The 41,892-nt window shown below is 61.0% G+C and carries 42 protein-coding genes; 23 read left to right on the forward strand and 19 right to left on the reverse strand.

Annotated elements, in window-relative coordinates:
- The first annotated feature begins 5 nt into the window (after positions 1-5).
- Positions 6-368, forward strand: coding sequence for a copper homeostasis periplasmic binding protein CopC (copC, locus tag AC1Q9F_RS05650; RefSeq protein ID WP_108562568.1), 363 nt, complete (start codon positions 6-8; stop codon positions 366-368).
- 3 nt (positions 369-371) lie between these two features.
- Entirely contained in the window at positions 372-1,229 is an 858-nt protein-coding gene (gene copD / locus AC1Q9F_RS05655) for a copper homeostasis membrane protein CopD (RefSeq protein WP_492618709.1), read from the forward strand.
- Positions 1,230-1,231: 2 nt separating this feature from the next.
- On the opposite strand, the gene AC1Q9F_RS05660 is transcribed toward copD, so the two are convergent.
- Both AC1Q9F_RS05660 and AC1Q9F_RS05665 read right to left on the reverse strand, forming a co-directional pair.
- Positions 1,232-2,374, reverse strand: a complete 1,143-nt coding sequence (locus AC1Q9F_RS05660; protein WP_007952890.1) for an HlyD family secretion protein — start codon at positions 2,372-2,374, stop codon at positions 1,232-1,234.
- Positions 2,371-4,026: an MFS transporter gene (locus AC1Q9F_RS05665; protein ID WP_492618708.1), complete on the reverse strand. Its 1,656-nt coding sequence runs from the start codon at positions 4,024-4,026 to the stop codon at positions 2,371-2,373. The genes AC1Q9F_RS05660 and AC1Q9F_RS05665 overlap by 4 nt, the downstream gene beginning before the upstream one ends.
- Positions 4,027-4,221: 195 nt before the next feature.
- On the opposite strand from AC1Q9F_RS05665, the gene AC1Q9F_RS05670 reads away from it, so the two are divergent.
- Positions 4,222-5,172, forward strand: coding sequence for a polysaccharide deacetylase family protein (locus AC1Q9F_RS05670; RefSeq protein ID WP_492618707.1), 951 nt, complete (start codon positions 4,222-4,224; stop codon positions 5,170-5,172).
- 46 nt (positions 5,173-5,218) lie between these two features.
- Here the strand turns inward: AC1Q9F_RS05670 and AC1Q9F_RS05675 are convergent, their stop codons facing one another.
- The 3 genes from AC1Q9F_RS05675 to AC1Q9F_RS05685 are packed head-to-tail and all read right to left on the reverse strand — an operon-like array spanning position 5,219 to position 7,650.
- Positions 5,219-6,019: a sulfite exporter TauE/SafE family protein gene (locus AC1Q9F_RS05675; protein WP_492618706.1), complete on the reverse strand. Its 801-nt coding sequence runs from the start codon at positions 6,017-6,019 to the stop codon at positions 5,219-5,221.
- 9 nt (positions 6,020-6,028) lie between these two features.
- Positions 6,029-7,273, reverse strand: a complete 1,245-nt coding sequence (locus AC1Q9F_RS05680) for an NAD(P)/FAD-dependent oxidoreductase (RefSeq protein WP_492618705.1) — start codon at positions 7,271-7,273, stop codon at positions 6,029-6,031.
- 38 nt (positions 7,274-7,311) lie between these two features.
- Positions 7,312-7,650: an ArsR/SmtB family transcription factor gene (locus tag AC1Q9F_RS05685; protein ID WP_007952897.1), complete on the reverse strand. Its 339-nt coding sequence runs from the start codon at positions 7,648-7,650 to the stop codon at positions 7,312-7,314.
- A gap of 98 nt (positions 7,651-7,748) precedes the next feature.
- On the opposite strand from AC1Q9F_RS05685, the gene AC1Q9F_RS05690 reads away from it, so the two are divergent.
- Together AC1Q9F_RS05690 and AC1Q9F_RS05695 are read left to right on the forward strand one after the other, a co-directional pair.
- The gene (locus tag AC1Q9F_RS05690; protein ID WP_492618704.1) at positions 7,749-8,612 is read left to right on the forward strand and encodes an MBL fold metallo-hydrolase; all 864 of its coding nucleotides are present in this window, start codon (positions 7,749-7,751) and stop codon (positions 8,610-8,612) included.
- Positions 8,613-8,739: 127 nt separating this feature from the next.
- On the forward strand, positions 8,740-9,600 hold the full coding sequence (locus tag AC1Q9F_RS05695) for a tyrosinase family protein (protein WP_492618703.1): 861 nt from the start codon (positions 8,740-8,742) through the stop codon (positions 9,598-9,600).
- Positions 9,601-9,614: 14 nt separating this feature from the next.
- Here the strand turns inward: AC1Q9F_RS05695 and bkdR are convergent, their stop codons facing one another.
- Positions 9,615-10,103 (reverse strand): Bkd operon transcriptional regulator BkdR, encoded by a 489-nt coding sequence (gene bkdR, locus AC1Q9F_RS05700; RefSeq protein WP_085602691.1) that lies wholly within the window; start codon positions 10,101-10,103, stop codon positions 9,615-9,617.
- A 185-nt stretch (positions 10,104-10,288) separates the two neighbouring features.
- On the opposite strand from bkdR, the gene AC1Q9F_RS05705 reads away from it, so the two are divergent.
- The 5 genes from AC1Q9F_RS05705 to AC1Q9F_RS05725 all read left to right on the forward strand — a co-directional run bounded on the left by AC1Q9F_RS05705 (position 10,289) and on the right by AC1Q9F_RS05725 (position 16,509).
- Positions 10,289-11,524: a 3-methyl-2-oxobutanoate dehydrogenase (2-methylpropanoyl-transferring) subunit alpha gene (locus tag AC1Q9F_RS05705; RefSeq protein ID WP_007952906.1), complete on the forward strand. Its 1,236-nt coding sequence runs from the start codon at positions 10,289-10,291 to the stop codon at positions 11,522-11,524.
- Between the two features lies 1 nt (position 11,525).
- Entirely contained in the window at positions 11,526-12,584 is a 1,059-nt protein-coding gene (locus tag AC1Q9F_RS05710) for an alpha-ketoacid dehydrogenase subunit beta (RefSeq protein WP_003224000.1), read from the forward strand.
- The gene (locus AC1Q9F_RS05715; protein WP_492618702.1) at positions 12,585-13,865 is read left to right on the forward strand and encodes a dihydrolipoamide acetyltransferase family protein; all 1,281 of its coding nucleotides are present in this window, start codon (positions 12,585-12,587) and stop codon (positions 13,863-13,865) included.
- A gap of 4 nt (positions 13,866-13,869) precedes the next feature.
- Entirely contained in the window at positions 13,870-15,243 is a 1,374-nt protein-coding gene (lpdA, locus tag AC1Q9F_RS05720) for a dihydrolipoyl dehydrogenase (RefSeq protein WP_492618701.1), read from the forward strand.
- A gap of 246 nt (positions 15,244-15,489) precedes the next feature.
- Positions 15,490-16,509 (forward strand): branched-chain amino acid aminotransferase, encoded by a 1,020-nt coding sequence (locus tag AC1Q9F_RS05725; protein ID WP_011334831.1) that lies wholly within the window; start codon positions 15,490-15,492, stop codon positions 16,507-16,509.
- Positions 16,510-16,561: 52 nt separating this feature from the next.
- Here the strand turns inward: AC1Q9F_RS05725 and AC1Q9F_RS05730 are convergent, their stop codons facing one another.
- Both AC1Q9F_RS05730 and AC1Q9F_RS05735 read right to left on the reverse strand, forming a co-directional pair.
- Positions 16,562-17,401: a TIGR03915 family putative DNA repair protein gene (locus AC1Q9F_RS05730; protein WP_492618700.1), complete on the reverse strand. Its 840-nt coding sequence runs from the start codon at positions 17,399-17,401 to the stop codon at positions 16,562-16,564.
- Entirely contained in the window at positions 17,398-18,618 is a 1,221-nt protein-coding gene (locus AC1Q9F_RS05735; protein WP_492618699.1) for a putative DNA modification/repair radical SAM protein, read from the reverse strand. The genes AC1Q9F_RS05730 and AC1Q9F_RS05735 overlap by 4 nt, the downstream gene beginning before the upstream one ends.
- A 262-nt stretch (positions 18,619-18,880) precedes the next feature.
- Here AC1Q9F_RS05735 and AC1Q9F_RS05740 point away from each other — a divergent pair, with 262 nt between their 5' ends.
- Positions 18,881-19,624, forward strand: coding sequence for an SDR family NAD(P)-dependent oxidoreductase (locus AC1Q9F_RS05740; RefSeq protein WP_492618698.1), 744 nt, complete (start codon positions 18,881-18,883; stop codon positions 19,622-19,624).
- On the opposite strand, the gene AC1Q9F_RS05745 is transcribed toward AC1Q9F_RS05740, so the two are convergent.
- Positions 19,621-20,382, reverse strand: coding sequence for an ArsR/SmtB family transcription factor (locus AC1Q9F_RS05745; protein WP_492618697.1), 762 nt, complete (start codon positions 20,380-20,382; stop codon positions 19,621-19,623). The genes AC1Q9F_RS05740 and AC1Q9F_RS05745 overlap by 4 nt on opposite strands.
- Positions 20,383-20,461: 79 nt before the next feature.
- Here AC1Q9F_RS05745 and AC1Q9F_RS05750 point away from each other — a divergent pair, with 79 nt between their 5' ends.
- Complete coding sequence (locus tag AC1Q9F_RS05750) at positions 20,462-21,562, forward strand: cytochrome P450 (protein ID WP_492618696.1); 1,101 nt, start codon at positions 20,462-20,464, stop codon at positions 21,560-21,562.
- 19 nt (positions 21,563-21,581) lie between these two features.
- On the opposite strand, the gene AC1Q9F_RS05755 is transcribed toward AC1Q9F_RS05750, so the two are convergent.
- Positions 21,582-21,896, reverse strand: a complete 315-nt coding sequence (locus AC1Q9F_RS05755; RefSeq protein WP_492618695.1) for a helix-turn-helix domain-containing protein — start codon at positions 21,894-21,896, stop codon at positions 21,582-21,584.
- Between the two features lie 3 nt (positions 21,897-21,899).
- Positions 21,900-22,223, reverse strand: coding sequence for a type II toxin-antitoxin system RelE/ParE family toxin (locus AC1Q9F_RS05760; RefSeq protein WP_065258430.1), 324 nt, complete (start codon positions 22,221-22,223; stop codon positions 21,900-21,902).
- Positions 22,224-22,807: 584 nt separating this feature from the next.
- On the opposite strand from AC1Q9F_RS05760, the gene AC1Q9F_RS05765 reads away from it, so the two are divergent.
- Together AC1Q9F_RS05765 and AC1Q9F_RS05770 are read left to right on the forward strand one after the other, a co-directional pair.
- Positions 22,808-23,179: a DUF6124 family protein gene (locus AC1Q9F_RS05765; protein ID WP_492618694.1), complete on the forward strand. Its 372-nt coding sequence runs from the start codon at positions 22,808-22,810 to the stop codon at positions 23,177-23,179.
- Between the two features lie 9 nt (positions 23,180-23,188).
- Positions 23,189-23,470, forward strand: a complete 282-nt coding sequence (locus AC1Q9F_RS05770) for a hypothetical protein (RefSeq protein ID WP_085687523.1) — start codon at positions 23,189-23,191, stop codon at positions 23,468-23,470.
- A gap of 85 nt (positions 23,471-23,555) precedes the next feature.
- Here the strand turns inward: AC1Q9F_RS05770 and AC1Q9F_RS05775 are convergent, their stop codons facing one another.
- Positions 23,556-23,894 carry an FKBP-type peptidyl-prolyl cis-trans isomerase gene (locus AC1Q9F_RS05775; protein WP_007952931.1) on the reverse strand — a complete coding sequence of 113 codons (339 nt, stop codon included), beginning with the start codon at positions 23,892-23,894 and terminating at the stop codon, positions 23,556-23,558.
- Positions 23,895-24,054: 160 nt separating this feature from the next.
- Between AC1Q9F_RS05775 and AC1Q9F_RS05780 the strand changes: the two genes are divergently transcribed.
- Positions 24,055-25,131: a diguanylate cyclase domain-containing protein gene (locus AC1Q9F_RS05780; protein WP_492618693.1), complete on the forward strand. Its 1,077-nt coding sequence runs from the start codon at positions 24,055-24,057 to the stop codon at positions 25,129-25,131.
- Positions 25,132-25,134: 3 nt separating this feature from the next.
- On the opposite strand, the gene AC1Q9F_RS05785 is transcribed toward AC1Q9F_RS05780, so the two are convergent.
- Positions 25,135-25,599, reverse strand: a complete 465-nt coding sequence (locus AC1Q9F_RS05785; protein ID WP_207983165.1) for a hypothetical protein — start codon at positions 25,597-25,599, stop codon at positions 25,135-25,137.
- Positions 25,600-25,699: 100 nt separating this feature from the next.
- Positions 25,700-26,008 carry an RcnB family protein gene (locus AC1Q9F_RS05790; RefSeq protein ID WP_492618692.1) on the reverse strand — a complete coding sequence of 103 codons (309 nt, stop codon included), beginning with the start codon at positions 26,006-26,008 and terminating at the stop codon, positions 25,700-25,702.
- Between the two features lie 205 nt (positions 26,009-26,213).
- Between AC1Q9F_RS05790 and AC1Q9F_RS05795 the strand changes: the two genes are divergently transcribed.
- From AC1Q9F_RS05795 to AC1Q9F_RS05815, 5 genes are all read left to right on the forward strand, one after another.
- The gene (locus AC1Q9F_RS05795) at positions 26,214-26,810 is read left to right on the forward strand and encodes a LemA family protein (protein ID WP_115079973.1); all 597 of its coding nucleotides are present in this window, start codon (positions 26,214-26,216) and stop codon (positions 26,808-26,810) included.
- A 24-nt stretch (positions 26,811-26,834) separates the two neighbouring features.
- The gene (locus AC1Q9F_RS05800) at positions 26,835-27,884 is read left to right on the forward strand and encodes a M48 family metallopeptidase (RefSeq protein WP_492618691.1); all 1,050 of its coding nucleotides are present in this window, start codon (positions 26,835-26,837) and stop codon (positions 27,882-27,884) included.
- On the forward strand, positions 27,868-29,898 hold the full coding sequence (locus AC1Q9F_RS05805; protein WP_492618690.1) for a M48 family metallopeptidase: 2,031 nt from the start codon (positions 27,868-27,870) through the stop codon (positions 29,896-29,898). Before AC1Q9F_RS05800 ends, AC1Q9F_RS05805 begins: the two co-directional genes overlap by 17 nt.
- A gap of 153 nt (positions 29,899-30,051) precedes the next feature.
- Entirely contained in the window at positions 30,052-31,344 is a 1,293-nt protein-coding gene (locus AC1Q9F_RS05810) for an MFS transporter (RefSeq protein WP_492618689.1), read from the forward strand.
- A gap of 10 nt (positions 31,345-31,354) precedes the next feature.
- Positions 31,355-32,125: a substrate-binding domain-containing protein gene (locus AC1Q9F_RS05815; protein ID WP_492618688.1), complete on the forward strand. Its 771-nt coding sequence runs from the start codon at positions 31,355-31,357 to the stop codon at positions 32,123-32,125.
- Here AC1Q9F_RS05815 and AC1Q9F_RS05820 read toward each other — a convergent pair.
- Positions 32,115-33,029, reverse strand: coding sequence for a LysR family transcriptional regulator (locus tag AC1Q9F_RS05820; RefSeq protein WP_179694482.1), 915 nt, complete (start codon positions 33,027-33,029; stop codon positions 32,115-32,117). The genes AC1Q9F_RS05815 and AC1Q9F_RS05820 overlap by 11 nt on opposite strands.
- Positions 33,030-33,192: 163 nt before the next feature.
- Here AC1Q9F_RS05820 and AC1Q9F_RS05825 point away from each other — a divergent pair, with 163 nt between their 5' ends.
- On the forward strand, positions 33,193-35,001 hold the full coding sequence (locus AC1Q9F_RS05825) for a monovalent cation:proton antiporter-2 (CPA2) family protein (RefSeq protein WP_007952948.1): 1,809 nt from the start codon (positions 33,193-33,195) through the stop codon (positions 34,999-35,001).
- A 139-nt stretch (positions 35,002-35,140) separates the two neighbouring features.
- On the opposite strand, the gene hcnC is transcribed toward AC1Q9F_RS05825, so the two are convergent.
- From hcnC to AC1Q9F_RS05845, 4 genes are all read right to left on the reverse strand, one after another.
- Complete coding sequence (hcnC, locus tag AC1Q9F_RS05830) at positions 35,141-36,400, reverse strand: cyanide-forming glycine dehydrogenase subunit HcnC (protein ID WP_492618687.1); 1,260 nt, start codon at positions 36,398-36,400, stop codon at positions 35,141-35,143.
- A complete protein-coding gene (hcnB, locus tag AC1Q9F_RS05835; protein ID WP_492618686.1) occupies positions 36,393-37,802 on the reverse strand; it encodes a cyanide-forming glycine dehydrogenase subunit HcnB in 1,410 nt (469 codons plus the stop codon). Before hcnB ends, hcnC begins: the two co-directional genes overlap by 8 nt.
- Positions 37,799-38,113 (reverse strand): cyanide-forming glycine dehydrogenase subunit HcnA, encoded by a 315-nt coding sequence (gene hcnA, locus AC1Q9F_RS05840; RefSeq protein WP_262195684.1) that lies wholly within the window; start codon positions 38,111-38,113, stop codon positions 37,799-37,801. The genes hcnB and hcnA overlap by 4 nt, the downstream gene beginning before the upstream one ends.
- A 406-nt stretch (positions 38,114-38,519) precedes the next feature.
- Positions 38,520-39,458 (reverse strand): hypothetical protein, encoded by a 939-nt coding sequence (locus AC1Q9F_RS05845; protein ID WP_492618685.1) that lies wholly within the window; start codon positions 39,456-39,458, stop codon positions 38,520-38,522.
- A 297-nt stretch (positions 39,459-39,755) separates the two neighbouring features.
- On the opposite strand from AC1Q9F_RS05845, the gene AC1Q9F_RS05850 reads away from it, so the two are divergent.
- Both AC1Q9F_RS05850 and AC1Q9F_RS05855 read left to right on the forward strand, forming a co-directional pair.
- Positions 39,756-40,439, forward strand: coding sequence for a response regulator transcription factor (locus AC1Q9F_RS05850; RefSeq protein WP_007952956.1), 684 nt, complete (start codon positions 39,756-39,758; stop codon positions 40,437-40,439).
- Positions 40,417-41,811 (forward strand): sensor histidine kinase, encoded by a 1,395-nt coding sequence (locus AC1Q9F_RS05855; RefSeq protein WP_492618684.1) that lies wholly within the window; start codon positions 40,417-40,419, stop codon positions 41,809-41,811. Before AC1Q9F_RS05850 ends, AC1Q9F_RS05855 begins: the two co-directional genes overlap by 23 nt.
- Positions 41,812-41,892: the final 81 nt, after the last annotated feature.

A 41,892-nucleotide genomic window follows, 5' to 3' on the forward strand; every position in this document is an offset into this window, starting at 1 on the left:
TTTCCATGTCGATGAAAAAACTGTTCACCGCTGGCGCGCTGCTGGCTTCGCTGGTCGTCACTTCCCAGGCGTTCGCTCACGCCCATCTGAAAAGCCAGACCCCGGCTGCCGACAGCACCGTCGCGGCACCGGCGGATCTGCGTCTGGTGTTTTCCGAAGGCGTCGAAGCCAGCTTCACCAAAGTCACCGTGACCCACGATGGCAAGCCGGTGGCGGTCAAACCGCTGACCACCGAAGGTGACAAGAAAACCCTGATCGTCACCCCCGAAGCACCGCTGACCGCTGGCGAATACAAGGTCGAATGGCATGCGGTGTCGGTCGACACGCACAAGAGCGAAGGCGCCTATCAGTTCAAGGTTGGCCAGTAATTCATGAGTGAGGCGCTGGTGCTGTGCCGGTTTCTGCATTTCATCGTGGTGTTGATGCTGTTCGGGGCCTGGCTGTTCAGGCCGCTGCTGCTCAAAGGTGAAGCGCCGACACTGGATCGACACCTCGCGCGACTGGTTCGCTGGCTGGCGGCGATTGCCCTGGCCAGCGGCGTCATCTGGGCGTTGTTGATTACCGCAAGCATGGCCGGTTCGGCGACTGCCGCGTTTGATCCGGCCACCGTCGAGCTGGTCCTCGGTCATACGTTTTTCGGTCAGGTCTGGCGCTGGCATCTGTTGATCAATGCGCTTTTGCTGGCGTTGCTGTTTACGCCGTGGCGTTCGAACCGGCCATTGCGACTGGGCCTGAGCGCGCTGCTGCTGATGACGCTGGCGCCGGTCGGTCATGGGGCGATGCTCGATGGCTTCAGCGGGCAAATGCTGATCCTCAATCAGGTGATACACCTGACCTGCGTCGGCGCGTGGCTCGGCGGGCTGCTGATGCTGGTGATGATCCTGCGCCAACGTCACGAAGACATGCGCGAAGTCTTGCAGCGATTCAGCGGGCTCGGCTACGGGCTGGTCGCCGGTCTGCTGATCACCGGGCTGATCAACGTGCGCGTGCTCACCGGCCAATGGTGGCCGACGCCGTTGTTCTCGGGGTTCGCCCTGATCCTGTTGATCAAGGCGCTGCTGGTGCTCGGCATGCTTGCACTGGCGCTGTTCAATCGCCTGCGGATCAATGATTGCGAACAGCGGATCGACACCCTCAAGCGCAGCGTCATGCTCGAATGGCTGCTGGGGATCGGCGCCGTGGCGGCGGTTTCCGTGCTTGGCACCCTGCCGCCGATGATCGCCGCCTGAGCTCAGTGTTTCTGGGTGTCGCCCGCCGCCGTATCAATGCTGACCACCACCGACATCCCCGGCCGCAGGCGCTCGCTCTCCTGCTGATCCGGATCGATGGTGATGCGCACCGGCACCCGCTGGGCGATTTTCACGAAGTTGCCGGTGGCATTGTCGGCCTGCAACAACGCGAATTCGGAACCGGTGCCCGGCGAGATGTGCTGCACGTGGCCGGTGAATTTGCGGTGGTTCAAACCATCAACCGTGAAGCTCGCCGGCTGCCCGACGCGCACATTGTCCATCTGGGTTTCCTTGAGGTTGGCGATCACCCATTTCTGGTTCGGCACCAGCGCCATCAACTGCGCCCCGGAGTTGACGTAAGCGCCCAGACGCACGCCAATCTGCCCGAGCTGTCCGTCACGCGGGGCGATGATCCGGGTGTTGGACAAGTCGATCCGCGCCAGTTGCACCGCGGCATCGGCGCTGGCCACCGCCGCTTCCAGCGAACCGCGATTGACGATCACCGTTTGCAGATCCTGCCGGGCGATTTCCAGATTGGCCTTGGCCTGCGCCACCGCCGCAATGCTTTGCGCGTTGGCGGCCAGCGCCACGTCCATCTCGCGCTTGGACACGGAGCCGTCGTTGACCAGCGCCTTGTTGCGTCGCAGATCCGCCTCGCTTTTGCGTAGCTGCGCTTCGCTGTCGGCCACCACTGCCTGCCGCAGCTTGATCGTGGCTTCGGCGCTGTTGCGCTGCTGCACGACATTGGCCAGTGAGGCCTTCTGCACCGCCAGTTGCGCCAGCGATTGGTCGAGACGTTGCTGATAGATGCGGTCATCGAGACGCACCAGCAAATCCCCCTCCTTCACAAATTGGAAATCCTGCACCGGCACTTCAAACACATAGCCACTGAGCTGCGGGCCGATGATCGTCACCTGACCGCGCACCAGAGCGTTTTCGGTGGTCTCGACCGCGCTGCTGAACGGCGGCAGTTGCCAGGCATAGAGCACGATCAACACGCCGACGATGGCAATCGCGGCAAAGCCCAGCGACGAGATTATCCGCACCCGCAACGAGCGCGGCTCGGTGTTCGGTGATGACGGCGGCGCCACGCCTTCAGGGGTGGCGGCGATGGCATTGGTGGTCGTGGTAGTCGGTTCGGTCATGAAGAAGTGGCACCGCTGGAAGGTACGGAAGGTGTCGGGGCGACGGTTCGGGTAGTGCTGATCAGCCACAGCGCACGGATAGAAATCCAGATCATGGTCAGAATCGCGATCACCGCAATCAGCATGAACACATCGTTATAGGCCAGCACGTTGGCCTCGCGGGTGGCGGCGTTGGCCAGGCTGCGAGTGCCTTGCAGGTTGCGCAGGCTCGGGTCGGCAATCAGGGAGCCGACCGCCGACCCACCGCTCTGCACTCGGGCGGCGACGCGTGGATCGGACATCACCAGTTGCTCGACGATATGACTGGAATGAAACTTCTCGCGCACGATCTGAAACGTCCCCAGCAACGCCGCGCCGATCAGGCCGCCGAGGTTGTTGCAGATCCCGAACAGCACCGAAAAACTCACGAGGTTGCGCGGGTTGGTCAGCACGTTGCGCGTGCCCAGCACCATGGTTGGGCCGAGGAAAAATGTACTGCCGAACGCCAGCAGGAACTGGCTGAAATACAGGTTGCCGGGGCGGGTCAGGTTGTTCGATGAGCTGTCCATGATCGAGCCGGTGGCCATCAACGCCAGCGAAACAATCAGCGGCATCAGCAGATGTTTCGGGTCGATGGTCAGCGCACTGGTCAGCAGCCCGGCGACGCTGCCGATCAGCATCACCACATACAGGCTATGCAGCTGCTGGCTGCTCATGTTCAGGTTTTGCATGAAGCCCACGGCGCCGGTGGATTGTTCCGAGGTCACCATGCGAATCAGGACCACCGCCAGCGCCAGGCGGATCATCACCCCGCTGCCGAGCCAGCGGGTCATCAGCATCGGGTTACTGCGGTTATGTTCGATGGCCAACCCTGCCAGAATCAGGGCAATCGACGCGGCCAGGGCGATGCCGATCCAGTCGGCTTCCAGCCACCAGTCGATCCTGCCCAAGGACAACACGGCGCACAGCAAGGCCACGCCGCTGGCAAGGATCGCAAAGGTGAGGAAGTCGAGGGGTTCGAAAGTCTTGAACCGGTCACCCGGCGGCAGCTTGAGCATCAAGACGCAGCCCAGCGACAGCAGTGCCATGCCCAACTCGAACAGGTACAAGCCGCGCCATTCGGCGATCTGCAACAGGTCTTCGGAAAACAGCCGCGCCAGCGGTAAGGCCAATTGCGAGGTGCCGAGCCCCAGTACCAACGCCTTCATCCGCCATTTGGCCGGGAACGCCTGCACCATGTAATACAGGCCCAGCGAACTCAACGCCGCGCCGACCATGCCGTGGGCCGCACGCACGGCGATCGCCGAATTCAGGTCATTGACGAACAGATGGCCGAAGGTCACCAGCGCATACAGCACCAGAAACACCTCGGTGAACGCCCGCAGACCGAACTGCTGGCGAAACTTCACCAGCAGCAGGTTCATCGATACGTTGGTCATCACATACGCTGCCGGCAGCCACGCCATTTCGGCGGTGGTCGCCCCGAGCGCGCCTTGCAGGTAAGGCAGGTTGGCAACCACCAGCGAATTGCCCAAGCCGCCGGTCAACGCTACCAGCAACCCGACCAGCGCGTAGGCCAGACGCTTGGGGTTGGAGTGCAGCGGCGTCGAGGGGGAACCGGGCAGACTGGGCTTCTCGTGCGGCTGCCAGTTGCGCGGGGCGTATTGGTTCATTGATAGGCCTTGTACGGTGATGGCTTGAGTGTGCCGCAAAACGGCAGCCAAACACATATCCCTGTGGATGCCTGCTCACAGGGGGTTGGGGTGTATTCGTAAATTTTGTTTAAAAGTCATCTCGCCCGCAGCGGATTTTTCCCGGGCCTGGCGAATGCCAACCTTGCAGCACTTCTCAACCTGCAAGGTGCCGATATGACCACTTCCCGCTGGCAACGCTCCCCGCGTCTGCTGAAAAACCTGCTGGCCGCCACGCTGTTGCTGCCCGCCCTCGCCTTCGCCCAGGAACGCCCTTGGCCGGATGGCTCGCAACTGGTGATTTCGGTATCGATGCAATTCGAAACCGGCGGCCAGCCCGAGGGCGCTGAAAGTCCGTTCTCCGGTACACCGCTGCCAAAAGGTTATCCGGACCTGCCGGCGCAGACCTGGTTCGATTACGGCTACAAGGAAGGCCTGTGGCGCATGCTCGATCTGTGGGATCGCACCGGCATCAAAGTCACCTCCCACGTGGTCGGCGAAGCGGCGCTCAAGCACCCGGAACTGGCCAAGGCGATTGCCGAGCGCGGCCATGAGCTGGCGGCCCACGGCATGCGCTGGGCCGATTCGTACAACATGAACTACGCCCAGGAAAAACAGTTCATCGGCGACGGCGTCGCGGCAGTAGAAAAAATCACCGGCCAGCGCTCGGTCGGCTACAACGCCAACTGGCTGCGGCGCAGCCCCAACACGTTGAAGGTGCTGCAGGATCTGAATTTCACCTATCACATCGACGATGTCAGCCGCGATGAGCCGTTCGTGAACATGGTCCGCGGGCGCAAATTCGCCGTGGTGCCGTACACCCTGCGCAACAACGACATCGTGCTGGTCGAGGGCCGACACTTCTCCGCCGAGCAGTTCTACCAGCAACTGGTGCTGGAATTCGATCGCCTCTACGCCGAAGGCGCGAGCAAGCGGCGGATGATGTCGGTGAGTCTGCATGACCGCATCGGCGGCACCCCGGCGATGGTCGAGGCCATGGAGCGTTTTATCCGCTATGCGCAATCCCATCCAAAGGTGACATTCATGCGCAAGGACAAGATTGCCCAGATCGTCCTGACCGAGAAAAACCCGCTGATCGACAATACTGAGGCGGCGTATAACCAGTGACAAAAAAATCGCAGCCGAGGCTGCGATTTTTTCTCTGCTTTACGACTCACGCCCGCAGCAGCATATAAGCCGCAACCACCAGGCACACACTGGCGAATCCCACCTGCAACGTCCTCGCCGGCACTCGCGCGCAGAGTTTGCGGCCAATGATCATGCCGATGATGCTGGCCACGATGAACGACGCGCCCAGATGATCGATGCGCACCCCGGCATGAAACGCGCCGATCACACCGATGGCGGAGATCAGGCTGATGACCATCAAGGATGTGGCGACGATGCCGCGCATCTGCACATCGGTCAGTTGCTTGAACGCCGGCACGATCAGAAACCCGCCGCCAACCCCCAGCAACCCGGACACCACGCCGGTGACCGCGCCCAGTGCCGCGAGGGTCGCGGTGCATTTGGCGGTCCAGTCGAAACGGCCGGTCTGCTCATTGAGCATGCAGTTCTTCTGGCCCCAACTGGCATGGCCATGATCGCTCGGCCCCTCCTGCTGGCGTTCGCGGCGCAGCATGCGCCACGCCACCATCACCATCAGCAGGCTGAACAGGATCATCAAAACCTTTTCCGGCAACTGATGGGCGAAGTAGATGCCCACCGGCGAAAACACCGCGCCGAGCGCCGCAATCAGCAGCGCCGCGCGATAACGCACCAGACCGTGGCGCAAGCCATCAATCGCGCCGACCACCGCCGCGCTGCCCACGGCAAACAACGCCACCGGCGCCGCCTGCGTCATCGTCCAGCCCAGCCCGAGCACCAGCGCCGGCACCGCGAGAATCCCGCCGCCGGCCCCGGTCAGACCGAGGATCAATCCCATCACCACGCCAAACAGACTTGCCAGCAACATAGAGTGTTCTCAGTCGACCCTGGACAGACTTGTCAGCCATTCGCGGCCCTTGAGCATGCCGTTCCAGTAGAACAACGGCAGCAGCGTCGCCTTCAGCCACCAAGCGGAACGGCGCGGCACGGTCGGGTCGAGGGGAAAGGTCGGCAGCAACTTCCCGCCATAGCCGAACTCGGCGAGGATCACCTTGCCCTTCTCCACCGTCAGCGGGCAGGAACCGTAGCCGTCGTACTTCAGCGGCAGCGCCAGCTCTTTGCGCAAGGCGAGCAGGTTTTCCGCCACCACCACGACTTGCTTGCGCACTGCCGCGGCGGTTTTCGCATTGGTGGTGCCGCAGATATCGCCCAGGGCAAACACTTCGGGATAACGCGGGTGTTGCAGCGTGTGCGGGTTGACCTCGCACCAACCGCCGGCGTCGGCCAGCGGACTTTGCGCGATAAAATCCGGCGAAACCTGCGGCGGAACGACGTGCAGCAGATCGAAAGTCTTGGCCTGACGGGTGACGTTGCCGTCCGCATCCTTGACGTCGAACCAGGCGGTTTTCGCCGGGCCGTCGACCTTCACCAGATTGGAATTGAATGCCAGTCGGGCGTTGTATTTTTCGATGTACTTCATCAGCGGCGGCACGAAAGTCGGCACGCCGAACAGCGCGGCACCAGCCAGATTGAACTCGACGTCGACCTTGCTCAGCACATTGCGCTTGAGCCAGTGATCGCAGGACAGGTACAGCGCCTTTTGCGGCGCGCCGGCGCACTTGATCGGGATCGGCGGCTGGGTGAACAGGGCTTTGCCGCCGCGCAGTTTCTGCACCTGATCCCAGGTGTATTGCGCGTGCTGATAGCTGTAGTTGGAGGTGACGCCATGCTGGCCGAGGCTTTCCTGCAGGCCTTCGATCTTCTCCCACGCCAGACGCAGGCCGGGGCAGACGATCAGGTTCTGATAAGTGACGGTGCGTTGATCATTGAGAGTGAGACGGCGCTGGTCCGGGTCGATGCCGGTCACTGCCGCTTGAATCCAGGTGGCCTGACGCGGCATCACCTTGTTCATCGGTCGGGCGGTGTCTTTGGCATCAAAGGCGCCACCGCCGACCAGCGTCCACGCCGGCTGGTAGTAATGCAGGGTGCTCGGCTCGATCACCGTGATTTTCAGGCCGGGATCGCGCTTGAGCAGGCTCGCGACAAAACCGATGCCGGCAGTGCCGCCGCCGATGACCACGATGTCCGCACTGATGGATGGGCCCCAGTGTTGATCGTTCATTGTTTGTTCCTTATGGCTGCACGCAAGGATAGCCGGGTCTATTGCGCCCAGCTTTTGAGCACGGCTCCGCAGTAGAGTCCGGACAGGGTTTTCATCACCTGGATCACTTCGTGACTGGCGAGACCGTAAAAAATGTACTTGCCTTCACGACGGGTCGCGACCAGCCCTTCATCGCGCAGGATGCCCAGTTGCTGGGACAGGGTCGGCTGACGCACGCCGGTCATTTTCTCCAGCTCGCCGACGTTGCGCTCGCCCTGGGTCAACTGGCACAGGATCAACAATCGATCCTCGTTGGCCAATGCTTTGAGCAGCGAACAGGCCTTGGAGGCTGAGGCGCGCAGTTGGGCGACTTCACATTCGGTCAGACTGGATTGCATTTGCAGGATGCCTTCAACGTCACTTAAGCTGCGGACATTATGTGTTTACATAAAGTGTTGCAACCTGACTTTTCACCTTCCTGCACAGGACCGCGTCCATGCCCGCGCTGATTGAAGCTTTCCTCGACCCCGCCTCTTCGACCTACAGCTACGTGGTCTACGAGGCTGACGGCGGGCAGTGCGCAATCGTCGATCCGGTGCTCGATTATGACGGCGCTGCCGGTCGCACTTGCACGGCTCAGGCGGACAAGATCATCGCCTTCGTGCGTACCCATAACCTGCAAGTGCAGTGGCTGCTGGAAACCCATGCCCACGCCGATCACTTGTCCGCCGCGCCGTACCTGCGTCGGGAGCTGGGCGGCAAGATCGCGATTGGCGAGTCGATCAGCAAAGTGCAGAACGTGTTCAAGGCGCTGTTCAACCTGGAACCGGAGTTTTGCGTCGACGGCTCGCAGTTCGATCACCTGTTCGCGCCGAACGAGTCGTTCCGGATCGGCAATCTCAAGGCCACCGCCCTGCACGTCCCCGGCCATACCCCGGCGGACATGGCTTACCTGATCGACGGCGAACAGATTCTGGTCGGCGACACGCTGTTCATGCCCGACGTCGGCACCGCCCGCTGCGACTTCCCCGGCGGCAACGCGCATCAGCTGTTCAATTCGATACACAAGCTGCTGGCCTTCCCCGCCAGCGTGAAGCTCTACGTCTGCCACGATTACCCGCCGCAAGGTCGCGACTCGCAGTGCCAGACCACCGTGGGTGAACAGCGCCAAAGCAATATCCACGTGCATGACGGCGTCGACGAAGCCGCGTTTGTCGAGATGCGCACCAAGCGCGATGCAGGGTTGGGCATGCCGACGCTGTTGCTGCCGGCGATTCAGGTGAATGTGCGCGCAGGAAATTTTCCGCCGGCGGAAGGCAATGGCGTTGTCTACCTGAAGATTCCGATCAACTCCGTGTAAGAAAAAATCATTGAAGGAACCGGTAACAAGGGGATTCGTACCTGTCACGTCGGATCCCATGAACTGGGCGTAATCCCGCCCGACAGGCAGACTTCATGGGGTAATCAACCCATGGAGATTTGGCAATATGGATATTCGCCGTAACCACCGCGACCTGACGCCGGAACAGAAACACGCCTTCGTAAATGCCATTCTGATACTGAAAAACCAGACGCCCAGCGTGCTTCGCCCGGGCCAGCAGAGTCGCTACGATGACTTTGTACAGATCCACAAGAATTCCATGGGACGAGGTAACCCGATCTTCCCCAACCCCCATGGAACCCCTTTATTTTTTCCTTGGCATCGCATCCTGATTCGCCAGTTCGAACTGGAATTGCAAGCCGCCGCAGACAACCCGACCATCACACTGCCGTACTGGAACTGGAGCATGAATGGTGCGGATGACCCCTTTACTGACGATTTCATGGGCAGAGACGGCGACCCGACGCAAAACCAGCGGGTCACCATTGGCCCGTTTGCCCTCGAGCGTCGTTTATTCGGAATGAAGGTCTGGGATGGTGAGACAGGAGATGCAGGCTTGCGGCGCAACTTCGGAGCAGGTCCCTCACCGCTTCCCTCTGCGCAGGATGTCGAGACCGTATTGAACAGGACGCCCTACTGGCTTGAGCCGACCGGATGGGAAAACCTGACGGAAATGATGCACAACGATGTGCATGCCTGGGTTGGAGGCAACATGGGCGAAGCCTCCTCTCCCAACGACCCGTTGTTCTTCCTGCACCACTGCTATCTCGACTTTCTCTGGGAGCGCTGGAAACGCAAACACCCTACAGAGCCGGTGATTGCGTTTCCCGAGAACGCACCACACGGGATGCTCGGCTCCACTCTGATATTCAATCCAGACAATGAACCTGCGCCCTGGTTGCAGCCTTTCAGGGTCGAACAGACCTTGAACACGGAAAGTCTGGATTACGGCTATGCGGATCTTTGATCAGGGCTGAGCACTCAGCTCCCGAGGATCAGGCCATTGGCCGGTAATGGCAGTGCCGTCTTGTAACGCACCTGCTTGAGCGCAAAGCTTGACCGGATGTTCGCTACGCCTGGGACTTTGGTCAGAAAATCCATCATGAAGCGTTCGAGCGCCTGAATGGTCGGCACCAGCACCCGGATCAGATAGTCCGGGTCGCCGGCCATCAGGTAGCACTCCATGACTTCCGGGCGGTCGGAAATCGCCTCTTCGAAATGCTGCAGCGCTTCCTCAACCTGCTTCTCGAGACTGACGTGGATGAACACGTTGACGTGCAGCCCCAGCAGGTCGGCGTCCAGCAGGGTCACCTGCTCGCGGATCAGCCCCAGTTCTTCCATCGCCTTGACCCGGTTGAAGCATGGCGTCGGCGAGAGATTCACCGAGCGGGCCAGGTCGGCGTTGGTGATGCGCGCGTTCTCCTGAAGGCTGTTGAGAATGCCGATGTCGGTACGGTCCAGTTTGCGCATGAGACAAAACCACCTGTTTTTTATGTTTATGCAGAATTTCTATCTGCAAATGATCTCCAGTGCAACGAAACAGAGAGAAATATTCTTCTTGCCCGGGCCTATGATTGTTGTAGGACAAGATTTCTTTTATCGAAGAATGACTGCCAGCTCACTACAAGAAATTCACAAGATCGAGCGTAGAAGCCATGACCCAAGCGTATGAACCGCTGCGTCTGCACGTCCCTGAACCCTCGGGCCGCCCAGGCTGCAAAACCGATTTCTCCTACCTGCATCTGACCGATGCCGGCACGGTGCGCAAACCTTCCATCGACGTAGAACCCGCCGACACCGCCGACCTGGCCCGTGGCCTGATCCGCGTGCTCGACGACCAGGGCAACGCCCTCGGCCCATGGGCTGAAAACGTGCCGGTCGAGATCCTGCGCAAAGGCATGCGCGCCATGCTCAAGACCCGGATATACGACAACCGCATGGTGGTCGCCCAGCGTCAGAAAAAAATGTCGTTCTACATGCAGAGCCTCGGCGAAGAAGCCATCGGCAGCGCTCAGGCCCTGGCCTTGAACATCGACGACATGTGCTTCCCGACCTATCGCCAGCAAAGCATTCTGATGGCCCGCGACGTACCGCTGGTCGACCTGATCTGCCAACTGCTGTCCAACGAGCGCGATCCGCTCAAGGGCCGTCAGTTGCCGATCATGTACTCGGTCAAGGACGCCGGCTTCTTCACCATTTCCGGCAACCTCGCCACTCAGTTCATTCAAGGCGTGGGCTGGGGCATGGCGTCGGCGATCAAGGGCGACACCAAAATCGCCTCGGCCTGGATCGGCGACGGCGCCACCGCCGAATCGGACTTCCACACCGCCCTCACCTTCGCCCACGTTTACCGTGCGCCAGTGATCCTCAACGTGGTCAACAACCAGTGGGCGATCTCGACCTTCCAGGCCATCGCCGGTGGTGAAGCCACCACCTTCGCCGGACGCGGCGTCGGTTGCGGCATCGCCTCATTGCGCGTTGATGGCAACGATTTCTACGCGGTCTACGCCGCCTCCGCCTGGGCTGCAGAACGCGCCCGCCGCAACCTCGGCCCGACCATGATCGAATGGGTCACCTACCGCGCCGGCCCGCACTCGACCTCCGACGATCCGTCCAAATACCGTCCTGCCGACGACTGGAGCCACTTCCCGCTGGGCGACCCGATTGCCCGCCTGAAACAGCACCTGATCAAGGTTGGCCACTGGTCGGAAGAAGAGCACGCCGCCGTCAGCGCCGAGCTCGAAGCCGAAGTGATCGCCGCGCAGAAACAGGCCGAACAGTACGGCACCCTCGCCGGCGGCCAGATTCCGAGCGCCGCGACCATGTTCGAAGACGTCTACAAAGAGATGCCGGAGCACTTGAAGCGCCAGCGTCAGCAGTTGGGGATCTGACATGAACGATCACAACAACAATATTCAGTTGGAAACCGCCATGACCACGACCACCATGACCATGATCCAGGCCCTGCGCTCGGCCATGGATGTGATGCTTGAGCGTGACGACAACGTTGTGGTGTTCGGCCAGGACGTCGGCTACTTCGGCGGCGTGTTCCGTTGCACCGAAGGCCTGCAGACCAAGTACGGCACCTCGCGGGTGTTCGACGCGCCGATCTCCGAGAGCGGCATCGTCGGTGTCGCCGTGGGCATGGGCGCTTATGGCTTGCGCCCGGTCGCCGAGATTCAGTTCGCCGACTATGTGTACCCGGCATCCGACCAGATCATTTCCGAAGCCGCGCGCCTGCGCTATCGCTCGGCCGGCGAGTTCACCGCGCCGATGACCCTGCGCATGCCTTGCGGCGGCGGCATCTACGGCGGCCAGACCCACAGTCAGAGCATCGAGGCGATGTTCACTCAGGTCTGCGGCCTGCGCACCGTCATGCCGTCCAACCCGTATGACGCCAAAGGATTGCTGATCGCCTCCATCGAAAACGATGACCCTGTGATCTTCCTCGAGCCAAAACGTCTGTACAACGGCCCGTTCGACGGCCACCACGACCGCCCGGTAACCCCGTGGTCGAAACACCCGCAAGCTCAGGTGCCGGACGGTTACTACACCGTGCCGCTGGATGTCGCCGCCATCACCCGTCCGGGCAAGGACGTGACCGTGCTGACCTACGGCACCACGGTGTACGTGTCGCAAGTGGCTGCTGAAGAAAGCGGCGTTGATGCTGAAGTCATCGACCTGCGCAGCCTGTGGCCGCTGGACCTGGAAACCATCGTCAAATCCGTGAAGAAAACCGGCCGTTGCGTCGTGGTTCACGAAGCCACCCGCACCTGCGGTTTCGGCGCCGAACTGGTGTCGCTGGTGCAAGAGCATTGCTTCCATCACCTGGAAGCGCCGATCGAACGCGTCACCGGTTGGGACACCCCCTACCCGCACGCGCAGGAGTGGGCGTATTTCCCTGGGCCGTCCCGAGTGGGCGCGGCGCTGAAACGGGTCATGGAGGTCTGAATGGGCACGCACGTTATCAAGATGCCGGACATCGGCGAAGGCATCGCAGAAGTAGAACTGTCGCAGTGGCACGTAAAGGTCGGCGATCTGGTCGTTGAAGATCAGGTGCTGGCGGATGTGATGACCGACAAGGCGATGGTCGATATTCCCTCGCCAGTCCACGGCAAGGTGATTGCGCTGGGCGGTCAGCCGGGCGAAGTGATGGCGGTCGGCAGCATTCTGATCAGCATCGAGGTTGAAGGCGCGGGCAATCTGAAGGAGTCGGACAAACCGGCGCCTGCTGCGGCGAAAGAAACACCTGTCTTAGCAAAAGTTGAAGCTGTCGTTGAAAGCAAACCTGCTGTTGCCGCACCGCGTCCGGCGGCTGCCGTTTGCCAGGGCCCGATGGTTGCCCGCGAAGCCGATGAGCGTCCGCTGGCCTCGCCAGCCGTGCGCAAACATGCGCTGGACCTGGGCATTCAATTGCGTCTGGTGCGCGGTTCCGGTCCGGCCGGTCGCGTATTGCACGAAGACCTCGATGCCTATCTGGCGCAAGGTCAGTCGAACGCTTCGGCGCCGGTCGCTGCCGCGTACGCTCAGCGCAACGATGAAGAACAGATTCAAGTGATCGGCATGCGCCGCAAGATTGCCCAGCGCATGCAGGACGCCACTCAGCGTGCCGCGCACTTCAGTTATGTCGAGGAAATCGACGTCACCGCGATTGAAGAACTGCGTGCACACCTGAACGAAAAACATGGTGCGAGCCGTGGCAAGCTGACATTGCTGCCGTTCCTGGTGCGCGCACTGGTCGTCGCCCTGCGCGACTTCCCGCAGATGAACGCCCGTTACGACGACGAAGCCCAGGTCATCACCCGCCTCGGCGCGGTGCATGTCGGCGTCGCGACCCAAAGCGATGTCGGCCTGATGGTGCCGGTGGTGCGTCACGCCGAGGCGCGCAGCCTGTGGGACAGCGCGGCAGAAATCTCCCGCCTCGCCACCGCCGCCCGCAATGGCAAGGCCAGCCGCGATGAACTGTCCGGCTCGACCATCACCCTGACCAGCCTCGGCGCCCTTGGCGGCATCGTCAGCACCCCGGTGCTGAACCTGCCGGAAGTCGCGATCGTCGGCGTCAACAAAATCGTCGAACGCCCGATGGTCGTCAAAGGCCAGGTGGTGATCCGCAAGATGATGAACCTCTCCAGCTCCTTCGATCACCGCGTGGTCGACGGCATGGACGCGGCGCTCTTCATCCAGGCCATTCGTGGTCTGCTCGAACAACCCGCGACCCTGTTTGTGGAGTGATGGCATGCAATCTCTGAACACCACGCTGCTGATCATCGGCGGCGGCCCCGGCGGTTACGTGACGGCCATTCGCGCCGGGCAACTGGGCATTTCGACCATTCTGGTCGAGGGCGAATCGCTGGGCGGCACCTGCCTGAACATCGGCTGCATTCCGTCGAAAGCGCTGATCCACGTGGCCGAACAGTTTCACCAGACTCAACACCACAACCAGCATTCGGCACTGGGCATCAGCGTTTCGGCGCCGACCCTCGACATCACCAAGAGCGTTGAATGGAAGGACGGCATCGTCGATCGCCTGACCACCGGCGTCGCCGCGTTGCTGAAGAAGCACAAGGTTCAGGTCATCAACGGCTGGGCCAAGGTCATCGACGGCAAGACCGTGGAAGTCGGCGACACCCGCATCCAGTGCGAGCATCTGGTGCTGGCCGCCGGTTCGAAAAGCGTCAACCTGCCAATCCTGCCGATTGGCGGGCCGATCATTTCGTCCACCGAAGCGCTGGCGCCGAAGTCGGTACCGAAACGCTTGATCGTGGTTGGCGGTGGTTACATCGGTCTGGAGCTGGGCATTGCCTACCGCAAGCTTGGCGCCGAGGTCAGCGTGGTCGAGGCGCAGGATCGGATCCTGCCGGCCTACGACGCCGAACTGACCCAACCGGTGCACGATGCGCTGAAGCAATTGGGCGTGAAGCTGTATCTCAAGCACAGCGTGCTGGGCTTCGACGGGACGTTGCAGGTGCGCGATCCGAACGGCGATACCCTGAACTTGGAAACCGATCAGGTGCTGGTGGCCGTCGGTCGCAAACCCAATACCCAGGACTGGAACCTTGAAGCGCTGAACCTGGACATGAACGGCTCGGCGATCAAGATCGACAGCCGCTGCCAGACCAGCATGCGCAACGTCTACGCCATCGGCGACCTGAGCGGCGAGCCGATGCTGGCCCACCGCGCCATGGCTCAGGGCGAGATGGTTGCCGAGCTGATCAGCGGCAAGACCCGCGAATTCAACCCGACCGCCATTGCTGCCGTGTGCTTTACCGACCCGGAACTGGTGGTCGTCGGCCAGACGCCGGACGAGGCCAAGGCGGCCGGACTTGACTGCATCGTGTCGAACTTCCCGTTCGCGGCCAATGGCCGGGCGATGACGCTGGAATCGAAAACCGGCTTCGTGCGGGTGGTCGCTCGTCGGGACAATCATGTGATTGTCGGCTGGCAGGCGGTGGGTGTCGGGGTATCGGAGCTGTCGACCGCGTTCGCGCAGAGCCTGGAAATGGGCGCGCGACTGGAAGACATCGGCGGCACCATCCACGCGCACCCGACCCTGGGTGAAGCGGTGCAGGAAGCGGCGTTGCGTGCCCTGGGACACGCGTTGCACCTATGATTTGATCGTTCCCACGCTCCGCGTGGGAATGCAGCCCGGGACGCTCTGCGTCCCAAAGGCCGAACGCGGAGCGTCCGATGAGGCATTCCCACGCAGAGCGTGGGAACGATCAAGTACGAACTATCTGTATGTCATCCGATAGTCCGGGCTGCGAAACCGCTCAAGAATGAAGTATTGTTGTGCCCATCCAAAAAAACGTCAGAAGCCTTGAACCGCTTCGGCGGTTGTTCAGTGATAGAGGGTGTCATGGGTAACGAAAGCATCAACTGGGACAAGCTGGGTTTTGACTACATCAAGACCGACAAACGCTATCTGTCGTACTTTCGCAATGGCGAGTGGGACAAAGGCACCCTGACCGAAGACAACGTGCTGCACATCAGCGAAGGCTCTACTGCCCTTCACTATGGCCAGCAATGCTTCGAAGGCCTGAAGGCCTATCGTTGCAAGGACGGCTCGATCAACCTGTTCCGTCCGGACCAGAACGCCGCGCGCATGCAGCGCAGCTGCGCCCGCCTGCTGATGCCGCATGTGTCCACCGAGCAGTTCATCGAAGCGTGCAAGGAAGTGGTTCGCGCCAACGAGCGCTTCATCCCGCCTTACGGCACTGGCGGCGCGCTGTACCTGCGTCCGTTCGTGATCGGCGTGGGTGACAACATCGGCGTGCGTACCGCACCTGAGTTCATCTTCTCGGTGTTCGCGATCCCGGTCGGTGCCTACTTCAAGGGCGGTCTGACCCCGCACAACTTCCAGATCTCTACCTTCGACCGCGCCGCGCCACAAGGCACCGGTGCCGCCAAGGTCGGTGGCAACTACGCCGCCAGCCTGATGCCGGGCTCCCAGGCCAAGAAAGCGCACTTCGCTGACGCCATCTACCTGGATCCACTGACCCACAAGAAAATCGAAGAAGTCGGTTCGGCCAACTTCTTCGGGATCACCCACGACAACAAGTTCGTGACCCCGAACTCGCCATCGGTACTGCCGGGCATCACCCGCCTGTCGCTGATCGAACTGGCCAAGTCCCGTCTGGGCCTGGAAGTGGTCGAAGGCGACGTGTTCATCGACAAGCTGTCGGACTTCAAAGAAGCCGGTGCTTGCGGTACTGCGGCGGTGATCACCCCGATCGGCGGCATTAGCTACAACGACCACCTGCACGTGTTCCACAGCGAGACCGAAGTCGGCCCTGTGACCCAGAAGCTCTACAAAGAGCTGACCGGCGTGCAGACCGGCGACGTCGAAGCGCCAGCCGGCTGGATCGTCAAGGTTTGATCTGACGGCCAGATGCACAAAAGCCCCCATCGAGTGATCGATGGGGGCTTTTTCATTCGCCTCGCTCGCTGGCCTTCATGGCAATCCGTTTGCCCGCGCGACCGGCAATCCCGCTCGCCTGTCCGTTCTGCTGCTTGCCCATTCGTGCCTGGGTAATCAATCCGGGAATCAACTCTCCCTCCGGCAGGTTCTTCCAGAACCGCGTCGGCAAATGTCCCTGCATGACTTTTTCGTTCAACCGCGCCGGGTTGAAGATGTGGCTGTAATACGTCAGCCATAAGTCACCGTGGGGATCGTCGACGTTCTGCGCCAGTTGCTGCCATTCCACCGGGCATTGCCTTTGATGGATCAGTTGTTCGCCATCGTAATAAACCCCGTCGCGGGGTGTGGCGATCAGCCAACGATGCCGGCCCATGCGCCCGATGAAGTGTTCGCTGGCGCTGTGCAGAATGTCGTGGGCCGGTTCGTGCCACGCGACGTATTGCGGGCCCGGCAGCTCTGACGGGCGCTCGACGAAACGCACGAACGCATGCAAATGATGGGCTTCGCGCTGCACCTGCTTGATCCGCCGCTGCAACTCGCTGCCCAGTTTGTCGCCGGACATCATTGCGGTGCGGTCGCCGTGGCTGACCCGCCACAGCACTTCATACAGTAGACTCCAGCGTTGATCGCCACGGTAGCGTGACGCTTGTTCCAGGGTGTCGAGCAACGCACGCGGGATGCGCGCCTGAAATAGCCCCTGCCCTTCGGGAACCGACACATCACTGGCAAACAGATCACTCACCCCTTCCGACGCCCAGCTCACCAGACTCGGATCGATTTCATGGCTGAGCAGCCACCGCGCCTGTTGGCGCCAGGTGTCGAACAGATCGTCACAGTCGAGATTGATCATCCCCACAACCCCATCTGTTGCGGCATCGGTCGGTCGCGCAACTGCTGATAGAGCATCTGGCTGGTGACCTCGGCCTGCTGTGGGTGGTAATCGCTGGTGATGATGAACGGCTTGGCCTTGGCCAACACACAGCGCATGCGCGCCACGTCTTCGTAGCGAATGCGCCGCTGCCGGCGCAACTCCACCAGACGTTCGGTGGTGCGCAGGCCGATGCCGGGGATGCGTGAGATCAACGCCGGTTCGGCGCGATTGAGGTCCAGCGGAAACACCTCGCGATTCTGCAGCGCCCAGGCCAGTTTCGGGTCGATGTCCAACGCCAGATTGCCCGGCCCCGTGAGCAACTCACCAGCGGTATAGCCATAACCGCGCAACAGAAAATCCGCCTGATACAACCGGTGCTCGCGCATCAACGGCGGCGCGGCCAGTGGCACGCTTTTAGGGCTATCGGGAATCGGGCTGAACGCCGAGTAATAGACCCGGCGCAGGCGGAAGTCGCCGTAGAGCGCCTGCGCGCTGTGCAGGATGGTGCTGTCATCAGTGTCATCGGCACCCACAATCATTTGCGTGCTCTGCCCGGCCGGGGCGAACTTTGGTGCGCGGGGTTCGTTGAGCACGGTCTGCACGCCGGTGTAGATGGTGTTCATCGCCTGCTTGATCGAACCGATGTGCTTCTCCGGCGCGAGGGTTTGCAAGCTGGCATCGGTGGGCAATTCGATGTTGACGCTCAAGCGGTCGGCATAACGCCCGGCCTCTTCGATCAGTGCGGGATCCGCATCGGGAATGGTCTTGAGATGAATGTAGCCACGGAACTCATGCTCTTCACGCAGCAGCTTCGCGACACGCACCAGTTGCTCCATGGTGTAGTCCGCCGAACGAATGATCCCCGAGCTGAGAAACAACCCGCTGACGCAATTGCGCCGGTAGAAATCCAGCGTCAGCGTCACCACTTCCTCGGGCGTGAAGCGCGCACGCGGCACGTCGCTGGAGCGGCGGTTGACGCAATATTGGCAGTCGTAGAGGCAGAAATTGGTCAGCAAAACCTTGAGCAGCGACACGCACCGCCCGTCCGGCGTGTAGCTGTGGCAGATGCCCATGCCATCGGTCGAACCCAGCCCGCTCTTGCCCTCGGAACTGCGCTTGGGCGCGCCACTGCTGGCGCAGGAGGCGTCGTACTTGGCGGCGTCGGCGAGGATGCTGAGCTTGTCGATGATTTGCATGGCAGGGACTCGATACTGTTCGCATATACAGTATAGAGAGCGATTGGCTCACACAAGGCGCAATGCAGCTCTTCGTCGGAATGTCGCGCGGCAACGGTAAGGTCAATTTGACTCGGATGAAGTCAGATTGACTCGAATCCACAAGCGTCATAATGACTCTCAAACCTGTGCAGCCCTTGATATTTAAGGCTGCCCGGCATGGCCCGAAAATTGACTGACTCCTGACAGCCATTTGGCTGAAGACCAAAAACGGGAGTCGAACATGGGACAAGTTTTTCAGGGCAAGCTTGCCGTCATCACCGGTGCCAGTTCGGGCATAGGCCTGGCCGCTACGGAGCGCCTGCTCAATCAAGGCGCACGCGTGTTGGCCATGTCGCGAAAGCTCGGCGGGCTGGCCGAACTGCTTGAGCGGTATCCGCAGCAACTGGTCTGGCAACCCGGCGATGTCACTCATGCCTCCGACCTGAACGCTTTCGCCGAACAGGCTGCACGCCTCGGTCCGGTGAATTTCGTAGTACCTAACGCCGGTATTGCGGAGCTCGCTGACGGGCTCGACAGCTCGGCGTTCGATCGCCAATGGGCAGTGAACGGCGCCGGTGCCCTGAACACGTTGGCCGCCCTGCGCCCGCACCTTGCAGACAAGGCGTCAGTGGTGTTCATCGGTACCTTTCTGGCCCAAATCAGTTTCGCGGGACTGGCTGCCTACATCGCGTCAAAAGCGGCATTGATCGCCTATGCCCGAACCCTTGCGGTCGAGCTGGCGCCCCACGGCGTGCGCATCAATTGCGTCTCCCCCGGCCCGACCGCAACGCCGATCTGGTCAACATTGGGCCTGAGTGACGAAGCGCTCGGGGACGTGGCCCAAGGCGTCAACAAACGACTATTGGGCGGACAATTCCTCGAACCTGCGGCAGTGGCCGACGTCATTCTTTTCCAGTTGGGCAATGGCGCACGCGGCGTCATCGGTCAGGACTGGGTAGTCGATAGCGGCTACACCTTGAGCTAACGCGCATGCAACGATCCCGGCGTGGGATCCGTCAGCCGGCGACCTGACGAATCCCGCCCGGACTCGGGCAAAACCAGACCCCAGCGCGACGCAAATTCTCGGCGCCCGTGCACCGTCAACGTCAGCGCCCGACTGTCCAGATCCTGCGTCACCCATTTGCGCTTCAACGCAGCCTGCAATAACGCCGCCCCGAGCGAACCGCCCAGATGCGGCCGACGCATGCTCCAATCCAGACACGGGCAGGCAAAGCGGCGGCGCATCGTCGACAAATCCTTGACCTCAATGCCCAGCCCTTCAAACAACGCCTCCCCGCTGTCACTGAGGCGATAAACCTGCTCGTCGGTTTCTACCAGCCATCCCGCTTCAAGCAAGCGGTCATGCAACAACACCGCAAGCGTCCCGGCCATATGGTCGTAGCAGGTTCGGGCGAATTGCAGGCGATCCGGCGTGTGCGGTTTGAAGGTCGGCGCGGGGTTCTGGCCGATTACCATCAGCGCCTCCAGCGCCTGGGCCACGCGCTTGTCGGCGAGGCTGTAATAACGGTGGCGGCCCTGCACGTGCAGGCGCACCAGCGCCAAATCCTTGAGCTTGGCCAGGTGCGCACTGGCGGTCGAGGCGCTGACGTCGGCGAGGGTCGCCAGCTCCGTGGCGGTGCGGGCGTGGCCGTCCATCAGCGAGCACAGCATTTTGGTTCGCGCCGGTTCCGCGATGGCGGCGGCCACTTGCGAGACGCCGATGTCTTGGTGTTCTGCGTGCATATTTCGCTCCCGGACGAATCATCGCCCTCAAGGACTGGAGATAGTAGCAACACTTTCCCCACCGACAAGGTTGCGATCCATGGACCCGATCATCGCTGCGACTCACGCCGATCCCTACCCCTATTACGCCGAACTGCGCGCGGCGGGCGGGCTGACTTTTCATCACGGACTGAAACTGTGGGTCGCCAGCACCGCCCGGGCGGTTTGCGCGGTGCTGGCGCATCCGGATTGCCGGGTGCGCCCGGTGCAGGAACCGGTGCCCAAGGCCATCGTCGATGGCATGGCGGGCAAGGTGTTTGGCCTTTTGATGCGTATGAATGACGGCGAAGCTCAGCGCTGCCCGCGTTCGGCTATTGAGCCGTCGTTGGGGCTGTTTGATCGGGAAGAAATCAGCGCTCTGGTGTCCGCGCGGCTGATAACGAACGATGCCGACGGCCTCTATAAAGCAATGTTTCGCGGCCCGGTGTGCGTGGTTGCATCGCTGCTCGGATTCACCCCGGCACAGGCGCGGGTCATCAGTGAACTGACGGCGGACTTCGCGGCGTGCCTGTCGCCGCTGAGCAATGACCTGCAACTGGCGGCAGCCCATCGGGCGGCGGAGCAATTGCGCGGATACTTCATCGAATTGCTGGCGGATCCGACCCCGTTTCTCGCCGACATCCAACAGCGTTTTGTCGGCGATGAGGACGTGCTGCTCGCCAACCTGATCGGCCTCTGTTCGCAGACATTCGAGGCCACCGCCGGGCTTATCGGCAATGCGTTGGTGGCTTTACAGCGTCAGCCTGAGTTACGCGCGGCGTCAGTGGATTCGTTGCTCGCTGAAGTCCAACGCTTCGATCCATCGGTACAGAACACCCGACGATTTGTGGCGAACAGCTGTGAAATCGACGGCGTGCGGCTGGAAGCAGGCGACGTGATTCTGGTGTTGCTGGCCTCGGCCAATCGCGACCCGGCACTCAATGAAAACCCGGATCGCTTTATGCCGGATCGCCCGAATCGCCGCAGCTTCACGTTCGGCAGCGGTCGGCATCAATGTCCCGGACAGATGCTGGCGATGACGATCGCAAGCGCCACGCTTTCTGAAATCCTTGCCCACGACATTGATCCGAGACGATTCGCATGGCACTACCGGCCTTCGCTGAATGGGAGAATTCCGATGTTCAGCGAGATGCAGACTTAAGCACTGCAGCAATCAATCATCAGGTGGCCCATTCCAGGGACCCAGGCAACTGGAAACAGAGGTCTACTTCCAGTTTTGCGGCGGCCGACAGATTGACAAGCGCATCCAGCGAGAACTTGTCGATTTTGCCGTTGAGTACGTCATTGAGGCGCGGCTGAGTGATGCCGAGACGCTTGGCCGCCTCTTTCTGGGGAAGCTCCCATGCACGAATGGTTTCGCAAAGCGTGCGCATCAGCTTGGCCCGCAGACGCATGTTGGCCGCCTCTTGCGGTGTGTCTTCCAGCGCGTCCCAGATGCTTGAGAAACGCTGGGACGGGTTTTGATGATCCTTCATGGTTTAACCTATTTCCTGGTATCTGGCGCGTGCCAGTTCTATGTCTCGCGTCTCGGTTTTGCGGGTGGTCTTTTGCAGGGCGTGCAACACGTAAATCGCGTCAGGCCGGTTGACCACGTAAAACACTCGAAACGCTCCTGAATCCTCGGTGATTCTGATTTCATTGACGCCCCGTCCGACGGTTTTCATGGGGCGCCAGTCGAAGGGTTCGTCACCCTGCTGCAACAGATCCAATTGGAATCCTGCAGCTCTGCGAGCATCGAGGGGAAAAGCTCTCAGATCCTTGAGCGCACTCCCGACAAATACCACGTCCTTGTGTCTTGGCATTGGCTTCTCCTGTGTTGGAAGGAAAAGCGTAATAGCCCGGACGGAATCGTGTAGCGGAGGTGTGTTGCAAGGAATGGCAGCGATCACATACCAGCAGACTATATCGAAACCGATATAAATCAAGTTTGAATTGGCTTATCTGACATTTGGTATCACAAAGCAGAAATTCGCGAGCCAGCACACCTGATAAGCCGACGCAGAACCCTTGTGGGAGCGAGCTTGCTCGCGATGGCGGACTGAAAAATGAAGCATCATTTTGCCGTCATCCGAGAGGCTACATCGCCTTGCGCCTTTGCCTACAACTACGCCAGAATCCGCCGGCTTGTGCGGTTTTGAGGGCGTCGGTAACTTGATTCGCATCACTGAATGGTCAGTGAACGGGTTTAGTCGCTCGATGATTTCTCAAAACTTTACATGTGCTCCAGACAGTCAGGTGACCTTCATCTGCACTCTATGGCGGCTGTGTGCAGGGCACCCTCGGGTGCGCCGGTTTTGGGAAGTCGCCGGTCGACTAACCTGCGTACAGCTGCCACCTATTCGTTTAGTCGCGAGGTGGTGTCGGCATCACTTTGAGGCTTTCCCGAATGTTCAAATACGTTCCCGATCCACCCGAAACAGACGTACCCAACGAGTCCGACCCGACTTCGCCCTACTCCTCCACCGACTCAAAAAAACTCCACGAAGCCGCCGAGCGCGCCCTCGACCATTACCTGAAACCCACCGCCCCGAAACAACACTGCCCCGGCCGCATGTTCCTCGTCGCACCCGACCTGGATCAGCACGCCCTGCTGACCCACGCCTGCGAATCGATGACTTCGGCCAACGTGATGCTCAGCGACTTCGCCGCGCTGCTGGACCCGCCCTACCGCAGCACAGTGCTGGGCATCGCCCAAGTGGTGATGTGTGGCGAACTGGCGGTGAACCGGGCGCTGGACACTCTCGATGCCACGACCTGAGGAACACCCATGGAAAGCAAATCCGATGCACACATCGTCGCCGCCCTGATCTCCATCGGCCTCAACGAGAAAGACAGCCAATGGGCCCAAAAGGCCTGTCTGCTACTGCTCGAGAGCGAACGAAAATCCATCGTCAGCGCCGCACTCACCGCCCTCGCCCAACTCGCCCGTGACCATGGCGAACTGGACCGCAACCGCTTGCTGCCGGCACTCACCAGCGTAAAACGCAGATTTCCAAGCCTGACCGGCACGGTAGCCGCGACGCTGGATGAGATGGCGATGGCTGCGTAACACCTAGGGCACAAGGCAAGAAAAAACCCGCTGCCTCCGTGAAGGGAGACAGCGGGTTTTATGACTTCAGCGATGAAACGGGCAATCAATCCTCCCGCGTCAAAACCTCAAGCAACTCAATCTCGAACACCAGATTCGAATTCGGCGGAATCTTGCCCATCGTGCGCTCGCCGTAACCCAAATGCGCCGGCACCAGCAGTTTGCGCTTGCCGCCAACCTGCATCCCCATAATCCCCTGATCCCATCCCTTGATAACCCGGCCCGTGCCGATCACGCACTGAAACGGCTTGCCCCTGCTCCAGGACGAATCGAATTCGGTGCCGTCTTCCAGCCAACCGGTGTATTGGGTGGTGATCAACGCGCCTTTGACGGCGGCTTTTCCGTCACCGGGCTGAAGATCGATTATCTGCAGTTCATCATTCATAACATTCGCTCTATTGTTCCGCTGGCCGCCGTTTTCCCAGAAATGCCGGCCATTGGCAACCGTTTGACCCAAGGTTGCCGCTGTTTCCGGCGTTGGCCGTGAATTAAGATAGCGACACGCCATCACTCCCGGATCGATACGCCATGTCAGCGACGCTTGAATGACTCAACTCTGGATCAGCTTCGCCATTGTCGTTGTGCTGATGGTCGTGATCGCCGCTCTGATCCGCCGAGTGCGCGCACTTCGTCAGCAACTCGCCGAGTATCGCGAACTGCTCACCCGCGCCGCCGAGGGCCAGAACATCCGTCAGGATGGCGATGCCGACCGTTTCAAGCGCAGCCAGTATTTCGCCCGGATCGGCACCTGGGACTGGGAAGTCGACACTGACCGGCTCTACTGGTCGGACGCGATCTTCGGCATGTTCGGGTTCAAGATCGGCGAAGTGACGCCCTCCTACGCTCTGTTCTGTTCCTGCGTACACCCCGACGACCGCGCCCGTGTGCGCGCCGGGGAATTGCGATGTCTTGAGACCGGCGAAAACCACGATGAGGAATACCGCGTGGTCTGGCCCGATGGCACGATTCGCTGGCTGCGGGAAACCGGCAATGTGGTGCGCAACGATCACGACGCGGTGATCAAGATGATGGGCGTGGTACGCGACATCACCGAAGAAAAGGCCTCGGCCAGCTACCTCCAGCACCTCGCTCATTTCGACCCGCTGACCGGCCTGCCGAATCGGCTGGTGCTGGAAGAACGGCTATCGGAAGCACTGGAACATGCGCGCGCGACCGAGACGCGGGTGGCGCTGGTGTTCATCGATCTCAACGGTTTCAAAGCGATCAACGACCGCTACGGTCACGCCGCCGGCGACCGCGTGTTGATCACCACTGCCACGCGCCTGAAACGCATCCTGCGGGTCAGCGACACCGTCGCGCGGATCGGCGGCGACGAATTCGTGGTCATCTTGCAAGGCCTCGCCCCCGGCCTGAACCTGCAGGACGAAGCGCGCAGCATCTGCCAGAAAATCTTCATCGAACTGTCCCCGCCAATCCCCATCGGCAACGAACAACGCCACATCGGCACCAGCCTCGGCGTCGCCGTATTCCCGGACCACGCACCGACCATGGATCGTTTGCTGCACATTGCGGATCTGGCGATGTATGAGGCCAAGCGCAGTGGGAACAATCAGTATCGATTGGGCGGCGGGCAGGCGCTGAGTCATGGCCGGGCTGATTGAATTTCAGCGCTCGGGCGTACCGAATACAACGCCATTGAAGGTATGCGTGCAGCACTGGCAGTCGGGCGTCATGTCTTCGGCTTTCAGGGCGGGATTGACGATTTGCAGGCGCTTCTGTTCATCGACATACAAGCCATTGAAGTAACTCGACTCACCGAGCCGCACTATTTCTTTCCGGTCACCTTCAAGCACAGCGACCATCCAGAACACCGGCTCCTGCCGATCCAGCCGCGACACGGCCTCACTGAAAATCTCGTCCCAATCACCGCCGACACGCGACAGCAAAAAGCGAAACAAGGGCGTGTAATCGAAGCCACGGTGCTGGATCCCGTGCATCGAGCCGCGTGTAGCCTCGCTGTGAATTTCAGCCTTGGTGTTTCGCTGATACCGGTAATGCCCGCCGGGATTGTTGCGGCGGACGTTATGGGTGGTCGTGTTTTCTTTGCGGTAAAGGGGTTTCTTTTCCAACCTAGTGCTCCTGACATCCAGTCACTCGAAACGCCCCTCGCGTTTTACCGGAACGGCGCTCGAATGCAATCGACCGTCCATGGCCAATTGTTGCTTGAGGTCAGCGCTCCACCGGCTGAATCGCCACAATCGTCCCGTTGGTAATCATCACCATCACGTACTTGTCATTGATCTGCACCCACTGCGCCTGCGGCTCCGGTTGCTTGAGGCCTTTCTGTTTCCAGTTGGTCAGGGCTTTTTCGCTGCGCTGATAAATGTCCGGGGCGCGGTCGTTGACTTGCAGTTCGCGGCCGTCGATGGGGGAATGTTCGACGGTGCTGTTCGAGGTTTGCGCCGCTTGAACGAGAGGGCTGATCCCGGCGATGCCGGCGACGAGGGCCAGGCTGGCGATTAGGGTCTTGTTGTTCATCGGTGAACCTCCTGAAATGTGTGATACCTGAACTCCGACTGCGGGGCTCTGGAATCATTCCTTGTTTTTTGATGAAGCTGAATCGGAGATTGTAGTCGCGCCCCGGAACACGATCCGGGCTCGTCTGCCACCGGGCGAATACAGTCAACGACATCCATTTGCGATAAGATCGCGCGCCCCCCACAGAGTGAACAAGGACATCACCGTGAAAATCTATCTCATCGTCAATCTGGTGTTGCTGGCGCTGCTGGGGCTCTACGCTGTCAGTCTCTTCAACAAGCTTGTTGCCCGGCGCAACGAGATCAAGAACGCATTTGCCCAGGTCGAAGTGCAGCTCAAGCGCCGCTATGACCTGATCCCCAATCTGGTCAGCATCGCCAAGGGTTATCTGGCCCATGAGCGCGAAACCCTTGAAGCGGTGATCGCCGCGCGCAATGCCGCCGTGGCCGGACTTGAGGCTGCACAGGCGAAACCGGGCAGCGCTCAGAACATCGCGCACTTGGGGTTGGCAGACAGCGCACTCAGCAGCGCGGTGGGTCGATTGAACCTGACGCTGGAGGCGTATCCGGAACTCAAGGCCTCGCAGAACATGCAACAACTGAGCGAAGAGCTGAGCAGCACCGAAAACAAGGTGAGCTTCGCGCGTCAAGCGTTCAACGACGCGGTGATGGCCTACAACACGCTCAAGCAGAGCTTTCCGGCGGTGTTGCTGGCGGCCAGTTTTGGCCATCGCGAGGATGCGGTTCCGTTGAAGTTTGCCGATACGCTGGCCATCAAGACCGCGCCCAACGTTTCTTTCTGATTGCTGCTCTCCATGGATGGCCCGATGAACTTTTTTGAACGACAGACCCAGGCCCGAAACCAGACGCAACGGCTGGTGTTCATGATGATTCTGGCGATTGTCATGCTGATCGGGATGACCAGCCTGCCCTTCGTCTTCAATGGTTTTGAGGATTACCTGAGCGGCACTGGCACGCTGACGGACGCGTTTCTGGCAATGGCCGTTATCGCATCGTTCATCAGCAGCATCGTGGTGATTGGCGGGCTGCTGAAATATCGGCAGCTGCGCGCGGGCGGCAAGGTCGTCGCGGAGAAACTGGGTGGCCGCCTGCTCAATGGCAATGTGCGAACCCTGGACGAGCAGCGGTTGATGAACGTCGTCGAAGAAATGGCGATTGCCTCCGGCACCCGCGTGCCAGCGGTGTATCTGTTGCCGGATGAAAGCATCAACGCCTTCGCGGCTGGATTTAAGCCAGAGGACGCGGCCATTGGTGTGACCCGTGGCGCGGTGAAGCTGCTGACCCGAGAAGAACTGCAAGGGGTGATCGCCCACGAATTCAGCCACATCTTCAACGGTGACATGCGCCTCAACACGCAACTGGTGGCAGTGGTGCACGGCCTGTTGGTGCTGGGGCTGGCTGGCACTTACATACTGGCCAGCCTGCTCAAGCGCGACAAACGCGACGTGCGCCTGATGCTGGTGGTTTTTGCGCTCGGTTTCGCGCTGTGCGTGGCCGGATTTATCGGAAATCTCTATGGGAATTTGATCAAGGCGGCTGTCAGTCGCCAGCGTGAATTCCTCGCCGATGCGAGCGCGGTGCAGTACACGCGCAATCCGCAAAGCATTGTCGGCGCCCTGAAAAAAATCGGCGCCCATAAACAAGGCTCCGTCATCAACTCCCCCCGTGCCGCCGAATTCAGTCATTTGTTCTTCAGCACAGGAGGATCAGGTTGGCTGAGCCGGATGTTTGCGACCCACCCTGATCTGAGCGTGCGGATTCGTCGAATAGATCCGCAGTGGGACGGGAGCTTTACGACAGTGGCTGCATCGAGCACTCCTGATCAGGCGGTAAAAGCCGTTGTCGCGTCCACCTGAAGACGGCCTGAGCAGTTTATTCCAACCCCAGCCAACGGATGGCCCAATGAATTTTTTTGAACAACAGCGCCAGGCAAAACGCCGTACAGTGCTGCTCGTGATTTTGATGTTTTTTGCAGTACTGAGCCTGATCCTCGTTTCCTGCGTGCTGATGACCATTCCGGTCGAGGATGGTAATGGCAAGGTCCTGCTGGATCTGGAACTGGACAGGCGACTGTTCTCGATTGTTTCAGCTGTCGTGATCAGCATCGTGCTACTGGCCAGCCTGTCCAAACATTCAGAGTTGTCTGCAGGCGGCAAGGTGATTGCGCGGCGTCTGGGCGGCCGTCTGATCAACCACAGTGCGCAAACTCTGGAAGAACGTCGTTTACTCAATGTCGTCGAGGAAATGGCCCTCGCCTCCGGCACCGTAGTCCCTTCGGTGTACTTGCTTCCGGATCTGGGCATCAATGCGTTCGCCGCCGGACTTACACCGCAGGACGCCGTGATCGGGGTGACGCAAGGCGCGATCAACCTGCTGACCCGTGAAGAGCTGCAAGGTGTGATCGCCCATGAGTTCAGCCACATTTATAACGGCGACATGCGCCTGAATACGCGACTGGTGGCCATCGTCCACGGCATTCTGGTTCTTGGCCTGACGGGCAGCTACATCCTGCGGGGCATGGATAACGTTCGCAAAACACCGGCCGAGCGCAGCCGGTTTGTCGCGTTGCCGATGCTGTTCGGTTTCGTGTTGTGTGTCGTGGGATTGGCAGGCACGTTCTTCGGCAATCTGATCAAGGCTGCGATCGGTCGACAACGCGAGTTTCTGGCCGACGCCACAGCCGTGCAATACACCCGCAACCCACAAAGCATTGCCGGTGCGCTGAAAAAAATTGGCGGCTATCCATTGGGAGCGTCGATCAATTCCGCGCACGCCGCTGAATTCAGCCACCTGTATTTCGGCTCGAGCACTTCGTCGATGGGCGACGGTTTGATGGCGAGCCATCCGGATCTGAGCGAGCGAATTCGCCGGGTCGATGCAGAGTGGGATGGCACTTTCACAAAAATAGCGGCGCCCGTGCAACCCCATACAGAACCTGTGCCGGCAACCCCGGTGACCGATGCGTTCAGCGATGTACCGACGGACGCAATGGCTGTTCTCTACGATGTAAACGCCCTCCAGGGTTCAATCGAAACCATTGGCACGCCGCAATCCGCACACCTTGATCAAGCTCGCAAGATGCTGCGAGACATCGCGCAGCCGCTCAAAACCGCGGCCCACAGCCCGGAGGGAGCCCAAGCCATCGTGTATGGTTTGCTGCTGTCACGTCTGCCCTCCCTGCAGGCCGTGCAACTGGATTTACTCCAGTCGGAAATCGACGACAACGTATTCAACACCCTGAGTCTGCTGCGTGAACCGCTGTCGACACTTAACCCTGGACTGCGATTGCCGCTGATCGATCTGGCGATTCCCTGCTTGAAAGAGCTGGGTAAAAAGCCGCTTGCAGCCATGAAGCGCAACCTGAATCTGCTGGTCGAGGCGGACAACGAAACTGAATTGCTGGAGTGGACGCTGCTGCGCATCATCGAACGCAATGTCGAGGGGGCAACGCCTGTGCAATTCAAGTTCGGCCTGTTCCAATGCGCCGAAGAACTGATGGTGCTATTGCATGCATTGACCCGCGCCGGACAGGAAAACCCTCAAGCGGCAGCACAGGCGCTTGAACATGCCTGGAACGGTTTGCCGTTCGAGCAGCCGCAAGAGGTGCGCCCTGAGCTGGAAGATCTGGCCGGACTGGAAAGCGCAATCAAACGCCTGCGTCATCTCATGCCGGAAGAGCGTCCCGCCCTGCTCGATGCCATGACTCGCTGCGTGTTGCACGATGGCGTCATCACGGTGGCTGAAGCAGAACTTTTCCGCGCTCTGGCAGATTTGCTTGATTGTCCATTGCCGCCGTTGCTGGCTACAGGACAAGTACACGATGCGCGAACGCAAACACCGGTAGCCGCAGCGGCGGATGCCGTTCTCTGAACAAGACATGCGAAGGATTGATCCACTTCCAACATCAATCCATGCCAACTATGCAATTAACAGATCGATCCCCCTGCGCCACTATCCGCCCCAATAAGAACCGTGCGCCGCCTCCCCGTCGCGCACGTCATAAAAGCGGTGGAGTATTTTTCGATGACAGCCTCAATCCCACACGGCGGCTCGCGGGCCGGCGCCATTTTCCGGGTGACCTCGGGTAACTTCCTCGAACAGTTCGACTTCTTTCTGTTCGGTTTCTATGCCACGCAGATCGCGGCGGTGTTCTTTCCGGCGAGCAGTGAGTTCGCTTCCCTGATGATGACGTTCGCGGTGTTCGGCGCAGGCTTTTTGATGCGTCCGCTGGGGGCCATTGTGCTCGGTGCGTACATCGATGACGTCGGGCGTCGCAAAGGTTTGATCGTTACTCTGTCGATCATGGCCAGCGGCACGATTTTGATTGTGCTGGTGCCCGGATACGAAACCATCGGTCTGTTCGCCCCCGCGCTGGTGCTGGTCGGGCGCTTGCTGCAAGGCTTCTCGGCCGGTGCTGAACTGGGCGGCGTTTCGGTGTATCTCTCGGAGATCGCAACACCGGGCCGTAAAGGCTTCTTCACGGCCTGGCAGTCGGCCAGCCAACAGGTTGCGATCATCGTTGCCGCGGCGCTGGGCTTTGCCTTGAACCAGTGGATGGCGCCCGACGTGGTCGCCGATTGGGGCTGGCGGATTCCGTTTTTCGTCGGCTGCATGATCGTGCCATTCATCTTTATCCTGCGTCGTAACTTGGCGGAAACCGAAGAATTCGCCGCTCGCAAACATCGCCCGAGCATGAAGGAAGTGTTCCGTACCCTCGGCCAGAACTGGGTCGTGGTGCTGGGCGGGATGTTGATGGTTGCCCTGACCACCACCGCGTTCTATTTGATCACCGTGTACGCGCCGACCTTCGGCAAAACCGTGCTGCACCTGAGCACGTCGGATGCGTTGCTGGTGACTCTGCTGGTGGGTGTTTCCAACTTCTTCTGGCTGCCGATTGGCGGCGCGTTGTCCGATCGTGTCGGCCGGCGTCCGGTGTTGATCGCCATGTCGTTGCTGGCCCTGGCCACCACGTATCCGGCGTTGTCGTATCTGGTGCAGGCGCCAAGCTTCAGCCACATGCTGCTGTCGCTGTTGTGGCTGTCGTTTATCTACGGCCTGTACAACGGCGCGATGATTCCGGCGCTGACCGAGATCATGCCGGTGGAAGTGCGAGTAGCCGGTTTCTCCCTCGCCTATAGCCTCGCGACGGCGGTGTTCGGCGGCTTCACCCCGGCGATGTCGACTTTCCTGATCCAGTACACCGGCGACAAGGCCGCGCCGGGTTACTGGATGAGCGTCGGCGCGCTGTGTGCGTTGTGCGCGACGCTGTATCTGTATCGCCGCGCGGGCGGTCGTCTGCAACCTGTCGCTGCCTGAGGAGAGCACCATGAAAAAACTGATGACCCTTACCGCCCTCCTCGCCGGCCTCGCGTTCAACGTTGTGGCCCAGGCCGAAGAACTGCGGGTGATGACCTCCGGCGGCTTCACTGCCGCCTACAAAATCCTCGGCCCAAAATTCGCCGCGCACAGCGGCAACACGCTCGATACCACCCTCGGCCCGTCGATGGGCAAGGCCCCGGAAGCAATCCCCAATCGCCTCGCCCGTGGCGAACAGGCTGACGTGGTGATCATGGTCGGCTACGCCCTCGACGATCTGATCAAACAAGGCAAGGTCGACCCGGCTTCGCGAGTTGAGTTAGCGGATTCGCGGATCGGTCTGGTGGTGCGCGAAGGCGCGCCGAAACCGGATATCAGCAACGTCGACGCCCTGAAGAAAACCCTGCTCGACGCCCAGTCGGTGGCCTACTCCGACAGCGCCAGCGGCGTGTACTTCGAGCAGCAACTGTTCAAGAAACTCGGCATCGAAGATCAGTTGAAACCAAAGGCGAAGATGATCCCGAAAATCCCGGTGGGCTCAGTGGTCGCGACCGGCGACTATCAGCTGGGCTTCCAGCAGGTCAGCGAATTGCTGCCGGTGCCGGGGGTGAGTTTTGTGGCGAAGATTCCGGAATCGGTGCAGTCGGTGACGCGGTTTGCTGCGGGGATTCCGGTGGGTGCGCAGCATCCGCAGGAGGCCAAGGCGTTGCTCGCTTATCTGGCCGCGCCTGCCGCCCAGCCTGACGTGCAGGCCACCGGGCTGGATTCGGTCAAGCGCTGACCGTCGGCGGCTGGACCTTCATTTCCACCACCAGCCGCTCCAGCTCCAGTGCCGCCGGGGTCAGCGTACGACCCCGGCGTTTGATGATGCCGACGCTGCGCATCACTTGCGGGTCAGTCAGCGGCACCCGCGTCAGAATCGGATGATCCGCCGCCGGCATCGCCATCAGCGGCACCGCCGCCACACCCAACCCCGCTTCCACCAGACCGATCATGGTCGTCACATGCCGCGTCTCGCAGATGCTCGGGCGCTGCGGCACCACTTTGGCCAGCGCCTGATCCAGTAAAAAACGGTTGCCCGAGGTCTTGTCGAGGGAGATGTAATCCTGCCGGTAGAACTCGTCCCAGGTCACGCTGCTGCGCCCGGCCAGCGGATGATCGCGGCGACAGGCGACCACGTAACTCTCCTGCACCAGCGGCTCGAAATCCACGCCCGCCTCTTGGGTGCCCATGAAACTCAGACCGAAATCCGCCTCGCCGTTGACCACCGCGCTCAGCACGTCGTGGGCGCTGGAATCGAGGACTTTGACTTTGATTCGCGGGAACTGCCGGTGATAGCGGGCGACCACGCTCGGCATGAAGTAGTACGCCGCCGACGGCACGCAAGCGACCGTGACATGGCCGAGCCGGTTCGAGGCGACTTCGCTGATGCCCAGCAATGCCACGTCCAGATCGTCCAGCAAACGTTCGACGCTGGGCATGAAACCGCGTCCGGCCTGGGTCAGGCTGACCTTGCGCGTGGTGCGTTCGAACAGCTTCACGCCGAGGGCGTCTTCGAGCTTTTCGATGCGCCGGCTCAGGGCCGGTTGCGACAGGCGCACGGTGTCGGCGGCCTTGCGGAAACTGCCCTGCTCGACCACGGCGCGAAAGGCTTGCAGGTCGTTGAGGTCGAAGTTGATGGCCATTAAAGACTCGAGGGAATTGATTCGCTGAGGCTATAAATGTAACCAATTGATGCAAATTATTACAGAAGCACATCTGCTCAAGCAGCCGGTGCGGTAGATCTGCAATCATTTCAGCCTTTATCCTTGTCGCCCCCCGCCGTACCGCGTTACTGGAGTTCCGCTCATGCCCCATGAAGGCAATCTGTTGCAAGCCGCCGTCGTCTTTCTCCTGGCCGCCGTGCTTACCGTTCCCCTGGCCAAGCGCCTGCAACTGGGCGCGGTGCTCGGTTACCTGTTTGCCGGGGTGATCATCGGCCCGTCGGTGCTGGGCCTGATCGGTAATCCGCAAAGCGTCAGCCATATCTCGGAGCTGGGCGTGGTGCTGCTGTTGTTCATCATCGGTCTGGAGCTGTCGCCGCGACGTTTGTGGGTGATGCGCAAATCGGTGTTTGGCGTGGGTCTGGCGCAGGTGCTGCTGACCGGTTCGGTGATTGGTGTGCTGGCGCTGTCGGTGTTCGGCCAGCCGCTGAACAGCGCGATTGTCTTGGGCCTGGGACTGGCGCTGTCGTCCACCGCGTTCGGCTTGCAAAGTCTCGCCGAGCGCAAGGAACTGACCAGCCCCCACGGTCGTCTGGCGTTTGCGATTCTGCTGTTTCAGGACATCGCCGCGATCCCGCTGATCGCGCTGGTGCCGATGCTCGCGGGCGTCGATCACCACACCAGCACCGCCGACGACGTGCGCCACAGTTTGCAGGTGCTCGGCGGTATTGCGGTGGTGGTGGTCGGCGGGCGTTATCTGTTGCGTCCGGTGTTCCGCGTGGTGGCGAAAACCGGTCTGCCGGAAGTCTCTACCGCCACCGCGTTGCTGGTGGTGATCGGCACGGCGTGGCTGATGGACATGGTCGGTGTGTCGATGGCACTGGGCGCATTTCTTGCCGGGTTGCTGCTGGCGGATTCTGAATATCGCCATGAGCTGGAAGCGCAGATCGAACCGTTCAAAGGTCTGCTGCTCGGGCTGTTTTTCATCAGCGTCGGCATGGGCGCCAACCTCAGTCTGCTGCTCAGTGCGCCGATCACGGTGCTGGGACTGACGCTGTTGTTGATTGCCCTGAAGTTGCCGCTGCTGTTTGTGGTCGGGCGTCTGGCCGGCGGGTTGAACAAAGTCAGCGCGATTCGCCTCGGCATCGTGCTGGCGGCGGGTGGTGAATTCGCGTTTGTGGTGTTCAAGATTGGTCGCGATCAGGGCCTGTTCGAACCGCGTCTGTATGACTTGCTGGTGTTGACCATCACCCTGTCGATGGCGGTCACGCCGTTGTTGCTGCTGATCTGCGCACGATTGGTCAGCCCGAAAGTGCAGCCGGTGGAGGTGCCGGAGAAATTCCGCCAGATCGAAACCGAAACCCCACGGGTGGTGATCGCCGGCATGGGCCGGATGGGCCAGATCGTGGCGCGGATCCTGCGGGCGCAGAACATCAAATTCGTGGCGCTGGACACCTCGGTGGAAACCATCGAACTGTCGCGCAGTTTTGGTGGTGTGCCGGTGTTCTACGGTGATCCGATGCGTCCGGAAATCCTCAGCGCGGCCAAGGTCGGTGAGGCGGAATATTTCGTGATTGCCACGGATGATCCGGAAACCAACATCAAGACCGCCGAGATTGTGCGCAAGCTCTACCCGCACATGAAGATCATCGCCCGGGCGCGTAACCGGCAGCACGTTCATCGTCTGGTGGATGTCGGCGCCGATCCGATCCGGGAGACCTATTACTCAAGCCTGGAAATGAGCCGTCGCACCCTGGTTGGCCTCGGCTTGACCCAGGCCCAGGCCGATGCGCGGATCAAGCGCTTCAAGCACCATGACGAACAGGTGCTCGAGGCTCAACACGCGGTGTACGACGACGCGGCCAAAGTGCTGCAGACCGCCCAGGAAGCACGGGCGGAACTGGCCCGGTTGTTCGAGTCGGATCAACTGGAAGAACAATCGGGCAAGTCCTGAGTTCTTGCCGATCGTTCCCACGCTCCGCGTGGGAATGCCTCAAGGGACGCTCCGCGTTCCAGCTCTGGAAGGGACGCCGAGCGTCCCGGGCTGCATTCCCACGCAGAGCGTGGGAACGATCAAGTGGGAGCCAGCAGGCTCAGGCGATCTCCAGCTCCCTCTCTTCTTTGGCCGGCACCACTTCAAACCGGTCCGCCAGAAACGGCGTGATGTCCAGCGGCAGCGGTTCATCGTTGACCAGTTTGTCCAGCAACACCCCGGTGATCGCCGACGTCAGCACCCCGGTGCGGAAATGCCCGCAGGCGTTCAGGTACCCCTCCACCCCGGCCATCGGCCCGAGAATCGGCAACTCATCCGGCGAGCCCGGCCGCAGCCCGGCCCAGGTGCGCTTGAGGTTGATGTCCGCCAGTTCCGGCAGGCAGCGCACGGCGCCCTGCACCAGTCCGGCGATTTCCGGCCAGGTGGTGCTGACGTCGAAGCCCTTGTCCTCGGTGGTGCTGCCGATCAGGATCTCGCCGTTGTCCTTCTGCGCCATGTAGCAATCGCTGGTGGTCAGGCAACCGTTGAGGATTTTCGGCAGGCGCTCGGTCAACAGAATCTGGCCTTTCACCGGTTTCACCGGAATCCGGATACCCGTGGCCCACTCGCTCAAGTCCGCCGCCCAGGCGCCAGCGGCGTTGATCAGGGTCTTGCAGTGAAACACCCCGGCTTCGGCCGTTTGCGCACCGGTCACCCGCGAGCCGTGATGCAGCACGCCGGTGATGTTGGTGTTGACGTACATGTCCACGCCATTTTGCCGGGCACCTTCGGTATAGGCGTCGGCCAGGCGGAACGGGCTGACCTGATGGTCGCAGAGAAACTCCAGCGCCCCGCGAGCCTCATGACTGACACTCGGCTCGGACTCACGCAGTGCAGCCTGATCCAGCCAGCGCACTTGGTCAGCCAGGTGCGGAATACAGCCGACGATGTGCTCGGCGTACAACCGGTCTTCATCGTCATAGATCACAAATTTGAGCCCGGTCTTTTCGAACTTGAAATCCATCCCGTGGTTGTCGCGCAACTCGCGGTGCAGCGCCGGGTACAGAGCGTTGGACTGCAAGGCAAAATCGAAGAACGACGGCGGCAGGATGTGCGGCGTGCTGGAGTCCACCGCCACCGCCGCGCCCTGGGTTTCGCGCTTGCGGTTGGCCGACATCATGCGGAAGAAAATCACCCCGCAACCCAGCCCCACCGACTCACCAATCGCCCACAAGCCACCGGCCGAGGCGCGGGTCGCGTTGCCCGGACGCTTGGCGTCGATCAGCGCGACCTTGAGGCCTTTGCGCTTGGACAATTGATAGGCGATGGACGCGCCAATCACACCGCCGCCGGCGATGACCACGTCATAGAACTTACTCATGGGAAACGGCCTCCGTGCCGAGGGACTGGAACGCGGAAAAGGGAATCGGATCGATCGGGAAACGCGGCCGCAACCAGCCGACATCCTTGCGCCCGGTAGCCTGTCGCAAGCGGTCGCTGCAATAGCCGACGCACATCCGCCCCTGACAGTCGCCCATGCTCACGCGGGTGCGCATTTTCAGGCTGGCGATGTCTTGCACGCCCTGCTCCAGCGCGCGGTCGATGTCGGCGCGGGTCGCGTGTTCGCAGCGGCAGATCACCGTGTCGGCCGCCGGCAACGCGGTTTGCCCGACGCCGCGTTCGGTGTAGCGATCCACCGCCGCACGGAAACGCACGATGGCTTTGAGTTTGCCCAGGTAACGGTCGCGACGGACGCGCGCCAGCTCCTCTTCGAGCACACCGCGTTGCAGCAGGATCGAGGTCGCCGCGATCTTGCCGGCCAGCATCGCCGCTTCGCCGCCGCGAATCCCGCCCATATCACCGGCCAGATGCACGTGGGGCTCGTTGCTTTGCTGCCAGATGTTGGCGTTGGCGCGCAGGTAACCGTCGTCGCTGAAGCCGTGATCCAGGCCCATCTGCTGACTCAGTTGCGTGCGCGGAATGAAGCCGTAGCCGACCGCGAGGGTCTTCGCCTCGAAGCGTTCGACGCGGCTCATGTCCGGCTCCCACGTTGCCGAGTACGGTGCCACGCTGACGCTTTTCAGTTCGCCTTCGCCGTGCGCTTCGACCACGCCCCAGCCGTAGTTCATCGGGATGCCGTGCAGTTTCAGATACGCGAGCATGCTCAAGCCATCGAGAAACAGCTGCGGCTTGTTCAACAGCGCCAGACTTTCCTTGGCGATCTTGCCAAATGCGCAGGCCTCATAGACGCCGGCCACGCTCACGCCCGACGCGTGCAGCTGGGTTGCCACCAGCGGCAGCAACGGTCCGGTGCCGGCGATCACCACCGGGCCCTGCGGTTTGACCACGCCGCTTTTGATCTGCAATTGCAGACCGCCGAGCATAATCACGCCGGGCAAGGTCCAGCCGGGAAACGGCACGCTGCGTTCGTGGCAACCGGCGGCCAGCAGCAACTGCGGGTATTCGATTTCGTGCAGACGCTCGTCGCCGTCCAGCACCACCAGCGAGCGCGTGCCTTCGGCGCCAACCACGCGGTGGTTGAGGCGCACGTCGATCAGCCCGGACTGCTCCTGAAAATCACCGTGCAGTTTGCCCAGCGCCTCGGAATAGCGCGGCCCCAGATAATCCAGCTGCACACCGTCGCGCAGCGGCCCGCGATAGACCACGCCACCAAGACGCGAGGCCTCTTCGAGCAAAGTGCAACGCACCCCGTGCAGGGCCAGTTCGATGGCCGCGGCCATTCCCGCCGGGCCACCGCCGACGATCACCGGATGCTGGCTCATACCACCTCCTGCCCATGAATACGGTTGGCCTGGGTTTCGATCAGCATGCCCTCGCGCACCACGGTCTGGCAGGCGCGGCGCTTGTGCCGGCCGTTGATTTTCACCAGGCAGCACTGGCACACGCCCATGCCGCAATAGGCACCGCTGACCTGGTTGTGATCGTTGCGCGCGACCTGGCGCACGCCGAGGGACTGAATGACGCTGAGCACGGTTTCGCCGATGGCGGCGGTGACCGGCTGGCCGTTGATGTGGACAGTCATATCCGCCTGCGCCAAAGGCTGGATATCGAAGGTTCTTTCTAGGCAGTGCATTGCAATGATCATCCGTGAAAAGTTCAAGTGAGGTTGAAACAGCTCCTTGCTGCACTACACCTCGCCGGCTCGTGGGGGTTATCGCTCTCTATCGGGCCGGCAGGTTGGTTCCGCTCGCGCAGCAAAGTGCGCGCAAGCAATGTAGTCGATCCAGCGGCAAGGGCCTGGAAATTTCACGGTAGGGGATATTGCGCCGACGAATATTGATCCAGGCCATGGAAATGACTGGTCAGTTCTGTGCCCTCGGCCGCGTGCAGAAAGCAAAAAGCCGCTTCAACCCGAAGGTGGAAGCGGCCAAGGCATGTGCCTCAAGGAATCAGTGCACGAACAGGGCGATCAGGATGATGATCGGGATTGGAACGCCGAGGAAAAACAGCAGTAGTGAGCGCATGGTGGTTCTCCTTGATTAACGGACTGGCGGCAGCGTGGTCGTGGTGTAGGTTTCGACTTCGACGTACTCGACCGCATCCCGGCGGCGACCGCCGAAGGTGGCCGAGAGGCTGGCGAAGAACGCACCGGCCAGCAACGCGATGAACATCCACAACGAAGTCCAGGCGGCGACTTTGGCGGCGGTGTCGGCGGCTTGTTGCGCTTTCACTTTTGCGTCGGCGATTGCCTTCTGGGTGCGGGCGTAGATTTCATCGACCCGACGTTCGGCGTCGGCCTGGGTCAGGTTGGTACGCTGGGCGACCAGTTGGGCGAGGTAGGTGCGGTCTTCTGCGCTGAGCTGACCGTTGGCCAGGCTCTGGGCGAAGATCCGGGTCACGGTGCCACGGGCGGCGTCATCGCTGACGGCAGCGGGACGGTCATCGCGGAACAGGCTGTCGACGAAGTAGCCGTACTGATCGCTGTCAGTGTTGGCCGCTGTGGTACCGGCTGCCTGGGTCATCGCACTGGCTGCGCCACCGGCGACACTTGCGCCGGCCTGCACACCACCGCTGACGATGCTGCTGACCGAGCCGACCACCAGCGTCGCGGTGACCAATGTCGCCACACACCAGGCGAGGAAGCCATGGGCGGTGTCGCGGAAATACACCTCGTCACCGTGCATGTTGGCCCATTTCACCCGCAGGCGACCGGCGATGTAGCCACCCAGTCCCGAGGCGATGATTTGTGTGGCGGCCAGCCAGATGATCGTTGAAATGCCCAGGCCCTTGGCGCTGACGCCCTCCCCGGCCCACGGTGAAACAGCGGAAAAGCCCAGACCGAAACCGAGCAGGACCAGAATCAACGACAGCGCCGCAGCGGCTGCGGCCCCAGCGAAGATCGCGCCCCAAGAGACTCCTGAGACGTTGCTCGACTCGCCTTCGAAGGCAGGATAAAACCCATCTGAGGATCTATTCATTGTTGTTCTGCTCCCGGCATGAAAAATGGTGTTACAACTCGTCATCAGATGAATTGCAGTGACCGTGCCAGTCGCCAACATTAAATAAATCGTTTGGATTCAACAGCTTAAAAAGACTGAACTTCCTAGGACCATGCAATTTGCAACAACGGGTCGATAACAGCGGGTTTTATGCATTGGCACAAAAGCCCGGCCGTAGCTTTTGTATCCGCTACAACATGAAAGTTAATTTAAAGCGCCCGCGCAAAATCTTGGCAAAATGCTGCCATTGCGTTTGAACAGACCAGCAGGCCCACCATGACTCGCATCCTGACCATCGAAGACGACGCCGTGACCGCCCGGGAAATTGTCGCCGAACTGAGCAGCCACGGCCTCGACGTGGACTGGGTCGACAACGGCCGTGAAGGCCTGGACCGCGCTGTCAGCGGCAACTACGACCTGATCACCCTCGACCGCATGCTGCCGGAGCTTGATGGCCTGGCCATCGTCACCACCCTGCGCACCATGGGCGTGGCGACGCCGATCCTGATGATCAGCGCCCTCTCCGATGTCGACGAGCGCGTGCGCGGATTGCGCGCCGGCGGCGATGACTACCTGACCAAACCGTTCGCCACCGATGAAATGGCCGCCCGGGTCGAAGTGTTGCTGCGTCGGCAGAACAGCAACGGCGCCCAGCCGACCACGTTGCAGGTGGCGGATCTGCAACTTGATCTGATCAGCCACGAAGCCCGCCGCGCAGAGCAGGTGCTGACGCTGCTGCCGACCGAGTACAAGTTGCTGGAATTCCTGATGCGCAACAGCGGCCAGATCCTGTCGCGGATGATGATTTTCGAAGAGGTCTGGGGTTATCACTTCGACCCCGGCACCAACCTGATCGATGTGCACATCGGTCGCCTGCGCAAGAAGATCGACCCGCCGGGCAATGTCCCGCTGATCCGCACGGTGCGAGGCTCGGGTTATGTCATTGCCGAACCCGTCTGACGGTTGGCGTTCCTCCAGCAGCCGCTTGCTGGCGCTGTACAGTTCGTTGTTCGTGGCCTGGAGTGCGATCCTCATGGGGGTCATGTACTTCGAGGTTTCCGGTTATCTCGACAATTTGGCCAAGCACTCGCTGATGCAACGTCAGCATCTGTTTTCGCACTTTCGCGGCGATCAGCTGGAAGACGCGCTCGCCGCCAGCATGACTTTCGACATTCGCGGCATCGACGCCTACGGCCTGTTTGATGCCCAGCACCGCTACCTCGGCGGCGCGTTGCAGAAAATCCCCGAGGGCCTGCCGCTGGACGGCAAGATCCACATGCTCAGCGAATGCGCCGACTCCGACGACCCGACCCTGCCCAACGACAGCTGCGACGCGGTAGCCACTCCGACCCGCGACGGCCGCTGGCTGGTGTTGGTGCGCGACAACGGCTCGCTGTTCGCGGTGACGAAGATCATTCTGCATGCCTTGCTCTGGGGCGTGTCGCTGACGATTGTGCCGGGGATCATCGGCTGGCATTTGCTGCGTCGACGACCGCTGCGGCGGATCCGGGCGATCCAGGCCAGCGCCCAGTCGATTGTCGCCGGCGACCTGACCCATCGTTTGCCGCTGTCCAATCGCCGCGATGAGCTGGACATGCTCGCCGCCATCGTCAACGCCATGCTCGATCGCATCGAGCGCTTGATGAATGAAGTCAAAGGCGTGTGCGACAACATCGCCCATGACCTGCGCACCCCGCTGACCCGTTTGCGCGCGCAGTTGTATCGCATGCAACAACAGGCCGGCGAAGGCTCGCCGGAAGCGGCGCAACTGGATCTGGTGCTGGCCGAGGCCGATACGCTGATGGCGCGGTTTCGCGGGTTGCTGAGGATTTCCGAACTGGAAGATCGTCAGCGACGTTCGGGGTTTGTCGAGCTCGATCCGGTGTTGTTGCTGCAGGAATTGCACGAGTTCTATCTGCCGCTGGCCGAAGACGACGAGCTGCGTTTCGAGCTGAACATGCCGGAAACCCTGCCGATGCTGAACGGTGATCGGGCGTTGCTGTTTGAAGCGCTGGCGAACCTGTTGAGCAACTCGATCAAGTTCACCCCGGCCGGTGGCACGGTGGTGTTGCGCGGGGTCAATGATGCGGGGCATACGCGGATCGAAGTGCACGACTCCGGGCCCGGCATTCCCGAGTCGGAACGGGAAGCGGTGTTCCAGCGGTTCTACCGCGCCGAGGGCGGGCAACTGCAGAATGGTTTTGGCCTGGGACTGTCGATCGTCGCGGCGATCGTCAACCTGCATGGGTTCAGTCTTGAGGTGGGACGCAGCGATCTGGGCGGGGCGAAGCTGGTGCTGGATTGTCGGCAGAGTCTGATTTCACAGTCTTGAGATAGATCGTTCCCACGCTCTGCGTGGGAATGCCTCAAGGGACGCTCCGCGTTCCAGCTCTGGAAGGGACGCGGAGCGTCC

This window comes from Pseudomonas sp. GW823-FHT04A03 (assembly GCF_058796615.1).

What these genes read in the sequence shown, in the direction of transcription:
- AC1Q9F_RS05820 (WP_179694482.1), bottom strand. Translation starts at nt 33,029, where the DNA reads ATGGCCATCAACTTCGACCTCAACGACCTGCAAGCCTTTCGCGCCGTG.
- AC1Q9F_RS05695 (WP_492618703.1), top strand. Translation starts at nt 8,740, where the DNA reads ATGGATATTCGCCGTAACCACCGCGACCTGACGCCGGAACAGAAACAC.
- AC1Q9F_RS05660 (WP_007952890.1), bottom strand. Translation starts at nt 2,374, where the DNA reads ATGACCGAACCGACTACCACGACCACCAATGCCATCGCCGCCACCCCT.
- hcnB (WP_492618686.1), bottom strand. Translation starts at nt 37,802, where the DNA reads ATGAGCCAGCATCCGGTGATCGTCGGCGGTGGCCCGGCGGGAATGGCC.
- AC1Q9F_RS05790 (WP_492618692.1), bottom strand. Translation starts at nt 26,008, where the DNA reads ATGAACAACAAGACCCTAATCGCCAGCCTGGCCCTCGTCGCCGGCATC.
- AC1Q9F_RS05730 (WP_492618700.1), bottom strand. Translation starts at nt 17,401, where the DNA reads ATGATCAATCTCGACTGTGACGATCTGTTCGACACCTGGCGCCAACAG.
- AC1Q9F_RS05685 (WP_007952897.1), bottom strand. Translation starts at nt 7,650, where the DNA reads ATGCAATCCAGTCTGACCGAATGTGAAGTCGCCCAACTGCGCGCCTCA.
- AC1Q9F_RS05725 (WP_011334831.1), top strand. Translation starts at nt 15,490, where the DNA reads ATGGGTAACGAAAGCATCAACTGGGACAAGCTGGGTTTTGACTACATC.
- AC1Q9F_RS05815 (WP_492618688.1), top strand. Translation starts at nt 31,355, where the DNA reads ATGAAAAAACTGATGACCCTTACCGCCCTCCTCGCCGGCCTCGCGTTC.
- AC1Q9F_RS05765 (WP_492618694.1), top strand. Translation starts at nt 22,808, where the DNA reads ATGTTCAAATACGTTCCCGATCCACCCGAAACAGACGTACCCAACGAG.
- AC1Q9F_RS05705 (WP_007952906.1), top strand. Translation starts at nt 10,289, where the DNA reads ATGACCCAAGCGTATGAACCGCTGCGTCTGCACGTCCCTGAACCCTCG.
- AC1Q9F_RS05770 (WP_085687523.1), top strand. Translation starts at nt 23,189, where the DNA reads ATGGAAAGCAAATCCGATGCACACATCGTCGCCGCCCTGATCTCCATC.
- AC1Q9F_RS05715 (WP_492618702.1), top strand. Translation starts at nt 12,585, where the DNA reads ATGGGCACGCACGTTATCAAGATGCCGGACATCGGCGAAGGCATCGCA.
- AC1Q9F_RS05675 (WP_492618706.1), bottom strand. Translation starts at nt 6,019, where the DNA reads ATGTTGCTGGCAAGTCTGTTTGGCGTGGTGATGGGATTGATCCTCGGT.
- copD (WP_492618709.1), top strand. Translation starts at nt 372, where the DNA reads ATGAGTGAGGCGCTGGTGCTGTGCCGGTTTCTGCATTTCATCGTGGTG.
- AC1Q9F_RS05850 (WP_007952956.1), top strand. Translation starts at nt 39,756, where the DNA reads ATGACTCGCATCCTGACCATCGAAGACGACGCCGTGACCGCCCGGGAA.
- AC1Q9F_RS05680 (WP_492618705.1), bottom strand. Translation starts at nt 7,273, where the DNA reads ATGAACGATCAACACTGGGGCCCATCCATCAGTGCGGACATCGTGGTC.
- AC1Q9F_RS05780 (WP_492618693.1), top strand. Translation starts at nt 24,055, where the DNA reads ATGACTCAACTCTGGATCAGCTTCGCCATTGTCGTTGTGCTGATGGTC.
- AC1Q9F_RS05665 (WP_492618708.1), bottom strand. Translation starts at nt 4,026, where the DNA reads ATGAACCAATACGCCCCGCGCAACTGGCAGCCGCACGAGAAGCCCAGT.
- AC1Q9F_RS05745 (WP_492618697.1), bottom strand. Translation starts at nt 20,382, where the DNA reads ATGCACGCAGAACACCAAGACATCGGCGTCTCGCAAGTGGCCGCCGCC.
- AC1Q9F_RS05750 (WP_492618696.1), top strand. Translation starts at nt 20,462, where the DNA reads ATGGACCCGATCATCGCTGCGACTCACGCCGATCCCTACCCCTATTAC.
- AC1Q9F_RS05810 (WP_492618689.1), top strand. Translation starts at nt 30,052, where the DNA reads ATGACAGCCTCAATCCCACACGGCGGCTCGCGGGCCGGCGCCATTTTC.
- AC1Q9F_RS05710 (WP_003224000.1), top strand. Translation starts at nt 11,526, where the DNA reads ATGAACGATCACAACAACAATATTCAGTTGGAAACCGCCATGACCACG.
- AC1Q9F_RS05855 (WP_492618684.1), top strand. Translation starts at nt 40,417, where the DNA reads ATGTCATTGCCGAACCCGTCTGACGGTTGGCGTTCCTCCAGCAGCCGC.
- bkdR (WP_085602691.1), bottom strand. Translation starts at nt 10,103, where the DNA reads ATGCGCAAACTGGACCGTACCGACATCGGCATTCTCAACAGCCTTCAG.
- AC1Q9F_RS05775 (WP_007952931.1), bottom strand. Translation starts at nt 23,894, where the DNA reads ATGAATGATGAACTGCAGATAATCGATCTTCAGCCCGGTGACGGAAAA.
- AC1Q9F_RS05800 (WP_492618691.1), top strand. Translation starts at nt 26,835, where the DNA reads ATGAACTTTTTTGAACGACAGACCCAGGCCCGAAACCAGACGCAACGG.
- copC (WP_108562568.1), top strand. Translation starts at nt 6, where the DNA reads ATGTCGATGAAAAAACTGTTCACCGCTGGCGCGCTGCTGGCTTCGCTG.
- lpdA (WP_492618701.1), top strand. Translation starts at nt 13,870, where the DNA reads ATGCAATCTCTGAACACCACGCTGCTGATCATCGGCGGCGGCCCCGGC.
- AC1Q9F_RS05760 (WP_065258430.1), bottom strand. Translation starts at nt 22,223, where the DNA reads ATGCCAAGACACAAGGACGTGGTATTTGTCGGGAGTGCGCTCAAGGAT.
- hcnC (WP_492618687.1), bottom strand. Translation starts at nt 36,400, where the DNA reads ATGAGTAAGTTCTATGACGTGGTCATCGCCGGCGGCGGTGTGATTGGC.
- AC1Q9F_RS05845 (WP_492618685.1), bottom strand. Translation starts at nt 39,458, where the DNA reads ATGAATAGATCCTCAGATGGGTTTTATCCTGCCTTCGAAGGCGAGTCG.
- AC1Q9F_RS05740 (WP_492618698.1), top strand. Translation starts at nt 18,881, where the DNA reads ATGGGACAAGTTTTTCAGGGCAAGCTTGCCGTCATCACCGGTGCCAGT.
- AC1Q9F_RS05755 (WP_492618695.1), bottom strand. Translation starts at nt 21,896, where the DNA reads ATGAAGGATCATCAAAACCCGTCCCAGCGTTTCTCAAGCATCTGGGAC.
- AC1Q9F_RS05735 (WP_492618699.1), bottom strand. Translation starts at nt 18,618, where the DNA reads ATGCAAATCATCGACAAGCTCAGCATCCTCGCCGACGCCGCCAAGTAC.
- AC1Q9F_RS05670 (WP_492618707.1), top strand. Translation starts at nt 4,222, where the DNA reads ATGACCACTTCCCGCTGGCAACGCTCCCCGCGTCTGCTGAAAAACCTG.
- AC1Q9F_RS05690 (WP_492618704.1), top strand. Translation starts at nt 7,749, where the DNA reads ATGCCCGCGCTGATTGAAGCTTTCCTCGACCCCGCCTCTTCGACCTAC.
- AC1Q9F_RS05825 (WP_007952948.1), top strand. Translation starts at nt 33,193, where the DNA reads ATGCCCCATGAAGGCAATCTGTTGCAAGCCGCCGTCGTCTTTCTCCTG.
- hcnA (WP_262195684.1), bottom strand. Translation starts at nt 38,113, where the DNA reads ATGCACTGCCTAGAAAGAACCTTCGATATCCAGCCTTTGGCGCAGGCG.